Annotated in this window: 36 protein-coding genes (1 of these 36 running past the window's edge); 30 read left to right on the forward strand and 6 right to left on the reverse strand. The window is 73.0% G+C overall.

What is annotated here, in order from left to right; translation table 11 throughout:
- Window positions 1–99 precede the first annotated feature (99 nt).
- Window positions 100–1785 carry an amidase gene (locus IE321_RS06905; protein WP_190222138.1) on the reverse strand — a complete coding sequence of 562 codons (1686 nt, stop codon included), beginning with the start codon at window positions 1783–1785 and terminating at the stop codon, window positions 100–102.
- A 748-nt stretch (window positions 1786–2533) separates the two neighbouring features.
- Here IE321_RS06905 and IE321_RS06910 point away from each other — a divergent pair.
- Window positions 2534–3601, forward strand: coding sequence for a serine hydrolase domain-containing protein (locus IE321_RS06910; RefSeq protein ID WP_226652803.1), 1068 nt, complete (start codon window positions 2534–2536; stop codon window positions 3599–3601).
- 656 nt (window positions 3602–4257) lie between these two features.
- On the opposite strand, the gene IE321_RS06915 is transcribed toward IE321_RS06910, so the two are convergent.
- From IE321_RS06915 to eccCa, 3 genes are all read right to left on the reverse strand, one after another.
- Complete coding sequence (locus IE321_RS06915; protein ID WP_491590486.1) at window positions 4258–5370, reverse strand: tyrosine-type recombinase/integrase; 1113 nt, start codon at window positions 5368–5370, stop codon at window positions 4258–4260.
- A gap of 600 nt (window positions 5371–5970) precedes the next feature.
- Window positions 5971–8253, reverse strand: a complete 2283-nt coding sequence (locus tag IE321_RS06920) for a hypothetical protein (RefSeq protein WP_190222141.1) — start codon at window positions 8251–8253, stop codon at window positions 5971–5973.
- Window positions 8250–12293 (reverse strand): type VII secretion protein EccCa, encoded by a 4044-nt coding sequence (gene eccCa, locus IE321_RS06925; protein WP_372470295.1) that lies wholly within the window; start codon window positions 12291–12293, stop codon window positions 8250–8252. The genes IE321_RS06920 and eccCa overlap by 4 nt, the downstream gene beginning before the upstream one ends.
- Before the next feature lie 330 nt (window positions 12294–12623).
- On the opposite strand from eccCa, the gene IE321_RS06930 reads away from it, so the two are divergent.
- The 17 genes from IE321_RS06930 (at window position 12624) to IE321_RS07010 (ending at window position 40781) form a co-directional block, all read left to right on the forward strand.
- Entirely contained in the window at window positions 12624–13037 is a 414-nt protein-coding gene (locus IE321_RS06930; protein ID WP_043225481.1) for a hypothetical protein, read from the forward strand.
- Between the two features lie 130 nt (window positions 13038–13167).
- A complete protein-coding gene (eccD, locus tag IE321_RS06935) occupies window positions 13168–14532 on the forward strand; it encodes a type VII secretion integral membrane protein EccD (RefSeq protein ID WP_308439702.1) in 1365 nt (454 codons plus the stop codon).
- A 58-nt stretch (window positions 14533–14590) separates the two neighbouring features.
- Window positions 14591–16120: a type VII secretion protein EccB gene (gene eccB, locus IE321_RS06940; protein ID WP_190222143.1), complete on the forward strand. Its 1530-nt coding sequence runs from the start codon at window positions 14591–14593 to the stop codon at window positions 16118–16120.
- A 54-nt stretch (window positions 16121–16174) separates the two neighbouring features.
- Entirely contained in the window at window positions 16175–16513 is a 339-nt protein-coding gene (locus IE321_RS06945; protein ID WP_190222144.1) for a hypothetical protein, read from the forward strand.
- A 73-nt stretch (window positions 16514–16586) separates the two neighbouring features.
- On the forward strand, window positions 16587–16883 hold the full coding sequence (locus IE321_RS06950) for a hypothetical protein (protein WP_043225484.1): 297 nt from the start codon (window positions 16587–16589) through the stop codon (window positions 16881–16883).
- 151 nt (window positions 16884–17034) lie between these two features.
- Window positions 17035–17454 carry a hypothetical protein gene (locus IE321_RS06955; RefSeq protein ID WP_043225486.1) on the forward strand — a complete coding sequence of 140 codons (420 nt, stop codon included), beginning with the start codon at window positions 17035–17037 and terminating at the stop codon, window positions 17452–17454.
- A gap of 36 nt (window positions 17455–17490) precedes the next feature.
- Window positions 17491–19788, forward strand: a complete 2298-nt coding sequence (locus tag IE321_RS06960; RefSeq protein ID WP_190222204.1) for a hypothetical protein — start codon at window positions 17491–17493, stop codon at window positions 19786–19788.
- Window positions 19789–19839: 51 nt separating this feature from the next.
- Entirely contained in the window at window positions 19840–20403 is a 564-nt protein-coding gene (locus IE321_RS06965) for a YbaB/EbfC family nucleoid-associated protein (protein ID WP_051842245.1), read from the forward strand.
- Window positions 20396–20704 carry a hypothetical protein gene (locus tag IE321_RS06970; RefSeq protein ID WP_043225488.1) on the forward strand — a complete coding sequence of 103 codons (309 nt, stop codon included), beginning with the start codon at window positions 20396–20398 and terminating at the stop codon, window positions 20702–20704. The genes IE321_RS06965 and IE321_RS06970 overlap by 8 nt, the downstream gene beginning before the upstream one ends.
- 128 nt (window positions 20705–20832) lie before the next feature.
- Window positions 20833–31092 carry a WXG100-like domain-containing protein gene (locus tag IE321_RS06975; RefSeq protein WP_190222145.1) on the forward strand — a complete coding sequence of 3420 codons (10260 nt, stop codon included), beginning with the start codon at window positions 20833–20835 and terminating at the stop codon, window positions 31090–31092.
- Window positions 31093–31209: 117 nt separating this feature from the next.
- Window positions 31210–31644, forward strand: a complete 435-nt coding sequence (locus tag IE321_RS06980; protein WP_190222146.1) for a hypothetical protein — start codon at window positions 31210–31212, stop codon at window positions 31642–31644.
- Window positions 31645–31722: 78 nt separating this feature from the next.
- On the forward strand, window positions 31723–33198 hold the full coding sequence (locus IE321_RS06985; protein ID WP_190222147.1) for a hypothetical protein: 1476 nt from the start codon (window positions 31723–31725) through the stop codon (window positions 33196–33198).
- A 16-nt stretch (window positions 33199–33214) separates the two neighbouring features.
- A complete protein-coding gene (locus IE321_RS06990) occupies window positions 33215–36631 on the forward strand; it encodes a right-handed parallel beta-helix repeat-containing protein (RefSeq protein ID WP_190222148.1) in 3417 nt (1138 codons plus the stop codon).
- The gene (locus IE321_RS06995) at window positions 36628–37917 is read left to right on the forward strand and encodes a S8 family serine peptidase (protein WP_190222149.1); all 1290 of its coding nucleotides are present in this window, start codon (window positions 36628–36630) and stop codon (window positions 37915–37917) included. Before IE321_RS06990 ends, IE321_RS06995 begins: the two co-directional genes overlap by 4 nt.
- Before the next feature lie 381 nt (window positions 37918–38298).
- Complete coding sequence (locus tag IE321_RS07000) at window positions 38299–38916, forward strand: sigma-70 family RNA polymerase sigma factor (protein ID WP_226652705.1); 618 nt, start codon at window positions 38299–38301, stop codon at window positions 38914–38916.
- A gap of 402 nt (window positions 38917–39318) precedes the next feature.
- Entirely contained in the window at window positions 39319–40173 is an 855-nt protein-coding gene (locus IE321_RS07005) for a MinD/ParA family ATP-binding protein (protein ID WP_190222150.1), read from the forward strand.
- 59 nt (window positions 40174–40232) lie between these two features.
- Window positions 40233–40781: a hypothetical protein gene (locus tag IE321_RS07010; protein WP_190222151.1), complete on the forward strand. Its 549-nt coding sequence runs from the start codon at window positions 40233–40235 to the stop codon at window positions 40779–40781.
- A gap of 289 nt (window positions 40782–41070) precedes the next feature.
- Here IE321_RS07010 and IE321_RS07015 read toward each other — a convergent pair whose 3' ends face one another.
- Entirely contained in the window at window positions 41071–41508 is a 438-nt protein-coding gene (locus tag IE321_RS07015; RefSeq protein WP_190222152.1) for an NUDIX hydrolase, read from the reverse strand.
- 772 nt (window positions 41509–42280) lie between these two features.
- Here IE321_RS07015 and IE321_RS07020 point away from each other — a divergent pair.
- The 10 genes from IE321_RS07020 (at window position 42281) to IE321_RS07065 (ending at window position 55845) form a co-directional block, all read left to right on the forward strand.
- Window positions 42281–43462: an ROK family transcriptional regulator gene (locus IE321_RS07020; RefSeq protein ID WP_226652706.1), complete on the forward strand. Its 1182-nt coding sequence runs from the start codon at window positions 42281–42283 to the stop codon at window positions 43460–43462.
- Between the two features lie 533 nt (window positions 43463–43995).
- Window positions 43996–44946 (forward strand): TauD/TfdA dioxygenase family protein, encoded by a 951-nt coding sequence (locus tag IE321_RS07025; protein WP_226652707.1) that lies wholly within the window; start codon window positions 43996–43998, stop codon window positions 44944–44946.
- Between the two features lie 206 nt (window positions 44947–45152).
- Window positions 45153–46205, forward strand: a complete 1053-nt coding sequence (locus IE321_RS07030; RefSeq protein ID WP_190222155.1) for an ABC transporter substrate-binding protein — start codon at window positions 45153–45155, stop codon at window positions 46203–46205.
- Window position 46206: 1 nt separating this feature from the next.
- A complete protein-coding gene (locus IE321_RS07035) occupies window positions 46207–47337 on the forward strand; it encodes an LLM class flavin-dependent oxidoreductase (protein WP_190222156.1) in 1131 nt (376 codons plus the stop codon).
- Window positions 47334–47837: a flavin reductase family protein gene (locus tag IE321_RS07040; RefSeq protein WP_190222157.1), complete on the forward strand. Its 504-nt coding sequence runs from the start codon at window positions 47334–47336 to the stop codon at window positions 47835–47837. The genes IE321_RS07035 and IE321_RS07040 overlap by 4 nt, the downstream gene beginning before the upstream one ends.
- Window positions 47834–48769, forward strand: a complete 936-nt coding sequence (locus IE321_RS07045; RefSeq protein WP_190222158.1) for an ABC transporter permease — start codon at window positions 47834–47836, stop codon at window positions 48767–48769. The genes IE321_RS07040 and IE321_RS07045 overlap by 4 nt, the downstream gene beginning before the upstream one ends.
- 26 nt (window positions 48770–48795) lie before the next feature.
- The gene (locus tag IE321_RS07050) at window positions 48796–49530 is read left to right on the forward strand and encodes an ABC transporter ATP-binding protein (protein WP_190222199.1); all 735 of its coding nucleotides are present in this window, start codon (window positions 48796–48798) and stop codon (window positions 49528–49530) included.
- Window positions 49527–50879: an LLM class flavin-dependent oxidoreductase gene (locus IE321_RS07055; protein WP_190222159.1), complete on the forward strand. Its 1353-nt coding sequence runs from the start codon at window positions 49527–49529 to the stop codon at window positions 50877–50879. The genes IE321_RS07050 and IE321_RS07055 overlap by 4 nt, the downstream gene beginning before the upstream one ends.
- Window positions 50880–50917: 38 nt before the next feature.
- Window positions 50918–54811: an ABC transporter ATP-binding protein gene (locus IE321_RS07060; protein WP_226652708.1), complete on the forward strand. Its 3894-nt coding sequence runs from the start codon at window positions 50918–50920 to the stop codon at window positions 54809–54811.
- Window positions 54808–55845, forward strand: a complete 1038-nt coding sequence (locus tag IE321_RS07065) for an aldo/keto reductase (protein ID WP_190222161.1) — start codon at window positions 54808–54810, stop codon at window positions 55843–55845. Before IE321_RS07060 ends, IE321_RS07065 begins: the two co-directional genes overlap by 4 nt.
- Window positions 55846–56042: 197 nt before the next feature.
- Here IE321_RS07065 and IE321_RS42760 read toward each other — a convergent pair whose 3' ends face one another.
- On the reverse strand, window positions 56043–56585 hold the full coding sequence (locus IE321_RS42760; RefSeq protein ID WP_190222200.1) for a siderophore-interacting protein: 543 nt from the start codon (window positions 56583–56585) through the stop codon (window positions 56043–56045).
- Here IE321_RS42760 and IE321_RS07075 point away from each other — a divergent pair.
- The gene (locus IE321_RS07075) at window positions 56493–57335 is read left to right on the forward strand and encodes a PP2C family protein-serine/threonine phosphatase (RefSeq protein WP_190222162.1); all 843 of its coding nucleotides are present in this window, start codon (window positions 56493–56495) and stop codon (window positions 57333–57335) included. The two genes, IE321_RS42760 and IE321_RS07075, sit on opposite strands and share 93 nt — an antisense overlap.
- Window positions 57336–57441: 106 nt before the next feature.
- Window positions 57442–57671 carry the start of an MASE1 domain-containing protein gene (locus IE321_RS07080; RefSeq protein WP_190222163.1) on the forward strand. The gene runs 790 nt beyond the window's last position, so the window shows 230 of its 1020 coding nt (coding positions 1–230); the start codon lies at window positions 57442–57444; its stop codon lies off the right edge, out of view.

Raw genomic sequence — 57671 nt, forward strand, 5'->3', positions numbered from 1 at the left:
CTGGAACGAACACCCCAGACCGTTCGTATGGACGAAGACCGCCGACGAGATCCTCGACAAAGTCGCCGCCTACTGCCGACGAATCTCTGACTCAGATCACTAGGAGCGGCCGGGCAGAGTCGGGAGGTAGGTGGGCGCCTTGCGGACCGGGGTGGCTCGCTCGAAGGCGTACGCGTAGCTGAGCAGGTTCGCGTCGCTGTAGCGCGTTCCGAGGAAGGAGACGCCCAGCGGCAGCGTGTCCCGTGCGTAGCCGGCGGGCACGGTGATGTGGGGGTAGCCGGCCACCGCGGAGTTGCGGGTGGAGCTTTCGAAGGGAGTGGGGTCGAGCGCTTCGACGGTGGGAGCGGGGATGTTGGTGGGAGTGACGATGGCATCGAGCCGGTGGTCGGCGAGCACGCCGTCGATGGCTTGCCGGGCCTGACGGGTCGCGGCGCTGCGGTGCCGGCGGTAGGCCGGGGCGTTGACGTCTCCGTCGGTCTTGTCGGCCATCTCGAAGAGTTCCTGACCGAACTTCGGCATCTCGACGGCGGAGTTCCGCTTGTTGAACGCGATGAGTTCGGTGAGGTTCTTGGGGTGGGGGCCAGGGGTGGCGGCCAGGTAGGCGTTGAGGTCGTGCTTGAACTCGGTCAGCACGGCGGGAAGCATGTCCTTGCGCATCATGGCTTGGGAGTCGGCCACGTCCGCGCCCTCGACGACGGTCGCCCCGAGCTCTCGGAGCCGCTGGACAGCCATGTCGAAGGCGCGGTCCACGTCCGGGTCGATGCCGGTGTGTCCCTTGCGCCACACGCCGATGCGCTTGCCGCGCAGGGCGTTCGGGTCGAGCACCTCGCGGTAGTCGGAGGGGAGGGCGGTGTCGGCGTCAGAGGTGGCCGTGTCGGCGGCGTCCGATCCATGGACGGCCCAGAGCGCCAGGGCTGCGTCCGTCGTGTTACGGGCGATCGGGCCGGCGGTGTCGTGACTGCCGGTGATAGGGATCATGCCGCTGCGGCTGACCACGCCGAGGGTGGGCTTGACGCCCACGGTGGAGGTGACGCTCGCGGGGCACACGATGGAGCCGTCGGTCTCGGAGCCGATGGTCACAGCGGCCAGGGCGGCCGCGGCGGCGACCGCGGAGCCACTGGACGATCCGCAGGGGCTCCGGTCGAGTACGTAGGGGTTTCGGGTCTGGCCGCCCGTGGCACTCCATCCGGCCGTCTGCCGGGGAGACCTGAAGTTGGCCCATTCCGACATGTTGGCCTTGCCCAGGACCACCGCACCCGCGTCGCGCAGCTTCTTCACCAGGAAGGCGTCCTGTGTCGGCTTGGAGTGCAACAGGGCCGTGGAGCCGGCGGTGGTGGGCTGGCGGTCCGCGGTGTCGATGTTGTCCTTGATGAGAACGGGGATGCCTTCCAGCGGCCCCCGCACTTCACCGGTGCGGCGTCGCTCGTCGCTCTTGCGCGCGAGGTCCAGTGCGTCCGGGTTCACGGTGACGACGGCATGGAGGCGGGGGTTGAGGCGATGAATCCGGCCCAGGTACGCCTGGGTCAGTTCTTCGGACGTCAGCCGCTTGTCCTTCATCTCCTCCTGGAGTTCGAGGATCGTGGTGCGGTCCAGCCGCTCGTCCAGTCGTCCGTCGCGTTTCCCGTCGTTCTTCGGAGCGTACGGGGCTGCTGCGCCGGTCGAATTGGTGGAAGCGGGCGGTCGCGGTCCGCCGTCCGGTGTGCAGGCCGCCAGAGGAACGATCAGGCAGGCTGCCGATACCGCGATCACCGCGTATCGACCGGTGGTTCGAGTGAGTGAGCGCATCAGTTGCTTCTCCGTAGAGGCGAGGGAAGGAAGGCCCTGTGTCCGTACGAAAGAACCTATGAACGGCGTCCTTTCGGAACGACAGGGATGACTCCCGTTCCGGGAGGGGTGCGGACTACACCTCCCGAAGGGGTGGCCGTTCCCCACGCCAGACAAGCACCGCGAGGACCCGGCGGTGACCGCTCCCCTGTCATGGGCCCGCACTGCACCGGGCGGGTGGAGCCCGCTACACCCCCGGTCAGGGAGAGGGACCGCTGCCGTCCGCTCGTCTCGCGCGGTTACGTTCGGTACCCGTTCTGACCGATCGAGGAACCGGGGCCCACCATGCAACCGATGACGACGCGGGCCACCGCGGTTCACCGTGTCCCTTGAGGAAGTCTCGTGGTCCTACGGCGAGGTGACCGCGCCGGACGGGGGTCGGCCACGGGTTCCACGAGGCCCGCCGGCCGCTGCACCGCCGAAAGTCTCCTCGCACCACGTAGAGGCACCAGGTCCCGCCTCTCTCATGCTCCCCGTCCTCGGCGGGGAACGGGCGGAAAGCCGTTCCTTCCTGAGCCGCGCCGTCACAGGAGCAGGCCGGGCCACCGGCGGGCGCGTCACACCACGACCGCCTCTTACCGACCCACTGATGTCGTTCCCTACCGACAGGAGTTGTTCCATGCATGCACGTGTATCGCCGAGGTTCCGCCCCGCTCTTTCGCGAGGCGGCCGACGGAGGCTCGCCGTGACCGTGCTCACGGGGGCCGTCATGACCACCGGCGCGCTGTTCCCGTCCGCGGCCTCCGCCGCCAAGCCGAACCCCGTCCAGAAGAGCCTGAACACCTTGGTGGTCGGCGACCGGATACCCTCCGCTTCGGCGAGCGTCGTGGACCGCGAGGGCCGGACGCGTCACTACACCGCGGGCTTCGGCGACCTCAGGACCGGCGCGAAGGTACCCAAGGACGGGCAGGTACGGGCGGCCAGCAACACCAAGGCCTTCACAGCCGTGGTCACACTGCAGCTGGTCGCCGAGAAGAAGCTCGACCTGGACGCCCCCGTCGACACCTATCTGCCCGGCCTGCTGCGCGGCGAAGGCATCGACGGACGCCACATCACCATCCGCCAACTCCTCCAGCACACCAGCGGTCTGCCCGAATACCTGGACAAGCGCGCGGTCCTCAAGGATCCGCAGAGGTACTACGAGCCGCGCGAGCTCCTCGACAGCGCCCTCGTACAGAAGGCCCACTTCTCCCCGGGCGCGAAGTGGGAGTACAACAACACGAACTACCTGGTCACGGGCCTGATCATCCAGAAGGTCACCGGCCGCCCGCTGGGCGAGGAGATCAACCGTCGCATCGTCGACCGCATCGGATTGCGCCACACCTACTTCCCCACACCTGGAGACATGACCATCCATGAGCCCCACGCCAAGGGCTACCACCGGGACACAGCCGACTCGCCCTGGCGCGATGTCACCGAACTGGACCCGTCCTGGGGCTGGGCCGCGGGTGCGGTGATCACCACCAACAGCGACCTCAATCGCTTCTACACCGCACTCCTCGGCGGCGAACTCCTGCCCCCGGCCCAGCTCGCCCAGATGCGCACCACCGTCCCCGCAGGCGCCCCGGGTGTCCGTTATGGACTGGGCCTGAGCAGCACGCCGTTGCCGTGCGGCGGCGTCTACTGGGGCCACGGCGGAACCATTCCGGGATACGCCACCTTGGGAGGTGTCACGGAGGACGGCCGTGCCGTCAACATCGCACTGACCGCCATGCCGGCCGACAGCGCCACCGATCAGCACGCCCAGGCCGCCGTCGAAACGGCACTGTGCCGCTGACCCCCTCACCGACCCGACCCGGAAAGCTGCCGCTCCTCCGCCGCGGCCGCAGACCCCTGATGAGGGCGGGTCAGGCCGGTGTGTGGCCCCCTGCCGCCACCGGCGCTTGACGGTGTCGGTCGCCGCTCCCGCTCGCGGGACCGGCGACCGATACCCCGGCGGACCCATGCTCACGAGCGTCACCGGGCCGCCTCCCGGACGCAGGACCAGAGGCGGCTGCTCTCCTCGATTCAGCCGGACCGCCTTGCGAAGAAAGACCTCCGATTCAGCCTCCCCGCTTGTCGGTCGCAGGCCGGCAAGCGGGGACGCATGCTGACCGTTTTTCGAGGCGGCGGAGATTCGGAACCCGCTTCATCCCGTAGGACGTCCGCCTCCGGCCGTTCCGCCTCCCGGGCTTTGGAGCAACCCACGGGTCCACGACCGGACGTCGAATCGCCGTGGACGGCTGGACAGCCGCCACCTGACCCGTGCGATGCCAATCGCTCCCGATCACTGCCACTACAGCCGAGACACCGCCTGAGCGAGCACCCGCCGGACCAAGATCCGGACCAGGCCCCGCCAGAGAGCCGCGCCTACTACCATTTTTCCAGGTCAGGGAGGGTTCAGCTGCTGTACCACCAGCAGACGAAAACCTGCTGTTCCCTCAAAACCGAAAGTCAGGCGGCTTCCCAGAGGCCGGCGTCCAGGATCCGGGCGGCCTTGGTGATGCTGCCCGGCATCAGGTGCCGGTAGGTCCGGTACGTCTCCTCGATGGACTTGTGGCCCATCCATTCCGCCACGTCAGTGATCGGGATGCCGTTCCCGAGAGCGTTCGAGGCGAAGTAGTGCCGGAAGCCGTACATCCCCACCCCTTCCTCCGGTGGGAGATCCGCGAAGAGCTTCCTCACCCGGCGCCGCTCCATACCCTCGGTGAAGTAGCCGCCCGGCCCGCGCAGCAGGTACCCGTCCCTCGTGGTGCCGTGCTTCTCCCCGTACCGCTCGATCGCCTCCCGGACCGACCGTGGCAGCGGCACCTCGCGGAACTCACCCGCCTTTCGGTGCTTGAGCTTCGCCGGCCTCAGCGTGTTCGAGTGGATCTGCTCGCGCACCCGGTACACGTCCTGGGCCACGACATTGTTGACGTTCACCGCCCTCGCCTCGCCGTTGCGCAGGCCGCACCCCGCCATCATGACGATCTCCAGTGCCAGGTCCTCGTCGGCGACCGTTAGCGCCTTCTTCACGTAGGCGAGGGACGGGATGGCGACCTGCTCGCGTACGTATTCCGGTTCTTGTACGCCCTTCACCGGGTCGTCCGCCATAGCCCCCTTGGCATACGCGTCCCGCAGGATGGTCTTCAGGACCCGGAAGATGTTCACCTGATTCCCGCGGCCGACGCCGTCGCCCTCCATCTCGTCCAGGAACCGCTCGACCACCATCGGCGTGACCGAGTTCAGCTTCCGCGCCCCCAGACGCGGGACGATATGTACGTTGATCGAGCTGTCGACATGCTCACCCGTGGAGTAGTCCGTCATCCTGCGCTGCCGCGGCCGCCACTGCTTCGCGTACTCCCCGACCGTCAGCTGACCCAGCTCCCGGCGGGCCGCCGCCACCGACGGCGCCGTGGTCTTCTTCTCCGCGTACAGCTGGGTGAGGCGTTCGATCGCGTCGTCCTGCGTGACGTAGCCGGACTCCTCGCGCTGCTTGCCGAGCGCGTCGCGGAAGCGGATCGAGTACGGGTGGGGGCAGCGGGTGGGCTTCGCGCATTCGCAGTCCTTGAAGAAGGAACCCATGCCGCGGGCGAGCTGTCGGGCCATGTGACGCACCATCCGTTCCAGCCCAAGGATCATGCTCAGGCGCCTGCTGCGGGTCGGTGGTCAGCAAGCGGGGACACCCTGCGGACGCATGCTGACCGTTTGCTGACCTGAGGGGGGCACATGATGCCCCTGACCTGCGGCAACGCCAAATAGTCAGATCTTGGACTTGAACAGAGTACGCAGCACTGTGAACTCCTCTGAGACGGCTCCCTGCCTGCTTTGTGCAGGTCAAGGGCGGGCTCGACTGTACACCGGGACACATCGAACGATGTTTGTGAGGAACATCGCCCTGGCCGGGTGATACGTGCCCTCGCCTGGGCTTTCGCTTCGTCACCGACGTCTGTTCAGGCAGTCCTCCGGGAATGCCCGACGGCTCGTGCTGACCGGAAGACGAGGACGGCCGCCGGGACGGTCGCTGTGCCGCGACGGTGCCGCAGCGGACCTTTCGCGGGAGGCGCGGGCCCTTCAGGACGGCCACGGCCCGCTCGCCGAGGCAGCGGGTCCCGGCCGTGAACCCGTCTGTCGGGAGTTCCGCCGGAGAGTCGGGAGGGCCCGGTGCGAACCACGCCCCACGCCCTACGTCTGCCGAACCCGGGCTCCCGGGCCCGCCCCGGGGACCACGTGGAAGCGGGAGGCGTCCGGGAGGGGGCGGCGGTCGTGGGGTTCCAGCATGTCCCTGCGTTCGAACCATTCGGCCAGGCGGGTGCGGGCCTGTTCGTCGCGCCTGCGGAAGCGGTCGTCCGCGCGGTCGGTCTCCGCGGGGGAGATCTCCCGGAGCAGGACGCGGATCGGCGCCGTGTCGTCCTCCGACAGGTGAAGGGCCAGGACGGAGAAGGCGGTGCCCGGGGGGAACACCACCTCGGGTTCGTCGTCCGTGCCGAGGAAGACGGACGTGCGGCGGCCGGTGGTGGACCAGATCCCGAACTCCACCGCGCCCTCCAGTTCCGCGTCGCACGCCGGGACGGCCGCCACCGCCGCGGGCTCGACGAGGACCGAGCCCTGCGCGTACCGGTCGAGCGGCGCCTCCTCCGCCGGGGCCGCGAGCATCACGGCTCCGTAGTGCCCCGGCAGGCGGCGCAGGCCCGAGTCCAGGCAGCGCAGCAGAGGGGTGAAGGGGACGGGCCCGGCCGCTCTCGCCGCCTCGGCCAGTCCCGCGCGGGACCCCAGGTCGGGGGCGTCGGCCTGGTACAGCGCGATGGCCACCAGGTCCGCCTTGAGGCCGTCCTGCGCGAGGGAGCGCAGTGACGGCAGCCGGGAGGCCAGCAGCTCCGCCTTGCCGGCGAGAATGTGGTACTTCTCGCCCAGCAGTTCGCGGAGGGCCGCACGGTCGTCAGGGCCGCTGAGGCCGCCCGGTGCTGCCGGGAGGGGGGAGGGTCCCGGTGCCGGGGCGGCTGGTGCCGACTCTGCCTCCTGTTCCTGTTCTTGTGCCGGTGCCTGTGCCTGCTCCTGCTCCTGCTCCTGCTCCTGCTCCTGCTCCTGCTGAGGTGGGCTCAAGGAGGTGGATCCCAGCCAGTGCAGGTCCAGTTCCGCCGCCCAGGAGCGTGCTCGGCCCTCGTCGGACGCGGGACCGTGGAACAGCAGGCCGTACGGTTCCGTCGCCCCCAGGTCGGGGAGCTCGGCCAGGACGCCGGGCAGGGCGTGCAGGAGCTCGGGGGGCAACGGGTGTTCGCCGTCGCCCACGATCAGGGCCGGGCGGGCCGGGTCGGGGCACCTCGTGCGCGGTGCCGCGTCCGGCTGCCGGTCCACCGGGCGCAGCCAGAGGCCCGCCGGGACGAGTTCGACGGCCCAGCCCTCCGGGTCCGCGCACGCGTACAGGGCCGGTGCCTGTGCCGCCGGTCCGGACGGCCGCAGCCACGCGGACGGCACCACGCGGTGGTGAGCGGGGGAGGCGGCGAGTTCGAGCAGGAGGGGTTGCCAGGTGGGCGCGCCCCGACCGTCGAGGAACGTGGTGGCGTGGTCGTCGGCCGTTCGTACGGGCAGTCCGATCGCGGCCCGTACCGTACGGTCGAGGTCGTCCGCGAGGGCCACCGCCATGGCGACGAGGTCGGACGGATCGGCCCACGGCGCGGCCAGCAGGAGATGCCGCGCGTCCGCCGCCGCCTCCGGCACCCGGGCCAGGAGTTCGGCGGTGCGCAGCGCGGGGCGGTCAGGCGATCCGACGCCCAGGAGGTAGGTGTCCGGGGGGACGCCGATCAGCGGCTCGACCGCCTCGGGCAGTGCTCCGAGCCAGGTTCCGCCCGGAACCGTACGGGCGCCCTCCTCCTGTTCCTCCGACGTCGCAGGGCCGAATCCGTGCGCGCCGCCCTGGGACACCGCCACCACGGGGACGGGAGGGGCAGGGGGCAGAAGCAGCTCCTCCACGTCTTCCGCGGCCTCCGGTTCCGCGGCCTCCGGTTCCGCGGCCTCCGCCGCCTCCGGCGGCCAGTCCGGGCCCAGTTCGTACGGCTCCTCCCCCGGTTCCGCCAGCCACCAGGTGCCCGGTTCCGCGAGGCGCAGGGTGCCGTCCGGTTCGACGCTGGCCACACCGTCCGGGGCGATCACCGTGAAGTCCGCCGTCGTGGCCACCGCGCGTACGGGGCGGGCGCCGTCGGGGCCAGGGGCGGCGAGGCCCGAGGCGGCGAGGAGGAGGCGGGTCGCACCGCGCTCCCGGGCGAGGAGCACGAGATCGGGCAGGGTGCGGCGGAGGAGCGGGGCCGCGTCCGGGGCGGCGGCCAGCACCAGGAGCGTGCCGGACAGCGGGGGCAGTCCGTCCAGAACAGGGGCCAGGGCGGTGGCGGTCTCCGCGGAGGAGATCACCAGGTGCGGGCCGACGGGGTGGGTGCCCGTCCCGGAGGCGGGGGCGGCGACGGGAGTGGTCATCCGGGGTGTCCGTTCTGCGGGGTCCGGCCGTCGGCGTCGAGCAGCGGCGTCTGGAGCTGCACCGTGCGGCGGCGGGTGATGTGCTGCGCGCGTCCGGCGGGCAGGACCTTCGGCTTCGTGCCGCCGAAGAGATGGCCCTCGGTGGTCGGGCAGGAGAGCAGGACGGCTGGGGTGTTGACGTCCTGGAGCCTGCGCAGGAGCGGGTCGGACAGGCCGCGGCCGGCGCCGTTGGCGGAGCGGGCGACGATGACGTGGAGGCCGATCTCCGCGCCCTGGGCGAGGTTGTCGAGGACGGCGGCGAAGGGATGGGAGGCCATGGAGCCGTTGACGAGGTCGTAGTCGTCGACGAGGACGAAGAGCTCGGGTCCGCTCCACCAGTCGCGCCGCCGCAGCCGGTCGGGGGTGATGTCGGCGGCCGGGATGCGGTTGGCGATGGCCTTGCCCGCCCCGGTGATCATCTGGCGCAGGGGATCGACGGAGACGGCGTAGCCGAGCCGGTACTCCTCGGGCACGGTCTCGTACATCTCGCGGCGGAAGTCGACCAGCATCAGGCGGCCCTGGTCGGGGGTGTAGGCGCGCATGATCTGGGTGGCGATGTGCTTGAGCAGGTTGGTCTTGCCGGTCTCGCTGTCGCCGACGACGATCAGGTGCGGGTCGCGGGAGAAGTCGTGCCACAGCGGCTGGACCTCGGTGTCCTCCAGGCCGAGCGGGATCCGCAGGGAGCCGTGGGGTTCGGGGAGGTCGGCGGCGTCGAGGACGAGCGGGAGCATCCGGACCTCGGGGGCGCGGGGGCCGGTCCAGTGGTCGGCGACGACGTCGACCAGGTCGGCGACGCCCTCGCCGAGGTCGTGGGCGGTGCCGATGCCGTCCATCCGGGGCAGCGCGCAGAGGAAGTGCATCTGGTCGGCGGTGAGGCCGCGGCCGGGGATCTTGGGAACCTTGCCCGCCGCCCGCATGTGGACGACGGAGTCGACGGGGTCGCCCAGGCGCAGCTCGAAACGGGTCTGGAGCTGGTCGCGGAGGGCGCCGGTGACCTCGCCCCAGCGGGTGGTGCCGATGAGGAGGTGGACGCCGTAGTTGAGGCCGCGCTGCGAGATGAGGGTGAGGGGTTGGACCAGGTCCATGAACTCCTGGCGCAGGGTGTTCCAGCCGTCGACGACCAGGAACACGTCGCCGTGCGGGTCGTCGGGGAGTTCACCGGCGGCCTTCCTGCGGCGGAAGGCGGCGACGGAGTCGATGCCGAGCTCGGCGAAGTACTTCTCGCGGCGGGTGATGACCGCGTTGATCTCGGCGATGGTGCGCAGGACCCGGTCGGGGTCGTGCCGGCCGGTGACCCCGCCGACGTGCGGCAGACCGCGCAGGCTCGACAGGGCGCCGCCACCGAAGTCCAGGCAGTAGAACTGCACTTCGGCGGGGGTGTGGGTGAGGGCGAGCGAGGTCATCAAGGTGCGGATGAGGGTGGACTTGCCGGACTGCGGGGCGCCCGCGATGCCGATGTGGCCGTCGGCGCCGCCCAGGTCGGCCACGAGCAGGTCGCGGACCTGCTGGAAGGGTCTGTCGACGACACCGACGGGGACCTTGAGGCTGCCGCGGACCTCGCCCTCGGCCGTGAAGCCGTGCTCGGGGTCGGGACCGATCGGCGGCAGCAGTTCGTCCAGGGTGGGCGGCACGTCGAGCGGTGGCAGCCACACCTGGTAGGCGGGAGGGCCGGCGTCGACGAGGCGCTCGGCGGCGATGTCGAGGAGGCTGCCGGTCTCTTCGGCGGCCGTCTCCTCCCGCGGATCGGGGGCGACGGGCAGCACGTGCGGGGCGACGTACTCGGTGCCGAGGGCGACGACCTGGCTCTCGATGACCGAACGGTGGGCGTCCGGACGCCGCTTGGGCCGGTAGCCGCCGGAGACGTAGGCGGCCTTGAAGCGGCTGAGGGTGGAGATGTCGCTGCGCAGGTAGCCGTTTCCGGGCTGGGAGGGCAGCTGGTAGGCGTCGGGGACGCCCAGGACGCCGCGGGACTCCATGGCGGAGAAGGTGCGCAGGCCGATCCGGTACGACAGGTGGGACTCCAACTGGTGCACGCGGCCCTCGTCGAGGCGCTGGGAGGCGAGCAGCAGGTGGACGCCGAGGGAGCGGCCGAGGCGGCCGATCATGACGAAGAGGTCCATGAAGTCGCGGTGCGCGGCGAGCAGTTCGGAGAACTCGTCGACGACGACGAAGAGGGTGGGCAGCGGGTCGAGCGGGGTGCCGGCGGCGCGGGCGGTCTCGTACTCCAGGAGGGAGGCGTAGTTCCCGGCGGCACGCAGCAGCTCCTGGCGGCGGATCATCTCGCCGTGCAGGGCGTCGCGCATGCGGTCGACGAGGTCGGCCTCGTCGGCGAGGTTGGTGATGACGGCCGAGGTGTGGGGCAGCCCGTCCAGGCCGAGGAAGGTGGCGCCGCCCTTGAAGTCGACGAGGACGAAGTTGAGGATCTCCGAGGAGTGGGTGAGGGCCAGGGCGAGGACGAGGGTGCGCAGCAGTTCGGACTTGCCGGAGCCGGTGGCGCCGATGAGCATGCCGTGCGGGCCCATGCCGCCCTGGGCGGACTCCTTGATGTCGAGGTCGATGGGGGTGCCGTCGGGGCCGAGGCCGAGCGGGACGCGGAGCTTGTTGGACTGGTTGCGCCGCGCCCACTGCTCCTTGACGTCGAACCGGTGCAGGTCGGGGATGCCGAGGAGCCCGGCCAGGTCGAAGTCGGTCTCCAGGGGTTCGCCCGCGTCGAAGCTGTCGCCGAGGCGGTACGGGGCCATGGCGGCGGCCAGCCGGACGGCGGCGGCGGGGGTCAGGGCGTCGGGGACGCCGAGCGGGGTGACCTGGTCCTTGCGGTTGCGGTCGGCACCGACCATCTCCAGGGCGCCGGGGGTGTCGGGCGCGCCGGTGATCCGCAGCCGGAGGGTGAGGCGACCGTGTTTCCACTCCAGGGTGGAGCCGACGTCGACGACGGTGGCGTTGCGGTAGCCGCCGAGCGCGGCCCGGTGGGGGGCGGTGAGGACGGCGCCGTCGAGGACGACGACGGTGTAGGGCTCGTCGCGGCTGGGGGTGGCGTCGGGCTCGTACGGTGGCCGGGCGCCGAACTCCTCGCCGAGGAGCTGCTCCAGTTCGCCGATGCTGCCGGCGACGAGCCGCAGCGGCCCCGCGCCGTCCGTCTCGTGGGGGTGCAGGGCGTGCGGGAGCCACTTGGTCCACTCCCAGTGGGCGCGCCGGTCCGGGGCGACGACGGCGACGCGCAGTTCGTCGGGGGCGTGGAAGGTGGCCAGCTGGGCGAGGATCGCGCGGACCAGGGCGCGGGCCCGGTCGTCCTCCGGTTCCCCGCCCGTCCCGGGCTCGGCGGCGCCGGTTTCGGGGCCGGGGTCCCCGGCGCGGACCAGGACGTGGGCGAAGCCGCGCAGGTGGATGGCGACGGGCTGGTCGGCGAGGGAGCCGTACGCGTGGATGAAGCGGCGCAGCGCGTGGGCGCTGAGCGGTTCGAGGTCCTCGACCGGCTTGGTGGCGAGGGGGGCGAGGCGGACGGCGAGCCTCTGGGAGCCCAGCGCGATCCGCACGTCGCTGAAGTCGGGGTGGGAGGAGCGGCGCTCCCACAGGCGCGAGGTCCGCACCAGGAAGGCCAGTTCGGCCGGGTCGGGGTGACGCCAGGCGAGGGCCTCCTGCTGGCGGAGGACCTCCTTGCGCACCTGCCGCCGCATCTGTGCGAGGTAGCGCAGGTAGTCGCGGCGTTCGCCGGTGAGTTCCTGCTTGCGGTCGGCGTTGCCGCGCATGATCTGGGTGACGATCATGCCGATGGCGGACACGGCCATGGTGCCCATGGCGATGTACGTCATCATGCCCCCGTTGGGGCGCAGGAAGATGAAGACCATGGAGAGCGAGGACAGCGCCATCGGCACCATCGTGATGATGCTGCCCACGCCGCTCTGCTTCTCGGGCAGGCCGGGCGGCTCCTGGAGCTGGATCTCTCCGTCGGGCATCTCGGGGCCCGGCCGCCGGGGCGGGCGGTTGACTTGCACCACGCTCAACGAACAACGCTCCTCACGCCTGGCGCACGCCGGGCGGCCGACTTCGTGCGGTTTCCTCGTCAGTCGGGAACGGACGGGGGGTGCGGGGCGGTTCAACCCGGCCGTACGGCGCCGCCGGGTGAACGTCGGATGAACCCCGACGGCGAGGAGACCCGTTGACCACTGCGACGGGGAGGGAGCGGAGGATCAGGGAAGAGCGTGCGCGCGTACGGATGGACGCCGGGCCGGCCGGAGCGCCGGTCCGGCCGGTCGCCCGGGTGGGCGAGGCGGTGCGCGTACGCCCGCCGGGGCGGCGTCGGGAGGAGAGCGGTGCGCGGGGACGATGAAGGCGTGGGGACCGGGGCCGAGGAGGGCGACGGGGACGGGCTCGCGACCGGGATCGGCGGGGCGTACGAGGTGGGGGCGCTCCCCCGCGCGTGGCTGCCGGACGTCGGCCCGGAGGACGAGGATCCGCTCGGCGGGACCGTGACCGGTCTCGACGTGCCGGAGGCCACCGCGGCCGAGGTGACGGGCGCGCTCGTCCGGCTGCTCGGGTCCGCGGTCCCGGTCGGGTCGCCGGATCCGGAGGCCCTGCTGATCGCGCGCGTGTTCGTGGTCGACGAGCATCCGTCGGCGGGCCGCTGGAGCGAGGGCGAGCGGCGGTCGGTGGCGGGGCTGGCCGCGGCCCTGGTGGCCCGGCGCGGCGAGGAGGGCGTCGAGGCGCTCGTGCGGGAGCTGCGGCGCAGCGCGCGCGGGGACGGCTGAGCCCCGCCGTCCCCCTCGCCCGGGAGGAGCTGAACCCGGCGACGCGGTGTCTCCGTTCCTCTGTCCGCCGAGGGTTTTCCGGCCTCGGCTGGACAGCGGGAAGGACAGACGGGCAGTGAGCGGTAGCGCGGTGGCGGGGCTGTGCCGGTTGAGGTTCCACGGGCCGCGGAAGGTGGTCGAGCTCTCTGTGCCGGCCGACGTCCCCCTGGCGGACCTGTTGCCGACCATCATCGGCTACTCCGGGGACGACCTGGATGAGAAGGCCGTCGAGGCGGGCGGCTGGGTGCTCCAGCGGCTCGGCGAGGAACCGCTGGACGAGGAGCGGACCGCGGAGGCCCTGGGGCTGCGCGACGGCGAGCGGCTCTACCTGCGGATGCGCCGCGAGGCGCTGCCGGAGGCGCACTTCGACGACATCGTGGACGGTGTCGCGGCCGGCCTCGAACAGCGCGGCGACGGCTGGACCCCCGCCCTCACCCACCATCTGGCGCTCGGTGTCGCGCTGCTGGCTCTGGCGGGTGGTTTCGTGCTCCTGGCGCTCTCCGGCGACCTCGGCCCGCTGCGGGTGGTCGCGGGGGCGGGCACCGGATTCCTGCTGCTGATCGGGGCGGGCAGCGCCGCGGACGGGGTGGCCGGCGCGGGGGCGGGCGCGGAGCCCGGCGCGGCGGGCGAGCCCTACCTGGCGCTGGCCGGGGCACTGCTGCCGGCGGGAGAGAGCGACCTGGCGGCCGCCCGGCTGCTCGCGGGCGGTTCGGCGGGGGCGGGCGCCTCGGTGCTGGCGCTGGCGTCCGTGGCCTGCTCCGCGCCCCTGTTCCTGGGGCTGCTCGTCGTCTCGGTCGCCGCGTCCGCGGCGGGGGCGCTCGTGCTGGCGGGGCTGTCGTCGTCGGAGACGGCCGGGGCACTGGCGGTGCTCGTGGTGGCGTTCGGGGCGTTCCTGCCCGGTTTCGCCTTCCGGCTCTCCGGGCTGAGGCTGCCCGCGCTGCCGCGCCGGGCGGAGGAGCTCCAGGAGGACATCGAGCCGTATCCGGCGCGGGAGGTCATGGACCGCAGCGCCGTGGCCGACGGCTACCTGACCGCCTTCCACGTGGTGACCGGCGCCCTGTGCGCGGCCTGTCTCACGCTGATGTCGGGCGCGCCCGGCTGGGCGCCGGTGACGCTGGCGGCCGTCCTGTCGCTGCTGCTGGTCCTGCACGTGCGCGAGGTCGGTTCCCGGTGGCAGCGGCTGGCCCTGATCCTGCCGGGCGTGTACGGGCTGGCGCTGCTCGCGACCGGGTGGGCGCTCTCCCTCGGCCCGACGGGCCGGCTGGGCCTGCTGACGGGCCTGACGGTCACCGCCGCGGCGCTCGCGATCTTCTCGTGGACGGTGCCGGGGCGGCGGCTGCTGCCGTACTGGGGGCGGGCCGCCGACCTGCTGCACAGCGCGCTGGCGCTGAGCCTGATCCCGCTGGCGCTGACCGAGGCCGGGGTCTTCACGTGGGTGCGCGGGCTCACCGGCTGAGCCACCCGCCCCGAGACCCTTCCGATACCCGACACCCCTTTCCCCCTCAGGAGTTCACATGCAGTCCAGGCGCGACCAGGTGCAGGCCCACCTGTTCGTGATGAGCAGGCTCGGGGCCGGCATGCTGCGGGGCGAGCCCGACGCGCTGGACCTTCCGCCCCGGCGGACCACCCGCGGGGTGCGGACGGGACTGTTCATCGCCGTGGTCATCGCCCTGGTGATGGGCCTGTACGGGGCGATCAAGCCGGGCGGCGCGACGGGCTGGGCGAAGCCGGGCACCCTGGTGGTGGTCAAGGAGACGGGCGCCCGGTACCTGTTCGTCGGCGGTGAGCTGCGACCGGTCCTCAACCAGGCCAGTGCCCGGCTGGTGGCCGGGGACCGGATGACCGTGACGCAGGTCGGCCTGAACTCGCTGGGCGCGGTGCCGCGCGGCGGCCCGCTGGGGATCACGGGCGCGCCGGACTCGCTGCCGCCCGCTTCCGCGCTGGCCCGGGGCGACTGGCTGGTGTGCGGGCTGACGGCGGCCACCGCGTCGGGGCGGCCCGGCCCGGTGGTGTCGGTGGCCGTCGGCGCGGCGGGCACGGGCCGTGCTCTCGGTCCTGGGCAGGCCGTGCTGGTGACCGCCTCGGACGGGACAGGGCACGTGTTGTGGCAGGGACGGCGGCTGCGGCTCGGCGCGGGTGCGGGGGCGGCCCTCGGCTACGGCACGGCCACGCCGTTCCCGGTGGCGGCGGCCTACCTCAACTCCCTTCCGGCGGGACCCGATCTGGTCCTGCCGGAGATCGCGGGGAGGGGCGCGCCCGGCCCCGCCCTGGCCGGGCGGGAGACCCGGATCGGCCAGCTCTTCACGGGCCCGGGCGGTGAGCCGTACGTGCTGACGCGGAAGGGGCTGGCGCCGCTCGACCGGACCCGCTTCGAGCTGCTGCGCGGCGATCCGCGCACGCAGCGGCAGGCGTACGCGGGCGCTCCGGCGATCGCCGTCGCGGTGGGCGCCGCCGATCTGGCCGCCCATCCGGCGCCGGCCGGGACGCTGCCGGACGGCGGCCTCCCGGAGGCGCCGCCGGAGCTGGTGGAGCCGGGGGCCGGGCAGGGCGTGTGCACGGCGGTACGGCCCTCGGCCGAGGGCGGGGCGTCCACCCTGGTGGCGGTGGCCGACGCGGCGGTGGTCGCGGGCCGCCCGGTGTCGCCCCGGCCGGGCGTGACGGCGGCGTGCGGCGCGGCGGACCTGGTCTCCGTACGGCCCGGCGGCGGCGCGCTGGTACGGGCCCTGTCCGGGGCGGGCGCGGCCGGGACGACGTATCTGGTCGCGGACGACGGCGTGAAGTACCCGCTGCCGACGGCGGCTTCCGCGAAGGCCCTCGGCTACGCGGGCACGGTGGGCGTGGGCGTGCCGGCGACACTGCTGTCCCTGCTGCCGTCGGGCCCGTCCCTGGACCCGTCGGCGCTGACGACGGCGGGCGTCGTCGACGTGACGGCGGGCGTGCCGGCACCGGTCTGCCCCGGGGAGGAGCTGACGGCCGTGAAGGGCGCGCGGGCGGCGAAGGGGACGGCCACCGAGGCGGAACGGTCGGTGAACCCGGTCCCCTGAGGCGCCCGTTCTCCCTGACGGGAATCACCCAGCCCGCCCGACAAAGGAGTTCAGGTGACCGACGCGCCCAACGCCAACCTCAAGGTCTCGTCAGCGGTACTCACCCAGACGCTCACCGAGCTGGAGGAGCACCTCCAGACGATGGAGCGGTCCTACACCCGGTCCGAGGACATCGCGGGTCAGGTCGGGGACAGCATGAAGTCTGCCGCCGGCACCAAGTTCATCGCGAAGATCGAGAACTGGCAGCGCGGCTACCGCACGGTGATGGCCGAGTACAGGGACCTCGTGGAGGCCGTCGGCATGACCAGCAAGGTCATGTCGGACACGGCCGGCGAGGCCGAGTCCAACATGGACATGTGGGACGGCGACGTCTACGACATCCTCAGCAAGTGACCGGGGCGGAGCGTCCCCTCCGCCTCCCGCTCCCCCTCCCCTCCTCTTCTCCCCTCTGTCGTAAGGAACGCGCATGGACCCCATGGACATGGACATCAAGCACGGCGCCCTCCAGGACGCCAACGACCAGATGAAGCAGGTGGCGGCCGCCATGAGCGCGGCCGTGCAGACCATCGTGGGGCGCCTCAGCGCCATCCAGTCGGAGTTCACCGGTGAGGCGGCCAAGGAGTTCGAGGAGTTCAAGCAGGTCGTGCACAACCTGGACTCCACGCTGTCGCACCAGTTCGACAAGGGCGCGGACCTGCTGGCGGACGCCCACGGCATCATCCGCAACGGTGACCGCAAGAGCGCCTACCTGTTCCAGCGCTGAGCCGGCCCCGCCAGGAACCCGGCCCTCCCCTCGCGGGCGCGCCGGGTTCCGCCGTACCCGTTCCGGGCTGAACCCCGCCGGGCGGGGGCCGCGTTCTTCCTGCCGGACGCCCCGGACGACGCACCACCCCGACTTCGGCAGGAGAGCACTCATGACGACCCCGAGCGACGAGACCGTCACGTCGATCACGGACGACGTACTGCGCGACTACGCGTGGAAGTTCAGCACGCTGCTCCAGGACTTCCAGGACCCGTCCGTCATGGCCCTGCTCTCCTGGGAGAAGGGGACCGGCAACAGCAAGATCCTGCCGGGGAACCCCAAGCAGATGGTGAGCGCCGAGGCCGTGCAGCTGGGGTTCGCCTCGCTGGCCAAGGACCTCAACAGCGCGCTGGAGACGTTCCGCAAGATCGCCAAGTCGGCCAACCTCGACCTCATGTTCGTCAAGGAGACCTTCCAGAACGCCAGCGACGACTCCGTGGACGTCACCGAGATGTGGGAGATCCTCAACAACATCCAGCGGGACGCCGGCGGCGGCGGCGGTACCGGCGGCGGTTCCTCGACCGGCAACTAGCGGAAGCCGAACCCCCGGAAGGAACTCCCCCACCCCATGGCAGCTTTCACCTGGGAACAGGCCATCAAGGTCCTCCTCCCCGACACCAACACCCTGACCAACCGCGAAGCGGTGACGGCCGAGAAGTGGAGGCGTCAGGACACCCCCGACGTCAAGATCGTCAACGGCGACGGGAAGAAGGCGTCCGAGGGCTACGACGTCTCCTTCGTCATCCCCCTCACCCCGCTCGGCGCCGAGGACGGGCAGTACTCGTGCGTGGTCGGGTTCCAGCTCGACTGGCCGAACGTCCTGGACAACACCCAGTCCAAGTTCAACCTCTTCTACAGTGACGCGCTCAAGCCCCTGGAAGAGCTGCTGTTCGCCTCCACGCACAACACGGGGGCGGTGAGCTACGCCTCCTTCGACGCCGCGATCGAGCTGGTGCACGGCGTGCACGCCTGGCTGGCGAAGTGGGTTCCCGTCCTGAAGCGGTGGGAGGAGAGCGTCGACGCCGACGAGAGCGAGTGGAAGGGCAGTGCGGCCGGGGCCTTCAGGAAGTTCCTCGACGTCATCTCCACGGAGATGAGCAAGGTCCAGCTCGACCTGGCCCAGCCGCAGCCCGTGAAGGGTGCCACCGGGTACCCCGACACGATCGACTACTCCAAGGGCAGCGGTTACGAGACGCTCATCTCCAACGCCCAGATCGAGCTGAACAGGGCACTCGGCGCGCTGTGGGCCGCGCTGGTGAACTGGTGGAGACTACCGGGCGCCAAGGAGCTGACCTTCGAGGCCAGTCCGGTCTGGCGCATGCGGACGGCGCTCAACACGCACATGGCCAACGCCAAGTGCACGTTCACATGGCGGACCATCACCAGCAGCGACGGAAGCAACGGCGCCCCCGTCTACTCCCCCGAGAACCCCAAGGTCGTGGACGGCTCGGGGATGGACGTCAGCCAGAGCGGCTGGCTGGAGAAGATCGAACTGGCCGCCAAGAAGTCGTGGCTGGACCACCTGGCTCCGCTCGACAAGGCGGCGGAGACCTCCATGGGCAAGGTGGACACCTCGTACCTCACACTCGCCGGCGCCCTGCGCGAGGGCATCTACCAGCCCCGTCTCCAGATGCCCACCGGCGGCGGCGCGGGCGGCCCCGAGATGCCGCCGGGCGGAGGGTCGGGCGCGGGCGGCGGTGCCGGCGGACCGGGTACCGGGGGCGCGGGCGGAGGAGCCGGAGGCGGCATCGGAGGAGCCGGCGGCGGCATCGGAGGCATCGGCGGAGCCGGCGGCGGCAAGGGCGGCATCGGCGGCGGCAATCCGCTCGACAAGGGCGGTGACGGGACGGGCGGCACGAAGACGCCCTCCCGCCCCGACACGCTGCCCGGGAACGGGACCGGCGGGCTGCCCGGGACCCCGCCGCCGACCAGGCCGGGGACCGGTTCGGCCGGCGGGGGCGCGCCGCTGCTCGACAAGAACGGCAAACCCGTCATGGGCGCGGACGGCAAGCCCGTCGTCCTGCCGCCGGGCTCCCGCATCGGCAAGGACGGCAAGGTCTACGACGCGAACGGCAAGCCCGTCATGGGTTCGAACGGCAAGCAGATCGTCGCCCCGCCCGGCGCCAAGGTGGGGCAGTCGCAGCCCGCCCCCGAGGAGACGCCGGGCCGCGTGCCGGGGTCCGGCTACGACCAGATCCGGCTGCCCGAGGGGGCGAAGGTCCTCCCGGACGGCTCCGTCGTCGACGCCAAGGGAAAGCCGCTCCTCGACTCCAACGGCAATCCCTACGCGCTGCCCAAGGGCGCCACGCTCAAGGACGGCGTCGTCGTGGGCGCGGACGGCAAGCCCCTCAGCCGGACGTACCAGCTCCTCACCAACGCGGAGCACGCCATCAACTCCCGGCCCGTGCCGCACCCCACGACCGGCAGCGGGTCGGGCGGCGGCACGGGCGGCGGCCACAACAAGCTGCTGGACCAGCTCAGTGGCGGAAGCGGCGGCGCGGGCGGCGCACCGAAGCGCATCCCCGGCCTGGCGACCGGCGGCTCCACCGCGTTCCTGGACCCGGCGGGCCGCCCCACCGGTGCCGACGCCCGCGCCGGCGGCACCGCCTCCGCCGCCGGCACCGGCACCGGCACCGGCACCGGCACGGGTGCGGGCCCCGGAAGCGGTACGGGGGCCGGTGCGGGCGGCGGCGCGGGCGGACCTCAGACCGCGCAGTCCCCGATGATGCCGCCGATGAACCCCGGCGCGGCCGGTGGCGGCCAGCCCAACCAGGGCAAGGACCGGCAGCGCACCACCTGGCTCACCGAGGACGAGGACACCTGGGGCACCGACACCGGCTCCGTCAGCGGGGTCATCGGTCGCTGACCCCGCCCGCCCACGCCGAACGACCCCTCTTCCCCCATGAAAGGCGGCCCCATGGCCATGGACTTCGAGAGCATCCTCAAGGACGCGATGTCCGCCCTGCACGAGCAGCGGGACAAGATGCTGGAGGCCAAGCGCGAACTGGACGCGGCGACCACGTCCGTCACCTCCAGGGACCGCATGGTGTCCGTGACGGTCGGCCCCCAGGGCCAGGTGATCTCGATGACCTTCCACACCAAGGCGTACCAGTCGATGGCGCCGGCCGAACTGGCCGCCGCCCTCGTCACCGTCCTCAACGAGGCGCGGGCCAGGATGGGCAGCGAGGTCATCGAGCGCATCAAGGGCTTCCAGGACTTCAGCGGCCATCTGCGCAGCGTGACGGGGCTCGCCGGGACACCGGTCGAGATGGACGAACTCCTCAAGCCGCTGCGGGCGATGGCCCCCGCCTTCGGTCAGGAGGAGTCCCTGGAGGAACTGAGGGCGTCCCGGCAGGAGGAGTTCGCCGCCGAGGAGCAGGCCGCCCGCGCGTCCTCCGAACAGCAGGCGAAACAGGACGAGTTCGAGGCCGAGGCCGAAAGCCGCATCCCCACCGGGAAGCAGGAGGAGTTCCATGGCTGACGACCTGAAGGTCCTGAGCGACCTCAAGAACAAGTTCTCCCACTACGAGGACTACCAGCGCTGTCTCAGTGACCTGAGCCGGACGATCGTGGAGATCAACAGGATCAACAAGGAGTCGGCGGGCCAGGACGAGATCGGCAAGACGTACCACAAGCAGGTCGACCGGCCCACCGAGAACCTGACCGAGACCCTCTCGTACGTCACCAAGCGACTGGGCATGGTGACGGAGGCGGGCAAGGAGACGTCCGACACCATGGCCAAGTCGGACGAGGAGGCCGGGTCCCACGTGGACGGTTTCTGACCGGGCTCCGCACGCGGCGCGCCCGCCGTCCCGGCCGTGACGGCGGGCGCGGCGCGTGCTGAACCGTGCGAACGGCCGTCGCCGTTCTCCCGGGCACAGCAGCCCGCCGACCGGAGGACCTCCACGCCATGGCCATCAACCCGCCGGAAGGGATCGCCGACTTCCTCGCCTTCGTGTCGGGCATGGAGTGGCCCGAGGCCGACGAGGACCACATGCGGCGGGTGGCCGAGCACTACGCTTCCGTCGCGGAGGACCTGGAGACGCTGTCCGGGTACGTCATCGAGCTCATCCCGATCGTCAAGAACGACTTCGAGGGCGAGGCCGCCGACTCGTTCCTCCTCACCATGCGGGACCTCACGGGCGACACGGCGGGCGCGAACCAGCTGGAGCAGACGGCCGAGCTGTCGCGTCAGCTGTCCGACGTGGCGCTGAAGGTCGCCAACCAGGTCGAGTACACGAAGATCATGGCCATCCTCCAGCTGGTACAGCTGCTGGCCGAGATCCTGTTCGCCACCCTCTTCTCCGCCTTCACCTTCGGCGCCGTGTGGGGGCCCGTGTCGGCGCTCTTCGCCGCGACCCGCGAGGGCCTCCACCAGCTCTTCCGCTGGCTGCTCCAGACGATCATCAGCCAGACCTTCATCGGCATCGTCGGCGGTGTCTTCCAGGACACGGTGATCCAGCTCTACCAGCTCACCTCGGGCCACACGTCGAGCTGGAACACGGAGTCCCTGCTCGACTCCGTCAAGCAGGGCGCGCTGAGCGGCGTGATCGCCGGCCCGCTGGAGATCCTGTCCCACTACGGTGGCAAGATCCTCGGCCGGATCCTCGGCGGCAAGCCGCCGGCCTCGATCATCAGCAAGCGCGTCGACGACGTCCTCAACAAGATCGACGACAAGCTCGACGACGTCACGCCGAACCCGAAGCCCGACGTGCCGCCGGGCGGGGCGGGCAAGCCGGGCGGTCCGGAGGGCCCGAAGGCGAAGGAGGACCTGCCGTCGTCCCCGCCCAACAAGCCGCCGACGGACGTGACGCCTCCGCCGGTCCCGCCGAAGAGGACCGAGACGGCCCCACCGCCGGTCCCGCCCAAGAGCGACGTGGCCCCGCCGGTCCCGCCGAAGACCGTCGGCGACGGCGCCATGCCACCGCCGGCCACCGGCCGGCCGAAGACGGAGACGCCGGTCGGCGCCGGGGCCAAGGACCAGCCGACCGCCCCCGCGGCGGGGAAGACGGGCGCCCCGGCCACCGGCAAGGGCGACCTCGCTCCCACCCCGCCGAAGGCGGACGTGCCGCCGACCGGCAAGGGCGAGGTGCCGGGCGCGGGCAAGAGCGAGGTACCGACCACGGGCAAGAACGACATGCCGGGCGCGGGCAAGAACGACGTGCCGACCACCGGCAAGAACGACGTGCCGGGCGCGGAGAAGCCCGAGGTTCCGAACGCGCACAGGACCGAGAGCGGCGACACGGCCGGCGCGGGTGCGGGCGCGGGCGCGGGCAGGACGGGTTCCGGGGACGTGCCCACGGCGGGCGCGGGTTCCAAGGTGCCCGACGCGTCGGACGCTTCGGGGTCCGCCGGCCGCGCCGCGGGCGACGTGGAGAACCCGCTGGACGGCCTCCTGTCCACCCCGGAGGCCCGCTCGGCCTTCGCCAAGGACATCGGCGAGCTCTTCGGCGGGGTCACCCGCAACCTGGAGACCGGGTTCATGCGGCAGGGCGCCGGCAGCATCGCGGACTCGTTCGCCGAGAAGATGGGCGAGGTGTTCAAGAAGCACCTCAAGCACGAAGGCGCCGAGCAGGCGGGCCAGGACTTCGGCAAGATGCTGACCCAGAAGTGGGGGCGGGCCGGGGCCGACCACACCGACCTGCCCAAGCTGCTCACCGAGTCGATGGGCGATCTGGGCAACCTGGCACCGCTCAAGAACCTCGCCGACTCGATGCCGACCCTGTTCGCCCGCTCCGAGCACAGCAACGCCCTCGCCCGCATCTTCAAGCAGGAGAACCCGCTCCAGGGCAGTCCGATGTACCAGCTCGGCGGGGCCGTCGCCTCCCTCCTCAACGAGGGAACGAACGAGATGCTCAGCGAGGGCTTCTACAACATGATCTTCGGGGACGGCACGTTCTCGGTGAGTGGCGGCCCGTTCGCCTCCGGCGTGGCCATGGGCGCGCTGAGCGCCGGTCTGCACCGGGCGTTCGAGCCGGTCATGGTGAAGTACCAGAACTGGGTCCTCACCCACCAGCACGCCGACAACCCCACCGACAGCAAGTACTTCGGGCTGCTGCACCCCATCAACATCGCCTCGTTCGTGTCGAACATGACGGGCAACCCGGCGCCGTGGCCGGTCCCCCGCCCCACCGCGGGAACCGAGGAGACCAGCTTCAAGCAGGACATGAAGGACATGGTGAAGTGGGTCTTCTCCCACCCCGTCAGCGGCACCCCCTTCTTCTCCGACACTCCCGAGCGGCCCCACGAGACGACCGGCGGCGACGGCGACGCCTTCACGCCGCTCGACCTGGACCTCGGGCCGTCGTTCGGCGACGAGATCGCCGAGGACCCGCGGTTCCGCACCGAGTCGGACGGCGACCTGGCGTCGGACGGGAGGGGCGACGACGTCCCGACCGTGGCGGAGGACGCCGGCGACACCTCCGTCACCGCGCCGCCCCGGGCCACCGTCTCCTCGGACCTCTCCTCCCTGCTGGGCGACGACACGGAGGTCCCGGCCCCCGCGCCGGAGAGCAGGCCCGTCACCCTGAGCGGCGACGACCGGTTCAGCGCCGCCCCGTCGCAGGACGCCGACGTCCCGGCGCGGTCGCAGTCGCAGGTGACGCCTGAGGGCCCCTCCCTCTACGACTGGGACCACCTCGACATGCCGAGCGCCGACGAGCTCATGTACCTCGACGTCGGCGACGGCGCCAAGGTCGAGGACACGGACGGCACGGACACCCGCGCCGAGGACGACAGCACCCGTACGCCCTCGCCCTCCGACGACACCTCCGACCACGACGACGGCAGCGGCGCGAACAAGAACGAGGACGTCACCGCGGGCGAGCACACCGTCGACCACGACGACACACCGTCCGCCCCTCCCGTCCGGGACATCCCCTCCGGCGTCGCCCTGGGCGTCCTCAGTCCCGCCCAGGCCACCGCCCTCCAGGCGATCCCGAAGCGCCCCGGCGTCTTCGTCGTCGGCATGCACACCGACCCGGACGCCCCGAACGACCCGACCGCCGTCCTCAAGGCGCTCACCGACGCCCACGACGAGGGCCGGCTCGACGGCGTGAGCGAGATCCAGTTCACCGCCTGCAACCTCGCCGCGCCCGTGCACGAGAGCACGGTCAGGACCGTGATGAGCGGCCTCTGGAAGCACCGCGCCGCGACCGGCACCGCCTCCCCCGACCCGCTCACCGCCCGCGCCGCCGACGCACCCGTCTGGTACGTCCCCGCCGGCGGCGGCGACACGGAGGGCGGCGGCCACCTCCTCACCGCCCAGCACATCGGCCTCACTCCCGACGGGAAGATCGCCGTCGTGGACCGGGGGGCCTGGCACGTGTACGGCGACAGCGGCGACCCGGAGCACACCCCCGTCCGTACGACCCCCGATCCGGACGCCCTGCCCGACGACGCGGTCGCCTTCCTGTTCCGCACCCCCAAGGTCGACGCGGTGCACCCGGACGCGGTCAAGTTCGGAGACAGCGACAGCGACAGCGACGGAGACGGCAGCGACCGTCCGCCGGTCGACAGGGGCAAGGGCCGTGCCGAGGACGACGACGATCCCTCGCCGACCGGCAACGGCGAGGGGCCCAGCAGTCGCCGGCCCCGGCGCCCCGCCAACGACCAGGACGACCCCCTTTCCTCGGCCTCCGACGCCTCGCTCGACGACATGGACCGCATCTACTACGCCGACGCGTCGGTCCGGTACGAGAAGAACCTCGCCGCTTACCTGGCCCGGAGAACGGACGTCAAGGACCTCGCCCAGGAGCTGTCCCGCGTCCTCTGGGACAAACTCCACAAGGTGGAGAAGATCCACGAGGTACTGGGCACGAACAGCAACGAGTCGTCCGGTGCCGTGGGAACCGACCCGAAAGCGCTGCAGAAGGTCGTGGAGGAGGGGAACCTGCGGGAACGCATGGCCCTGTTCTTCAACGCCATCTCCTCGAAGGCCCTCGGCACCAGAATCGGCTACAGCCCGCCCCCGGCAACCTCGATCACCGACGAGCGCGCGTTCCGGAAGGACGATCCCCGGTTCGTCGAGTACCGCCAGCTCACCCGCGAGTTGCCCATCCTGCGGAAGAAGATCTCCGCGATGCCGGACGGGACCGAGGCGGAGAAGGAGGCCAAGAGGAGCGAGCAGGAGAGATCCGACGAGCTCGACCGCACGTGGAGGCGGCTGGCCGCCGATCTGAAGAGCTTCAAGGAAGCGGACATCGTGCCCCGCCTGAGCGAGCGGGAGAGGCCGCTCGCCCTGAACGCGGAGAAGAAGGTGCGGTGGATCCCCGGTGGGGCCCGCTACCGCCTCACGACGGATTTCCTGTACATGAAGCAGACCGAGCGGCACCTGGCCACGGCCGGCACGTCAGGGTCGGGCTTCATGTTCCACCGCTACCTCCAGCTGATGAGCGACAAGGGTTGGTTCCGCGACGCCGGCAACCGGCCCAACCCGAAGATCAACCACAGGACGCTGCGGCTCGCCATCATCGCCGCCTTCCTCAACCAGGGACACCACACCCTGCCCGAGGTCATGGCGGGCTCCGCCGCCTTCGTCGAGTACTACCGGGCGAAGTACCCCGGGCGGCAGCTGCCGCCCGACATCGAGGCCCTTCAGGCGCCGGCGCCCGGCCGGGACTACTACCGCAACATGCGCCTCGTGCACGAGGCGGACCTGCGCAGGCACGTCGCGGACGGGGGGAGGTTCCCCGACGAGATCGCCGACGAGAAGATGGCGGAACTGCGGCGGAAGTACCAGGCGCAGGAGGAGGAGACCGAGCCCGCCGGGAGCGCCTCCATGGACGTGGACATGGACGAGCCCGTGCCCCAGCCCGACTCCTCCCGCAGGAAGAGGGACGCGGACGGCGACGTCGTCATGCAGGACCCCCACAAGCGTCCCCGTCGCGGCGGCGACGACAGCGACGACGACACCGGCGACACGGCCGCGAACGTCCCCGAGAACTCCCCCCACACCCTGCCGGGGCAGGTGCGGCCCGAGGAGGTCTCCCCGGTCGCGCGCCCGGTCACGGCCGACCGGTGGACGTCGTGGCGGTGGGCGCCGGGCCGGGAGGACGTACCACCTCCGGCCCGGGTCCGTACCGAGCGCTTCGACCCGGCCGCGGACCCGAACGCCGCCGGCCCCTTCCCGGGCACGGCGGACCGGCGGAACGGGAACGGGACGCTCGCGGGCCGGCGGACCCTGATCCGCGCGGACGTCGAACGGTTCGTCGTGCCCGAGGACGGGGACGGCACGCCGGGCGGGCCCGTCCGGCTGGTGCGGGTGACGCTGCCGGTGGCCGTCGACGACTCCTTCTCGGCGGCCGACGCGGCCGAACTGCGCGCCCGGATGCAGGAGCTGCTGGACAGCCACGTCAACCTGGGCTTCCGGCTGCCGCGCACCGGCGACCAGCTCCACATGGAGGTGGACCTGGTCCCGGCCCCCGGGGGAGGCACGGACCCGGTGCGGGTGACCCGGGACGGCGGACCCGGCACCCGGTCCGACCAGCTGCACCTGCGGCTGCACGCCGACGGCTCCGGACCGGACGCGCGCGGACGCGACGACGCCATGCTGCTGCACGAGCTGCTGCACTACGCGGGGCTGCCGGACCGCTACCACGACGCGGAGACGCTGTTCCGGCACACCCCCGACCGCGCCGACGCGTCCGGGGTCATGGCGACGTCCGTCCTGCCCGACGGGACCCTGCCCCTCCGCTATCTGGAGGCCGTCGAGGACGCCACGGAGTCCGGCTCCGTCCTCCACGACAACGAGGGTCCGGGGTCCTGGACCGTGCCGTCGCCCTCCCCCGTACGCGACATCCCGGCCGGGATCGCCGTCGGCGCCCTCTCCCCCGCGCAGGCCGCCGCCCTGCGGGCGCTCCCCGCGCGCCCCGGCGTCCTCGTCGTCGGCACCCACACCGACCCGAACGCCCCGCACGACCCGGCCGTCCTCCTCAAGGCGCTCACCGACGCCCACGACGAGGGCCGGCTCGACGGCGTCACCGAGATCCACTTCACCGGCTGCGACCTGGCCTCCCCCGTCCACGGGTCCACCGTGCAGACGGTGATGAGCGGTCTGTGGAAGCACCGCGCCGAGCACGGCGAGGAAGGCCCGCTCACCGCCCTCGCCGCCGACGCGCCGGTCTGGTACGTGCCCGGCGGCGATCGGGTGTTCACCGCCCGCCACGTCGGCGTCACCGCTGACGGCCGGATGACCGTCAGCGGCGGCGCCGACTGGCACCGCTACACCGACACCGGCGCCCCCGACCACACCGCCGAGACCGCCCCCGTCGGCGACGACGGGGCTCCCGCCGACGCCGTGCGCCTCGCGGACGGCGACGAGACCGGTCCGGAGCACGGGAACGCGGTGCGGTTCGGCGAGGACACCGACGACGAGGACGTGGTCGAGGCCGGCGGGGGGAACGGAGACACGAGCCGGGACGGCGAGGACGAGGCCGTCGCGGTCAGCATGTTGGTGGACGGCCTGCCCGACCTCAAGAAGCGGATCGTCTCCTTCGCCAAGGGGGAGAAGACCGTCTCCCCCCAGGACGAGACGGAGCTCCGGAACCTCGCGGCGGAGCTCTTCCCCGAACTGCTCCGCCACGCCGACGATCCCTCCCTGGGTGAGCTGCGCGTCGAGATCGTCGCGGCGGGCAACAATCTGCTGCCGGGCGCCGCGCAGAAGACCGGCTGGCAGCGCGCCCAGGCCGTCTCGCACCTGCTGAAGGACGAGATCCGCCAGCTGGCACGGGGCCTGTCGCGGGAGAACGACATCAGCAAGGCCAGGGTGGAGTTGGCGGCCAGCCTGGCGCAGTTCACCCTCGTCTCCCGAGGCCGCACCGGTCTCGAGGGACTCGACGACGCGGGCGAAGGGTCACGGACGGCCCAGCGCCGCCGGGCCACCGCTTCCGCCGAGGTCACGTACGAGAGCGCGTACCGTCCCCGGCTCACGCTGTCCGTGGAGACGACCGCCCAGGCGGTGGATCTGTTCCGGCGGATGGCGGACCGTCCCGTGGCCGAGCGCACGGCGGTCTCCCTCGACGATCTGACCGGTCCCCGGATCTTCTGGAAGGCGTCGTCCGAACTCCCGGACAACCACAACCTCGTCATCCAGGTGCAGACGGCGCAGGGCGGCGGCCAGCGCCACCTGACGGGAAACATGTCGCTCTTCACCCCCGGCACGCTCGTCCACGTGGCCTCCTTCGAGCGGACGGACTCCGGCCGCTCCCTGGTGACCCTGCTGGAGGCCGGCCCGGACACCGTGTGGCCGCCCGAGGGACCGGAGCGCGGCAAGCCGGTCCTCGGCCTGCCCGGTGTCGGCTACCCGGGCCCGAACCGGCCCTTCGACTCCACCCTGAAATACGTCAAGGAGAAGCTGAAGCCGACGGGCGGCCCGGACGGCGCGCCCCAGACCTCGGGCCACTACGAGTTCCAGCAGGCGTACTACATCCACCGCGGAGAGGTGGACGTGGAGATGGAGGACGGCGAGCCGTACGTCCGCTTCTACACCACGGTGGTCAACCGGGACACGGTGACGGCCCACGAGCAGCCCCACGAGTTCACCGCCGAGCACAAGGACGTCCAGCAGCACAAGGACACCGGCGAGGTCGTCGTGGCCACGGGCAACAAGCCGGGCGGAACCCTCTGGGTCGGCATGGGCACCCCCGCCCGGTCCATCGGCTGGGCCATGAAGTACCAGGCGCAGTTCCCGGACAAGCAGCCGCTCATCCGTTCCTTCCTCGTCCCCCTGCACGTCTACCAGCAGATCACGTCGGCCTCGGTTCCGGAGCACGACGCCGGCTCGCTCGGGCACCCCTACCGGGGCAGCGCGTCCCTCACGCCCGGGGGCCTGCGCGATCCCGAGGAGAATCCCGAGAGCGAGGTCGAGAGGATCTACCGGGACCGGTGGCACAGCCAGGCCCAGGGCTCGGCTCCCGTCCCGATCCCCGACCACAAGGAGACCGACGCGTCCGACGGCGCCGACGACGACCCCGAGCCCACCGCCGACCGGCCCCTCGCCGGACGGCCCCTCAACACCGACCAGTCGGGCGAGCGCAACCAGTTCGGCGTGCGGGGTGAGAACCTCCTCCTGCTGCGCAGGAGCATCCGGCCGAACTCCCTGATCACGTACTACGGCAACGAGACGAATCGCGGCCTGACCCCCGACGCGTACACCGGGGACTACCAGGACGGCAAGACGGTCCACGTCGACGTGCTGCGCGACCGCCTCGGCATCCCGCCCGTCGACGCGCCGCAGCTGAAGGACCGGTACAACCCCTGGGTCCAGAACGCGGGGCACGTCAACTCCCCCGACGTCCTCCGGGGGATCTCCAGCCAGCTGCGGCAGTTCCACGAGACGTGGCAACAGTCCCGGCAGCGGCCCGCCGACCGCAGGGTGGGACACCTCCTGGAGCCCGACATGCCCCCGGAGCCCTACGGGAACCGGCCCAACCTGTCCTTCGGCAGGCGGCTCGACGATCTCAAGAAGTTCCTGGGCGACTACCGGGAGCACCTGCTGGACCAGCAGAACAAGCCGATCTCCCTGGACTTCCTCGACAGGCCCGACCCGGACCTGAAGTCCCCCGCCGACCTCGACGGCCGTGCCGCCGTGGAGAAGTTCATGAAGAACACGGTCCTGCCCTGGGCCTCCCACGCCGAGATCGGACTCGTCCTCTCCCTCCAGAGCCAGGAGGTCAAGGCCGACCTCAACATCACCGACTCGCCCCTCGTCCACGACTTCGACGACATGCGGCGACGACAGCCGGAGGAAGCCCACCTCCAGCGCCAGGTGGGCGAGGAGCTCACCGAGCTGTGGCGGGAGGGCACGTCCCTGCACCGGGTGATCGACCGCCTGATCAGGGACTACCCCGAACTCGACCCGCTCTACAAGGAGATCTGCGCGACGAGCGAGGGCTACACCTTCTTCCAGCACGCGCAGATGGTCCTGGGCCAGTACCTCAAGCTCGCCCACCGCGACCGGGACAGCGCGGAGCGGCTGGTGCCCGTGGACGCGGTCGTCAAGGCGATCCTCTTCCACGACATCGAGAAGGCCAACTCGAAGCTGATGTACGGGGGCGGCGGGAAGTCCAAGGCCAAGAGGGCGGAGCTCCACGACCACGAGGCCGAGCACCGGGGGGCCGTCGAGGTCATGAACCGGTACCGCTACCTGTGGGGCGACGTCGACAAGGACCCGGCCGACAGGTTCGCGTACCGAGCGGCCGTCATGATGGTCGACTCGGACCCCTTCGGCTTCTACTACCGGGACAAGCACCGCTTCCTCCGGCCGAAGGGCTCCGACGCCGATGCCAGGGCCGAGAGCGGCAGGCTCAACCGCGACGTGACCTTCCACTGGATCGTGGAGTCGTACATGAGGCTGCGGGGGCGGGATCCGGTGACGTCCGACGGCGACGTGCGCCGCCTGGCCGAGCTGACCACGGAGGACACCGAGGACATCCGCCGGCTCTTCCACGAGTTCCACCAGTACTACCAGGCGGACTTCTCCTCCTACACGACCCACAGCAAGTACGTCGACTACAAGGAGCCGCGGTCCACCCCGGAGGAGAGGGCGCAGGCCGCGGAGAACCAGCGGCGGACCGACGAGAACGCGGAGCGCGAGAAGCAGGGCCTCCCCCCCTTGCCGAAGGTCCCCCATGCACCCTCCCTCCCCCGGATCTCGTTCCGCGAGCTCGACGCGGTGAAGCACGGACAGAAAACCTTCACCGAGCTCTTCGCCCCCGTGCCGGAGAACAAGGACCTCGTGCTGAACCCGGACAACCCCTACGGCACCGGCCCCAGGACGGCCGAGACGTCACCGGTGCGGGGGAAGTCCTCACTGCGGTTCGTCTTCGCCGATCGGGAGAAGCACCACGGCAGCGCGACCTCTCCCCACAGGGACTACGAGGCCATGTACCACGACCTCGCGAAGATGTTCGAGAGCGAGGAGAGCTTCAGGGAGCACTACCAGCGCGTCGGCGGGGAGCGGATGCGCCAGGAGGCGAAGTACCTCGGCGACGAGAAGAACGCGCAGAAGGGCGACTCCGGGCCGCCCGCCCCGAAGAAGGAGAAGAAGGTCACCGACCTGCTGGACCAGGAGGACTCCGGAGACCTCTTCATCGAGTTCGGGACGGAGGGGACGGAGGAGACGGCCACGCCTCCCGCTCCCGGTTCCTTCGTCCTGTCCTCGTGGACGTGACCGCGCCGAGAGGCCGGCGCGTCTGAACCGGTGCCGGTGTTCCGAACGTTCCCCCGGGAGCGCACGGAACACCGGGCCGCCCCGGCCCGCCCAGAACCCCATGACAGGAACCTCGCCATGACCGACCCCGAGCCCCGGCCGGAGTTCCGGCTCGCCTCCGTCTTCGACCACGCGGACCCGGTGACGGGGCCGGGCTTCGCCACGGACCACCCGGTGGTCGAGGACCCCGAGCTGCACGCCCTGCTGCTGGAGCGGCTGACGGCCGGGACGCCCGTGCTCGCGACACCGGTCCTGATGGACGACGTGCTCGACGCCTCCCGGGTCGCGGAGGTGCCGCTCACCTTCCGTACGGACGGGCGGTGGGTGTGGACGGACACCGTCACGTACTACCTGGAGCACTACGCGCTCGCCCCCGACCCCGAGCTGCTGGCGCACCTGGCCGACCCCGGCTACACGGTGCCCGGCCCCCTCGGGCAGGACGTCGTCGAACGCGCCGCCGCCTTCGTCCTGACGCCGGCACCGGAGGGGACCGAGGTCCATCCGCTGGGCTGACCGCAGGGGTGAACCACGGAGCGGCGTCGGTCCGTTCGTACGTGCGCGGAGGGTTCGCGACGACCGAGGGGAATGACGGTGGACGACAACGAGGTGCGGACCGGAAGAGCCGCCGGGCAGGACGCGGCATCCATCAGCCTGCCCGCGGTCGCCTGGCAGCAAGCCGGCGAGGAGCCGGAGGGCGAGCCCGGACGGAAGCCGCGAGCGGAACGCGGCGGGGAGCCGGACGGAGAGACCGGGAGCGGACCGGTCGCGGGAGCCGTGGCAGCGGAACCGGTTCCGGACGCCGTCGCCGAGCCGGAGACCGCGGCCACGACCCCGGCCTCCTCTTCCGGCGCAGCCCCGGACCTCCCCGCCGCCGGCGGGACCGGGAGCGACGCCGAGGACGACACGGGAACGACCGGCGCCGAGGGCGCTCCGGAAGGCGCCTCCGGGGACGGCGCGCAGGCCGCCTCCGACGCGGACGGCCTCGCCGCGCAGGCCGCGGGAGCCGCCGGGACGGCGGCACGGGCCGAACCCAGGCCCGCCCGGCGACTGTCGAAGCCGATGATCGCGGCGGCGGCCACCTCGGGCATCGTCCTGATGGGCGTGCCCCTGCTGCTCTCCCAGGTCGGCGGCGGCAGCGGTCCGGGACCGGGTGCCACGCCGCCGCGCCCCACCGGGTACAGCCAGGCCGACGGCGGCCCCGGAGGCTTCGTGCCGCGGGCCGACGCGCCCGAGAAGGGTTCCGCGCCGCCCGGCACCCCCGCACCGGGGACCACGAGCGCCCCGGGCAGGCCCCCGGTCGCGGGGAAGGGCCCCCTGGCCACGAGTGTCGCCGGGCTCGGTGCCGGGGTGGGCGCGGGCCAGGAGCCCGCCTCCTCCCGGACGCCCGCCTCCTCCCGGACGCCCGGTTCCGGAAGGAGCCCGGAACCGACCTCCGCCTCCGGAGGCGGTTCCGCGTCCACCACGGCCCCCGCCGCGCCCCGGGAGACCACGGCCGCCCCGCAGAAGCCGGCCACCCAGGCGCCCCCGCCCGCTCCGGCGAAGGAGCGGTACGCGGCCCTGGCAGGGCCGAACTGCGCTGGTTCCGGGGCGAGTTTCACGTACAGCGGCTGGTACGCGGACGGCAAGGAGGGCTGGCAGAAGTACAGCTCCGGCGGCCACGCGGGCGACGGCTGCAACGGCAGCTTCCTCTCGCTGCCGATGTCCGGAAAAACGGGCTCGGACGCCGGGAACGCGCTGCGCTGGACCTTCCGCACCGGCGCCGTCACCTCCGGCACCTGCCAGGTCTCGGTGCACATCCCGAACAACAGCGACATCAAGGCGGTCGGCGGCAGACCGGCCTACTACACGGTGCACGCGGGAACCACGGGCAACGATCCGATCCTGCGGTCCTTCAACGTCGACCAGCCGTCCCGGCGGGGCCAGTGGGTGAGCGCGGGCGACGTCCGCATCACCGGCGGCGTGCTGACGGTGAAGCTGCACGACCGGGGCCTGGACTGGTCCGGTTCGCAGCAGACCTACGCCCATCACGCGGGCGACGCCGCCCGTGTCCAGTGCACCTCCGCCTGAAAGGGAACATCCACGCATGTCGCGCCATGTGCTGACCGTGAGCGCCGAGGCGCAGCACGACCGCCCGCCCGCCGGCGGCCCGTACCGCACGATCGGAGCCGCCCTGGAGGCCGCGCGCAGCGGCGCGGTGATCTCGGTGCGCCCGGGCCGGTACGAGGAGAACCTGGTCGTCACCAAGATGGTGACGATCACCGCCGAGGACCCGAACGGGACCGTGCGGATCGTGCCGCCCCGGGGAACGGTGGTGCAGGTGGTGGCCGAGGCGGTGCAGCTCACGGGGCTGCTGCTCCAGGGCCTGGACGACGAGCTGCCCGTCGTGGACGTGCCGCGCGGGCAGGCGGCGCTCCAGGACTGCGAGGTGGTGGGGAACGCCTGGACGGCCCTGCTGACCCGGCAGCAGGGTTCGCTGGCGATGCGGGGTTGCCGGGTGACCAACCCGGGTGGGGCGGGGATCGTGGAGACCTCCACCGGCACCAGCGTGATCGACGGATGTGTGGTGGAGCACCTGGGGACCTCGGCGGTGGTCATCGGAGAGCGGGCCAATCCGACCTTCCGCAACTGCGTGCTGCGCGACGCCCGGGGCAACGGGGTGTGCGCGAACGGCGAGGGCCGGGGACTGATCGAGGACTGCGAGATCTCGGCCACCGACAAGCCGGCCATCGCCCTGGAGGAGAACAGCTCCACCCGGGTGGTGCGGACCTCGGTGCGGGACTGCCTGCTCGGCGTGTACATCAGTTCCAAGGAGCGGGTGGTCCTGGAGGACTGCTCGGTGTCCGCGACGAAGGTGCACGGAATCGCGCTCGCCGAGGGCACCGATCCGGTGCTGAGCCGCTGTCGGGTCTCCCGGACCCAGGGCAACGGCGTCCACGTGACGGGGCGGTCACGCGGCACGTTCGAGGAGTGCGAGGTCACCGCGGCCGAAGGCACCGGCATCTGGGTGGAGGAGTCCTCGGGCCCCTCGTTCAAGCGGTGCGCGGTGCGGGACGCGAAGGAGGCCGGGGTGCAGCTGACCGGCGACAGCGCCCCGGACTTCGACCGGCTCACGGTGCGCGGCGGCGCGGCAGCGGGGGTGCGCGTGCTGGAGGGCGCGAACCCGATGCTGCGGCGTCTCCAGGTGTCGGACGTGGCCGGGGCGGGGGTGGAGGTGACCCGGGGCGGCCGGGGGCGGCTGGAGGGTTCGGAGATCTCGGCCACCGGGCAGGCGGGTGTGCGGATCGCCGACGGCGGCGACGCGTACGTCGGCACCACCACGGTCCGGGAGACCGGTGCGGCCGGCGTGTCGGTCGGCGGAGGCGGTCTGGCGACGCTGCGCGACTGCGAGGTCGCCGACGCGCCGCAGGAAGGGGTGCTGGTCGAGGACGGCGGGGAGCTGACCGCGGCCCGGGCCAGGGTGCGGTCCTGCCGGCGGCACGGATTCCGGGTCGCGGTGGGCGGCCGGGCCGCGCTGAACCGCTGCGAGGCGGTGGACAACACCGGCGACGGCATCCGCGTGGACTCCACGGAGGCGGTACGCGTGCACGACTGCACGGTCTCCGGGAACGGCGGCTCCGGGCTGCGTCAGCTCACTCCGTCGGCGCGGCTCGCGGTGGAGAACCTGACCAGCACGGAGAACGAACTGCCGGACTCGTACGGGGAGTCGGCGGCCGAGGCCGGCGGGCCTGTACCGTCCGCGGACGGGCCGCACGGGGAGGAGGTCCACGAGGGCGCTCCGGACGCTTCCGCCCGCGGGGGCGCCGCGGCGGCACCCGCCGCGTCGCGCCGGCCGGACGGGCCGCTGGACGCGCTGGACGCGCTGGTGGGCCTGGACGGGGTGAAGGAACAGGTCGCCACCCTGGTCAACCTCAACAAGCTGGCCCGTCGGCGGGAGTTGGCGGGGATGCCCGCGCTGCCGATGAGCCGCCACCTGATCTTCGCGGGGCCGCCCGGCACCGGCAAGACGACGGTGGCCCGGCTGTACGGTTCGATCCTCGCCGAGCTGGACGTCCTGCCGTCGGGCCATCTGGTGGAGGTGGCGCGCGCGGACCTGGTGGCGTCGATCATCGGCGGGACGGCGATCAAGACGACGGAGGTCTTCCAGCAGGCGCTGGGGGGCGTGCTGTTCATCGACGAGGCGTACACGCTGTCGCAGGGGACCGGCGGCAGCGGCCCGGACTTCGGCCGGGAGGCCATCGACACGCTGGTGAAGCTGATGGAGGACCACCGCGACGAGGTCGTGGTCATCGTCGCCGGGTACTCGGAGGAGATGCGGGGCTTCCTCGACTCCAACCCGGGCCTGGCGTCCCGGTTCAGCCGCACCGTGGAGTTCGAGAACTACGCGGACGACGAGCTGACCACGATCGTCGCGATGTCCGCCGCCTCGCACGGCTACCAGCTCGCCGACGGCACCCGCGAGGCGCTGACGCTGCACTTCGAGACCATGGCGAAGGGCGCCGACTTCGGCAACGGCCGGGCGGCGCGCAAGGTGTTCGAGGAGATGGTGGACCGGCAGGCGTCCCGGCTGGCCGTGCTGCCCGAGATCGGCAACACCGATCTGGCGCTGCTCAAGCCGGAGGACGTGGGGGCGGAGGCCGCCAGGGCGGTCGCGGCGTCCGGCGCACCGGCGGAGCGCAGGACGGAACTCCTCGACGAGCTGCGGGCCATGATCGGCCTGCCCGCCGCCAAGGAGCAGGTCGAGGACCTGGTCAACCTGATCAAGCAGGTCAACCGGCGCAAGGAGGCGGGGCTCCCGACGGCCACGATCAGTCATCACGTGGTCTTCTCGGGCCCGCCCGGCACCGGCAAGACGACGGTGGCCCGGCTGTACGGACAGCTGCTCGCCGAGCTGGGCGTACTGCCGGGCGGTCAGCTGGTGGAGACGGCGCGGGCGGACCTGGTGGGTCGGTTCGTGGGCCACACGGCGCAGTTGACGAAGGACGCCTTCGACCGGGCGCGCGGCGGCGTGCTGTTCATCGACGAGGCGTACACGCTGACGCCACGTGGCGGCACCGGCAACGACTTCGGGCAGGAGGCGGTGGACACCCTCATGAAGCTGATGGAGGACCACCGCGACGAGGTCGTGGTCATCGTCGCCGGGTACGCCGACGAGATGCGGGGCTTCCTGGACTCCAACCCGGGCCTGGCGTCCCGCTTCTCCCGCTCGGTCGTCTTCGAGCACTACACCGACGAGGAACTGGTGCGGATCGTGGAAGCGCTGTCCGACAAGGCGGGATACGTGTGCCCGCCGGAGACGCTGGCGGCCCTGGGCGAGTTGTTCGCGGCGGTGCCGCGCGACCGGAACTTCGGCAACGGCCGTTTCGCCCGCCAGGTCCTGGAGACCATGATCACCAGGCAGGCGGGCCGGCTCAGCCGCCTCGATGTCGACGACGTGGCCGAGCTGAGCCTGCTGCTGCCCCAGGACGTGCCCTGGGACCGGGTGCCGGACGGTGTCGCGTGAGGCGGCGCGGAGCGGCGGTCCTCCCGACGGCTCTGCTGTGCGGGGCCCTGGTCCTGGCGCCGTCGAGCGCGGCGGCGGTGCCGGGCCCCGACGGCGGGACGGGCGCGGGGGCGGCCGCCGGCGAGGCGGGCGACGATCCCGCCTCGCTGCCCGCCGTCACGCAGCGGCTGTCGGGCGACACCTGTCGTGCGGCATCGGACCGGAAGGTCACCGGACTCCCCTGGCCCCAGTCGCTGCTGCGCCCGGACACGGTCTGGCCGCTGTCCGAAGGGGCCGGGGTGACGGTGGCCGTGGTGGGCTCGGGGGTGGACGACGCCGCCGGGCTGCTGGGCGACCGGCTGAGGCGTACCCCGCGCCTCTTCGCCGGCGGCGGCCCGGCCGCGGACTGTGTCGGTCACGGCACCTTCGCGGCCGGTCTGATCGCGGCGGCCCGCACCCCGGGCGCCGGTTTCGCGGGGATCGCGCCCGAGGCGCGGATCCTCGACGTGCCGGTCACCGACCGGCGGGGGAACACCACCCCCGACCTCCTCGCCCGGGGCATCCGGGCGGCGGTCGGCGGCGGCGCCCGGGTGGTCGCCGTGGTGGCGGTGGCGGGCACGGACAGCCCGGCGCTGCGGAGCGCGGTACGGTACGCGGTCGACGAAGGCGCGGTCGTGATCGCCCCTGCCGCCCCGGACGGGGCGAAGGAACCCGCGTACCCCGCGTCCCATCCGCGGGTGGTGGCGGTGGCGGCGACCGGCCCCGGCGGGAAGGCGTTCGGGCAGGCCCCCGAGGGCCGGGTCGACCTGACGGCACCCGGCGAGGCCGTGATGGGCCCCGGGCCGGGCGGCCGGGGCAGTTTCACGGCCTCCGGGCCGAGCTACGCGGCCGCGCTGGTGGCCGGTACGGCGGCCCTCGTCCTGGACCGCCGACCGGAGTTGAGCGCCGAGGCCCTGGTCCACCGGCTCCGTGCCACCACGACGGGGCCGGGCGAGCCGATGCCGGACCGGACGCGCGGGTACGGCTCGGTCGACCCGATCGCCGCCGTGACCGCCGTGCTCCCCGAGGAGGGGGGCGGCGCGGCGGTCCGGGCGGCTGCACCCGGAGTGGTGATGCCGCCCCCGCCGGGACCGTCCGCCGCCGGGTCCGCCGGGTGGGTGGCGGCCGGTTCCCTGGCGGTGCTGGCGGGGGTGGCGGTGACCGCCGCCGTTCTGCCGCGGGGCCGCCGGCGGAGGTGGCGGCCGGGTGCCTACCGCGCCCCGGAGGCCGTGAGGGGCGGCGGACCGGAGCCGCTCCCGCCTTCCTAGGGCCTGTCTGACCATGGGCGTCGGATCAGGCCGGGTCGTCCGGTGCGTGCGATCGGCGTGCGGCCGGGACGGCCTCGTAGCAGCGCCACTCGGGCGTTTCGGCCGTGCGGCGAGCGTGCGTGCCGGACGGGCCGGACCCGACGGGAAGGGTCAGACAGGCCCTAGGAGCCACCCGCCCCTCTTCCGCCCGCACTTCACGCGGGCCGGAGGGTCGGGGGCGTTACCGGACGGCACTCGATCGCAGCCGAAACATTAGCCGTGCATTAGTCGAGATTGCCAAGGTCGTTCCCACCAGCCCGACGTGCCCGGAGCCGTCGGCAGATCGGTGCCGCCGTCCGCCATTCCCGAGTCGCCGACGCGCGGCGGGGAGGAACGACCGGGGTGACGACGCACGAAGACGGGGCCGACGGCACGGTCCGCGCGGGAGCGGGGACCGACAGCCACGCGGGGGCGCGGCCCCGCCCCACCATGGACCGCGACACCCTGGCGGAGCTCCACCGGCTGCACGCCTCCGCCCTGTTGCGTGCCCTGCTCCGCCTCACCAGCGGGGACCGGGGCAAGGCCGAGGACATGCTCCAGGAGACCTTCCTGCGCGCCTGGCTGAACCCACAGGCGCTCGTCCGGGGTCCGGAGCACGGTCGGCCCTGGCTGTTCACCGTCGCCCGCAGGATCGCCATCGACCACTTCCGGGCGCAGTCCGCCCGGGTGAAGGAGCTGGGCGACGAGACGCCGGAGGACCGTGCGGGCCCCGACGACCCGTACGAGCAGATCGCGACCGCGCACGCCGTCGGCGACGCGCTCGCCGAACTCCCCGACCACCAAAGGGAGGTGCTGGTGGAGCTGCATCTCAACGACCGGTCGACCACGGACGCGGCCGCCGTGCTCGGCATCCCGTCGGGCACCGTCAAGTCCCGCAACTTCTACGCGGTGCGGGCACTGCGTCCCGTCCTGGAGCGGCACGGCCTCGCACCGACGGGCCGCCCGCTCCGTCCCGTCTGAACCGGTCGTGGCCGCCGGGCCGTTCCTCCGGGCGACCGACGAGAGGGGACCGAGGTGGTCACCGTCGTAGCCAGGAACGACATGAGCGCGCCCGAACACTGGACGGACGCGCCCGACTACAGCCCCGGGCACTGGCGCGCGAGGCGGAACGAAGTCCCGCCGCAAGCGCCTCCGGATCCGGCCCCGGGGGCGGAGCCCGCGCTGACGGCCGCGCCCGCGTCGGCGGAGCCCGTAATGGCGGACGCGCCCACATCGGCGGAGCCCGCACCGACGGCCGCGCCCACATCGGCGGAGCCCGTACCGGCGGCTGCAAGCGCACCGGAGGAGACGGTTCCGGCGGACGTGAGCGCCGCGGCGGAGCCCGTACCGGCCGCGGAGGCTCCGGCGGTGCCGGCCGGGACCATGACGGAGTCGCGACCGACGCGGCGGACGTCCCGCTCCCTCTTCCGGATCGGGCGGCGCGGAGGGGCGGGCCAGGCCACCGAGGTCCTCGGGGCCCCGCTGCTGCGCAGCCATCGGATCGCGGTGATCGGTCTGAACGGCGGGGCCGGGAAGACGACCACCACCTTGGCCCTCGGCGCGGTCCTGGCCCGGGAGCGGGCCGACCGGGTGGTCGCCGTGGACGCGAGCCCGGACTCGGGAGCCCTGGGCCGCCGCGTCCGGCGGCAGTCGGGCGCCACCGTGCTCGACCTGGTGGCGGCGCTGCCCCGGCTGCGCACCTACATGGACATCCGGGCCTTCACCTCGCAGACGCCCAGCGGTCTGGAGGTCGTGGCGCACGACCCTGACCCGGCGGACCTGCGGGCCCTGGGCGAGCAGGAGTACCGGCAGGTCGTGGAGGTGCTCGCCGGCCAGTATCCGCTGGTCCTCACCGATTCCGGGACCGGCATGCCGCACGACGTCCTGTGCGCCGTCCTGGACATGTCGGACCAGCTGGTCGTCGCGGCGACACCGGGCGAGGACGGCATGAGCGGCGCCGGCATGGTCTTCGACCGGCTGGCCGCCCTCGGCCACGAGGACAAGGCACGGGAGGCGGTGACCGTCGTCACCGGCGTGCGGTCGTCGCCGGGGCGGCCGGCCCTGGACGACGAGGCCGTCGCCCGTCTCCGGCAGCGCTGCCGGGCCGTGGTGACCGTCCCGTACGACTCCCGTCTGGCCCGGGGCGGCGAGGTCGACCCGGAGACGCTGCGGGGCCGGACCCGGGACGCGTACCGCGAACTCGCGACGCTCGTCGCCCGGAACTTCCCCCACGACTGACCCCGCCCCCTCCCCGTCCTCTTCTTCACGCCCGTCCCCGAGAACACTGGAGAGCACCCATGGCCTGGTACGAGGGCCCCTGCCGGATCACCGTCATCGGCCTGGACGCCGACTGGCCGCAGCGCGCGGTGGTCACCGTGTCCGGTGCGCGCGGAGCGCGGATCGAGATCCCCGGCGAGGTGGGGACGGTCCGGCACGTGGACGCGCCGGGCTGGCACCTGGAGGTGGAGCACTTGTACGAGGGCCGGTGGCGGCCCAACGTCCGCGCGGTCAGGACCCGCTGGGAGACGGTGGACGGCGTCCGTACGCAGACGATCACCAGCAAGGACGTGGACTGGCCGGGGCGCGTCCGGCAGGAGCGCAACCTGGTGCTGCGTCTGGAGCGGATCGGCGAGGAGGCCGAGCGCCCGCGCGAGGCGGGCCGGGAGGCACCGGCCCGGGCGGTGACCCGGTCGACGGAGAGTGCCCCGGTCCGCCGGCCGGCGGTCGGCCCCGCCTCCGTACCCACGGGGTCCGTCTCGGGCGGTTCCGTCTTCGGCACCCCGCCCACGACTTCCGGCGGCGCCGCCGGGGGCGCGACGTCGACGAGCAGCAGCAGCCCCTGGTAGACCCGGGGCCACCCGCCCGGCCGCCGGTCCGCGATCCGTACGGGACACCGTCCGGGCGGGCTGGACGGCTTCCCACCCGGGCTTTCCCTTCGCACCGGCACCTGTCGGGGCGACCGCCCCGGAACGCGCGGGGACTCATGCCGACCTACCTGAGGAAACGGAGGAGGAGCCGCTCCGCCCGAGGCCCGACCTCGTCCCGATCCCGCCGACGGAGCTGCCCCGGCGGAAGGCTGCCGGGACCGGCTCGTCCCGGAGCCGGTCCCTGCGGCAGGACGACGTCCAGGCCGGCTCAGAGCGATGCCTCGACCCCGAGGCTTCCGGCGCCGATGGCCCCCCTCAGGACGTGGGCGATCTCCTCGGGCTTGAGGTCGATGCCGTCGAGCCCCTCCACCGTCAGCGGGACCTCCTCCAGCGCGTACGCGCCGCGGCCCTCGGCGCTGAACTCGGGGCCGGTGCGGTCCTCGAAGGACCAGGTCGCGATGCGGGCGAGGTAGAAGAGCTGACGCTCGTCTCCGGTCTCCACCGTGTGGAGGAGGCGGACGATGTCGGCCTTTCCCGCGATCTCCTCGTGGATCTCCCGGTGGAGGGCGGCCTCCCGGGACGCGTCGCCGGGCTCGACGCCGCCGCCGGGCAGGACCCAGTACTCGGGGATACCGGGCCTGGTGCGGCGGATGACCAGCATCGTGTCGTCGGCGGTGACGAGGACGGCGCGGACTCGTTCGATCATTTCGGTTCTTCTCCTTGCTCGTTCAGGGCGATGCCGGGAGCGGACCGGGCTGCCGTCCCCGGCCCGGCCCGAAGGGGGGCCGGAGACCGGTCCACGAGAACTCCGTGGTCGAGGGCTGTCACGCGCTTCGAGACCCCTGCGCGTCCCGCAGGGCGAGCGCGCAGGACTCGGGGCGATGGCGACCACAGCCGACCGGTTGTCCGACCCACGGCGTAACGATGGCCCGGTGGCGGTGCAGGATATCCCCCGCAGCGACCCCGGAGTTGTCCCGAGGACCGTCCTCGGCACCGGCGCGAACGGCCCCACCGACCTGGTTCACCTGGTCACCGGCGACACGCTCTCCACCGCGCGCCATGCACTCCGGCGAGTCCGCCGACGACTGCTTCGACGCGTGGCGCACGGGCTCAGAGCCGTCGGGGCCCTCATGCCTCCGCGCACGGTCGCCGTCGAACCGGCTGCTCTCATGCTGCGTCCCGTCCTGAACGTCCGAAGCCGAGCCAGGGGGCGAGGCAGCCACCGGACAGGTCGCCGCCGTTCGCCCGGTCGCGGACGGTGCCGGGTGGCGGACGTCCCCCCGGGGATCTCGGCAGCGGAGCCTCCAGGAGCGCTTCGCAGAACCGTCATTGCCCCTTAACGCCGGATCGTTGACCGGCCCCCGCGGGCTTGCGAGCATCGGGGCATGACGTCGTCGAGCTGTCCCCCGCGTCCCTAGGCCCTCGGTTGCCGGGGCCGCCGTGCCGCCGTACGACCGACCCCGGACCGAGGAATGCCGATGCGACCAGCGCTCATCGCGACGCCGGGCGGAAGGCCCGCCGCCGACCAGCCCGACGCCGCCGCCGTCCTGCGGGCCATCCTGCGCCAAGGCCCGCTGGCCCGCACCGCGATCATCCGGGAGACGGGCCTGAGCGCGGCCGTCGTGTCGCGGCACGCGGCCGAACTGCTCGCGATGGGACTGGTCTGGGAGCCGCCCGAGCCGCACCGGCCGCCCCGGCCCGGACGCCCCCGGATCCCGCTGGACATCGAGACCGCGCACCACGTCGCGGCGGGCGTGCACATCGCCGTCCCTCGGCTCACCTTCTCGCTCACCGACCTGCGCGGCACCGTCATCGCGTACGAGCACGTGCCGCGGCAGCGGCAGCACGGCGCGGTCCTCCAGGACGTCGCCGCGCGCCTGCCCGGCTTCCTACGCAGACACCTCGGCGGGCGCTCCGTCCTCGGCCTCGGCGTGGCCACCGGCGGCTGGGTCGACCCCGACGCCGGGGTCCTGGTCGAGAACTCCGCCCTCGGCTGGCGCGACATCCCCCTGCGGCGGTCGTTGCAGCGCGCGGTGGGGCTCCCGGTCCACGTGGAAGGCCATGCCCGGGCACTGGCCCAGGCCGAGCTGCTGTTCGGCTCGAACCGCGGCGGCGACCTGGTGCACCTGTTCGTCGGCAATGCCGTGGACGCGGCGATCGCCACCGGCGGCGTCCTGCTCCAAGGCCGTCGGTACGGCGCCGGCGGCATCGCCCACCTGCCCGTACCGGGGTCGGCGGAGCCGTGCCCCTGCGGCCGCACCGGCTGCCTCCAGGCCACCGTCTCCGACCGTGCCGTCGCGCGCCGCGCCGTCGCCGAGGGCGTCATCCCGCACCCCGATCTGCGGCTGCTCGTGCGTGCCGCTCGCGCGGGCGACGTCCGGGCGCTCGACCTGTGCCGCACCCGCCTGCGGTTGATCGCGCACGCGGTACGGCCGCTGCTCGACCTGATCCGCCCGGACGACCTGGTGCTGACCGAGTTCGCCACCCTCCGTCTGCCCCGGCTGCTCGACGAGCTGACCCGCGAGCTGACGAGCGGCGGCGACCAGGTGCGGACCGGCTCCTTCGGTGTGGACACGCTCGCGGTGGCGGCGACCGCGCCGGTGCTCGCGGCCGTCTACCAGGACCCGTTGGGACTGCGTACCAGCGGCGGCGCCCGATGAGCCGGGCGGGCCGTGGAGGGTTTCTTCCGCGCCGCCAGAAAATATTGTCCGCACCGGCACGCGAGCAGCACACTCTTCCCATGGACGCACAGCAGAGGGCCACGATCCGGGCAGCCGCAGGCCGGCACCCCGTGAACGCCTTCCGCGCGCACCACTTCGCCGGACTGGGCTGTCGCGCCCACTGACCGGTTCTCCACCGAGACGCCGACGCGCCTCAGCGCCGGGGCACGGGGCACGGGGCGCTGACCCCGACGCACGCCTCCGTCGAACTCCGCGCTGAATCAGGGACGTCACTCCGCGCCGAACCAGGCACGTCCACCGGCCGAAGCACAGCCGGAGCGCAGTCGAGCACTGACAGGAGCGCTGCCCGGAGCTCCGGCCGAGGCACGGCCGAGCACTGCCCGGAGCTGTGCCCGGAGTGCCGGTTCCCGTACCGGCGTCGGCCCCTTCTCCCGGCCCCGACGCCGTCCCGGTGCGCCCGGCCGCCTTCCTCACCCCGCCCTCGTTCCGTCATGCCCGAAAGGACTCGCCCCATGAGCACGCTCACCGTCCGTCCCGTCGCCGGTCACATCGGCGCCGACTTCGACGGCGTGGACCTCGCCGGCCCGCTGGCCGTCGAGACCGTCGACGCGATCAAGCAGGCCCTCCACCGTCACAAGGTCGTCTTCTTCCGGGGGCAGCGGCTCGACCACGCCTCGCAGATCGCCTTCGCCCGCCACTTCGGCGAGCTCACCTACGCCCACCCGCACGACGACGCCCCGCCGGAGGATCACCCGGAGATCTTCACCATCGACCCGCGCCGCTTCGAGGAGCGCTACGGGAAGGAGTTCCGGGAGGAGTACCGCAAGCGCCAGTACAGCTACTTCGACGGCTGGCACACGGACGTCACCGCCGCGGTGAACCCGCCCGCCGGGTCCATCCTGCGCGCCGAGACGGTCCCGGAGTTCGGCGGCGACACCCAGTGGACCAACCTCGTCGCCGCGTACGAGGGACTGTCCGCCCCCGTCAGGGCGTTCGTGGACACGCTGCGCGCCGAGCACCGGTACGGCGGCGCCCGGCCGGTCGGCGAGGACGGCGCCTACGCCCGCCGGGTCAACGACAACCTGCTCGTGTCCGTCCACCCCGTGGTGCGGGTGCACCCGGAGACCGGGGAGCGCGCGCTGTTCGTCAACCCCGGGTTCACCAGCCACGTCGTGGGCGTCACCGCCGCGGAGAGCCGGCGGATCCTGGACCTGCTCTACGCCGAGATCACCCGGCCCGAGTACACGGTGCGCTTCCGCTGGGAGCCGGGGCACGTGGCGTTCTGGGACAACCGGGCCACCGCGCACCTCGCCCCGCGCGACCTGGAGCACCTCGACGTCGAGCGCCGGCTGCACCGGGTCACGCTGATCGGCGAGGTCCCCGTCGGACCGGACGGACACCCGTCCGAGTCGGTCGCCGGGCGCCCGTTCACCGCCGACCACCGGGTCGCCGCGACCTCCTGACACCCTCCCGGGGCCGCCAGCGCCCGCGCCGACGCGTTCCGCCGCCGCGTCGGCGGCCCCACCCTCCCCTCGGTCTCCCCACCTCCGCCCTTCGGCCCGCCCGGTCCACCCGGCCCGCCCTGCCGGCCCTGCCGGTCCTCCCCTCCCAGCCGCGTCCCTCCTCCCCCGGCGCCTCCCCCGCCGCCACGTGAAAGGCCCGTATCGCCATGTCCCTGCACACCTCAAGACCACTGAACCGCCGGGGATTCCTCGCCCTGGGCGGCGGCGCCCTGCTGGCGCTCGCGGGCTGCGCCTCCCCCGACCAGGCCGGCTCCACGCAGCTCGGCGCGCTGCCGACCGCCGCGCCCGACAGGAAGACCACCCTCCGGCTCGGGACGACCACGACGCAGGCGCAGCTCACCGCCGAACCGTCGCTCGGTCCGCTGCCGTTCTCCGTCGAGTGGGTCCGGCTCAACGGCGGTCCCGAGACCATCCAGGGCTTCCGCGCGGGCGCGGTCGACCTGGCGAGCAACGCCGGGATGCCGCCGATCCAGGCGCACGACATCGGCTTCGACGCGAAGATCGTCGCCATCGCGCACAACACCGCGGTCACCTACATCCCCACCACCCGGCCGGGCAGCGACATCCGGACGGCGAAGGACGTCGTCGGCAAGCGGATCGCCTTCTCCCAGGGCCAGGCGCAGGGCGTCACGATCCTCAAGTGGCTGAACGAGAACGGCGTCTCGCACCAGGACGTGACCCTGGTGCCGCTGCCCAGCGCCCAGTTCCTGACCGCGCTCCAGGGCGACCAGGTCGACCTCGCGCCGCTGACCGAGCCGTCGCTGACGAAGTACCTGAAGCAGTACGCGAAGGACGGCGCTCGCGCCCTGCCCACCGACGTCCAGGACCTCCTGAGCCTGTTGTGGGCGCCCACGTCGGTGCTCGCCGACGAGCGCAAGGCGGCGGCGGTCCGGGCGTTCGTCCCGATCTGGGTCCGGGGCAACAACTGGTCCTGGGAGAACCCCGACCAGTGGATCGATTCGTACTACGTGAAGGACCAGGGGGTCACCCGGGAGGACGGCGAACGGATCGTCAAGGCCCGGAGCAAGCCGCTGTACCCCACGAACTGGGACTCCTCGATCGCCTGGGAGCAGTCGATCGCCGACCTCATGTCCGACGCCGGCTTCGTGAAGAAGTTCGACGTGGGCGTGCTGTTCGACCGGCGGTTCGAGAAGGTCGCGGCGGAGGCCGCGCCCCCCGCGTACCGGGGGCAGGCCTGAGATGGGCGAACACCTCTGGTACATCCCGAACGCCGTCGAGCCCGGGCATCGCGGCGACGACGCCGTCGAGGGGTGGGGCACGCTGGACCACGCGACGGAGCTGGCCCGCGCCGTCGAGGACCACGGCTGGGCCGGGGCGCTCCTCGGCACCGGCTGGGGCCGTCCGGACACCTTCACCGTCGCGGCCTCGCTCGCCGCCCGTACGACGACGTTCAAGCCGCTCATCGCCGTCCGGCCCGGCTACTGGCACCCGGCGAACTTCGCCTCCGCCGCGGCCACCCTCGACCGGCTCAGCGAAGGCAGGGTCCTGGTCAACGTCGTCAGCGGCCTCGACGCCGCCGCGTCCTACGGCGACGGCGAGTTCGACCCCGCCCGCCGCTACGAGCGCACCCTGGAGTTCCTCCGGCTGGTGCGCCGCCTGTGGAAGGACGAGGAGGTGACGTTCCGGGGAGAGCACTACCGGGTGGAGAACTCCACGGTCCGGCCGCGTCCCTGGCGCGCCGAGGAGGGCCGGCACCCCCGGCTGTACTTCGGCGGCGCGAGCCCGGCCGCCGAGCGGGTCGCCGCGCGGGAGGCCGACGTCCAGCTGTTCTGGGGCGAGCCGCTGGACGGCGTCGCGGAACGCGTCGACCGGCTGCGGACGCTGTCCGACGAGGTCGGGCGCGTCCACCGGCCGCTGGAGTTCGGGCTGCGCGTGACGACCGTCGTGCGGGACACCACCGAGGAGGCGTGGCGCGCGGCGGAGGAGAAGGTCGCCCGCATGGCACGGCAGGACCCGCGCACCCAGGAGGCCTTCCGGCGCGGCACGGCCGTCGGTCAGCGGCGGCTGCTCGACCTGGCGGACCGGGGCGACGTCCTGGACAGCTGCCTCTACACGGCCCCCGGCCGCCACGGAGGCGGCGGCGCCGGCACGACCTGGCTGGTCGGCTCGGCGCGGGAGGTCGCCGACGCGCTGCACCGGTACCGCGAGCTCGGCGTGACCCACTTCGTGCTGTCGGACACCCCGTACCGGCGGGAGATCGCCCGCGTCGGCGACGCCCTGCTCCCGCTCCTGGGGGAGCCGGCCGCGTCCCCCGCCGGATCAGCCCCGCGGCGACTTTCCGCCGCCCCTTCCTCGGAGGCCCCCGCATGACCGCCGTCCTGCACGACACCACCTCCCTGCGCGCCGTGTACGGCGCGTTCCCCACCGGCGTCACGGCGATCGCCGCCCTGGTCGACGGCGAGCCGGCCGGCCTGGCCGCCAGCTCGTTCACGACCGTGTCCCTCGCGCCGCCGCTGGTCTCCGTCTGCGTGGCGCACACCTCCGGCACCTGGCCGGTGCTGCGCCGGGCCGGCCGCCTGGGCGTCAGCGTGCTCGGCGCGGGCCAGGGGGCGCTGTGCCGGCGGCTCGCCGGTCCGGCCGCCGAGCGTTTCGCCGGGGCCCCGTGGCGGGCGGACGAGGACGGCGCGGTGCTGCTGGACGGCTCCGCCGCCTGGTTCACCTGCTCGGTCGACGACGAGATCCGGGCCGGTGACCACGACATCGTCGTCCTGCGCGTCCACGACCTGCGCCTCGACCGGGACGTGGACCCCCTCGTCTTCCACGCCAGTTCGTTCCGCTCCCTCCTCCCCCGACCCCAGGAGCCCCGATGAACCTCGACCTGACCTCCCGCACGGGCGGTGGCACGGCCACCGTGACCGGCGGGCCGGCGAAGGCACCGCCGTCCTCGGCACCCCCCGCTCCCGCACCGCCGACGGACGCGCCGGCACCGGACACGGCGGCGGCCGCCGGTCTGGTGCCGGCGACCCAGCGCCGCCTCGGGCGCGGCAAGTCGATCCCGTTCGGCCGGCTCCTCGGCCCGCTGCTCATCGTCCTCGCCTGGTGGGGCGCCTCGGCGGCCGGCCTGCTGGACCCGCGCAAGCTGTCGTCGCCCGCCTCGGTCGTGACCTCCGCCCAGGAACTGTGGGTGAGCGGGCGCCTGCAGGAGAGCGTGCAGGCCTCGCTGTCGCGTGCCCTGCTCGGTCTGCTCATCGGCGTCGCGGCCGGCCTGGTGCTGGCGCTGGCGTCCGGGCTCTCCCGCGTCGGTGACGCGGTCGTGGACGGCACCTTGCAGGTCAAGCGCTCGATCCCCAACCTCGCGCTGCTTCCCCTGCTGATCCTCTGGCTGGGCATCGGCGAGACGATGAAGGTGGTCGTCATCGCGCTCGGCGTGACGGTCGGCATCTACATCAACACCCATGCGGCGCTGGTCTCCATCGACGCCCGCTACGTCGAACTCGCCGAGGCACAGCGGCTGTCGCGCTGGCAGTTCCTGCGCAAGGTCGTGCTGCCGGCCGCGCTCCCGGGCTTCTTCACGGGGCTGCGGCTGGCGGTGACCGCGGCCTGGCTCGGTCTGATCGTGGTCGAGCAGATCAACGCCACCTCGGGAATCGGCTACATGATGTTCCAGGCCCAGCAGTACGCCCAGTCCGGGATCATCCTCGTCGGTCTGGTGCTGTACGGCGCCTTCGGCTTCGCCTCCGACGCCCTCGTCCGCCTCGTGGAGGGGAGGGTGCTGTCGTGGCGACGTACGATCACCGCCTGAGCGAGGGCGGCCCGGTCGCCGGGTCGATGGACCCCGCCGTCCGCGTCAGCGGCCTCACCCGGTCCTTCGGCGACCGCCAGGTGCTCCGCGACGTCGATCTGACCCTCGCCCGGGGCGAGTTCACCGCGCTCCTCGGGCGCAGCGGCTCGGGCAAGAGCACCCTGCTGCGCGCGGTGGCGGGACTGGACCACACCACCGTCGGCACGGGCGAGATCCTGGTGCCGCGGCGGGTCTCGCTGGTCTTCCAGGACTCGCGACTGCTGCCGTGGCTGAGGGTCCTGGACAACGTGGTGCTCGGTCTGCCCGGCGACGGCGCCAAGGAGCGCGGCCGTGCCGCCCTCGACGAAGTCGGCCTGGGCGGGCGGTCGTCGTCCTGGCCGCACGAGCTGTCCGGCGGGGAGCAGCAGCGGGCGGCGCTGGCCCGGTCGCTGGTCAGCGAACCGGAACTGCTGCTCGCCGACGAGCCGTTCGGCGCCCTCGACGCGCTGACCCGCATCCGGATGCACCGGCTGCTGCGCCGGCTGTACGAGCGGCACCGGCCGGCGGTGCTGCTGGTGACCCACGACGTGGACGAGGCGGTGACCCTCGCCGACCGGGTGCTGGTCCTCGACGACGGCGACTTCGTCCTGGACCTGCGCCTCGACCTGCCCGCCGGACGCGACCCGGGCGACCCGCTGTTCCAGCGGCACCGCACCACCCTGCTGGGCGCCCTGGGCGCCCTCTCCGACGACCGCACGAAGGACCCGAAGGAAGCGTCATGAGCAAGCGCGCCGAGAAGCTCCATCTGAACGCCTTCCTGATGGGCGTCGGTCACCACGAGGCCGCCTGGCGGCTGCCGGAGTCGGATCCGTACGCCTCCTGGGACGTCGAGCACTTCCGCAACCTCGCCCGGATCGCCGAACGGGGCCGGCTGGACTCGCTGTTCCTCGCCGACAGCCCGGGGCTGATGGGCGATCCCGCCCGCCGGCCCGGCGGGCGGCTGGAGCCGACGGTGCTGCTGACGGCGCTCGCCGGGGCGACCGAGCACATCGGTCTGATCGGGACCGCCTCGACGTCGTACGACGAGCCGTACAACCTGGCCCGCCGGTTCGCCTCGCTCGACCACGTCTCCGGCGGGCGGGCCGGATGGAACATCGTCACGACCGCCGGCGCGGACGCGGCCCGCAACTTCGGCCTGGACGACACGCCCCCGCACAAGGAGCGCTACGAGCGCGCCGACGAGTTCCTCACGGTGTCCACCCGGCTGTGGGACAGCTGGACGGACGACGCGATCGTGGCCGACAAGGACGCCGGTGTCCACGCCGACTCCGCGAAGGTCCGCGGGATCGATCACGCGGGGCGGTTCTTCCGGGTCGCCGGGCCGCTGAACGTGCCCCGCCCGCCGCAGGGTCACCCGCTGCTCGTGCAGGCCGGTTCGTCGGAGGACGGCAAGGCGTTCGCGGCGCGCTGGGCGGAGGCGGTGTTCACCGCGCAGCAGACCCTCGAAGAGGCGCGGGCGTTCTACGCGGACCTGAAGAAGCGGGCCGTGGCGCACGGCCGCGACCCGCGGGGCATCAAGATCCTTCCCGGGATCGTGCCGGTCATCGGTGACACCGAGGCGGAGGCGGAGGAGCTGGAACGCGAGCTGGACCGGCTGATCAGCCCGGAGTTCGCCAAGCGGCAGCTCGCCCGGCTGTTCCGGATCTCCTCGGACGCGCTGGACCTGGACGGGCCGCTGCCGGACGACCTGCCGTCCGAGGACGAGATCGAGGGCTCCAAGAGCCGGTACACGCTGATCGTGGAGCTGGCCCGGCGGGAGAAGCTGACCGTACGTCAGCTGATCGGGCGGCTCGGTGGCGGGCGCGGGCACCGGACGTTCACCGGCACGCCGGTGCAGGTGGCCGACGCGATCGAGGAGTGGTTCGACGGCGACGCCGCGGACGGGTTCAACATCATGCCGCCGGTCCTGCCGTCCGGCCTGGAGGCGTTCGTCGACAAGGTGGTGCCGATCCTCCAGGAGCGCGGCAGGTTCCGCACCGAATACACCGGCGGCACGCTGCGCGACCACTACGGGCTGCCCCGCCCCGCGGACTCGCTCGCGGCCCCGCACGCCCTCGGGGCGTCCGCGTGACGGTCGCACCCTGTCGCACCGCGGACCGTACGTCCCCGGTGTCACCCGGACCGGCCGGCGCGGGCTGGGTGCGCCGGCTGGTCGGGTACTGCCTGGCCCACCGTTCCGACCTGGCCGGGGCGTACGGCGCGGCGCTCGTCGCCGCGGCGGCCACGGCCGCACTGCCGCTGGTCCTCGGCCACGTCGTGGACCAGGTGGCGTCCCCCTCGGCCGCGCCGACCCCCTGGGTGGTGCTGCTGCTCGGCCTCGGCGCGCTGCGGTTCGGGGCGAGCTTCCTGCGCCGGTACTGCTCCGGCCGGGTGTCCCTCGGAGTGCAGTACGCGCTGCGCAACGACGCCTTCGCCGCGCTGCTGCGGCTCGGCGGCCGCCAACAGGACGAGCTGCACACCGGCCAGGTCGTCAGCCGGGCCGTCTCCGACGTGACGCTCGTCCAGATGCTGCTGCAGTTCCTGCCGAACATGTTCGGCAACGCGCTGATGTTCGGCCTGTCCGTGGCGCTGATGCTCGCGCTGTCGCCGCTGCTGACCCTGGTCGCCCTCGTCGTCGGCCCGGCGCTGTGGCTGATCGCGTACCGCAGCCGCCGCGACCTGTTCCCGGCCAACTGGCACGCGCAGCAGGAGGCGGCCGAGGTCGCGTCGACCGTGGAGGCGGCGGTCGCGGGCGTCCGCGTGGTCAAGGGGTTCGGCCAGGAGGAGCGTGAACTGGCGGAGCTGGAGCAGCGGTCGCGCGCGCTGTTCTCCTCGCGGCTGCGGGTCGCCCGGCTCACCGGCAGGTACAACCCGGCGCTTCAGGCCGTGCCGGTCCTCGGGCAGGTCGCCGTGCTCGCGCTGGGCGGCTGGCTGGCGCTGCGCGGCAGCATCTCCCTGGGCACCTTCGTGGCGTTCAACGCCTATCTCGGCTCCTTCGTGACGCCCGTGCGCCAGGTGGCCATGCTGCTCACCGTCTGGCAGCAGGCGCGCGCCGGGGTGGAGCGGGTGCTCGACGTCGTCGACACGGCTCCCGCCATCACCGACGCCCCGGACGCCGTCGCCGTGCCGGACGGGGCGCCCGCCCTGGAGTGGGACGGAGTGGTGTTCGGCCACGACCCGACGGCCGCCCCGCTGCTCGACGGTTTCACCCTGCGCGTGGAACCCGGGGAGACGGTGGCCCTGGTCGGCGCGGCCGGGTCGGGCAAGTCCACGGCGGCGGCGCTGCTGCCCCGGTTCTTCGACCCGGCCGCCGGGACGGTACGGGTCGGGGGCGTCGACGTCCGCGGACTGCGGCTCGCCGCACTGCGTGCCCGGATCGGCTTCGTCTTCGAGGAGCCGCACCTGCTGTCCGACACGATCGCGGCGAACATCGCCTACGGGCGGCCCGACGCCGGGCGGGCGGAGATCCGCCGCGCGGCGCGGCTGGCGCAGGCCGACGCGTTCATCAGCGCCCTGCCGGACGGCTACGACACCGTGATCGGCGAGCAGGGCCTCACCCTGTCCGGCGGGCAGCGCCAGCGCATCGCCCTGGCCCGGGCGATCCTGCCCGACCCCGCCGTCCTGGTGCTGGACGACGCGACCTCCGCCATCGACGCCCAGGTCGAGGCGGCCATCCACGCCGGTCTGCACCGAGTGGCGCGACGGCGGACCACGTTGGTCATCGCCCACCGGGCGTCCTCCCTCGAACTGGCCGACCGGGTCGCCGTCCTGGACCGGGGCCGGGTCGTCGACATCGGCACGCCCGACGAACTCCGGGAGCGCAGCGCGCTGTACCGGTCGCTGCTGTCTCCCGACGAGCAGCCCGGCGAACTCGGCGTCGACGAGGCGTCGGCCGCGGAGCCGCCGCGGCCGCGCGGTGTCACCGAGGCGCTGTGGCGGCCCGCCCCGGACGCCCCGTCGGCCGGCCCGGACGTCGGGGCGCGGGTCGCCGCCGCCTACGCGCAGGCCGCCGCCACGTCCGGGCCGGGCCGCGCGGGACCGGGCGGAGGGCTGCTCGGCGGCGCCCCGGCCGACGGGGAACTCCTGGAGCGGCTGGCGGCGTTGCCGCGCGTCGACGTGGATCCGAAGGTCTCGCCCGAGCAGGCCCGCGCCTGGGACCCGGACTTCGGACTGCGCACCCTCGTACGGCCCTTCCGGCTGCCGCTGCTCGGCGGTCTCGCGCTGGTCGGCGCGGACGCGCTCGCGCAGCTCGCCGTACCGGTCCTGGTGCGGCACGGCGTCGACAGCGGCGTCAGCCGGTCCGCGCCGGCGGTGCTGCTCGCGACCTCGGGCGTCGCGGCGGTGGTCGTGCTCCTCGGCTGGCTGGTGAACGTCGCCCAGGTGCGGGTGACCGGCCGCACCGGCGAGCGTCTGCTGCACGCGCTGCGGGTGCGGACGTACGCCCAGTTGCAGCGGCTCGGACTGGACTACTACGAGCGCGAGCAGGGCGGCCGGATCATGACCCGGATGACCACGGACGTGGACGCGCTGTCGGCGTTCCTGCAGACGGGTCTGGTGACCTTCGTGGTCTCCCTGCTCACGATGCTCGGTGTGCTCGTCGCCCTGCTCGTCATCGACGCGGGGCTCGCCGTCACCCTGCTCCTCGCCCTGCCGGTCCTCGTCGCCGCCACGGCGGTGTTCCGGGCGCGGTCGCTGCCCGCGTACCTCGACGCGCGGGAGCGGGTCAGCGCGGTCAACGCCTACCTCCAGGAGAACGTGGCCCTGATCCGGGTCACCCAGGCCTACGGCCGCGAGGCGCGCAACGCCCGCGACTTCGCCCGCCTGGCCTGGGCGTTCCGCGACTCCAGGCTGCGGGCGCAACGGCTGATGGCGACGTTCTTCCCGTTCGTCGAGTTCCTCGGCACGGCGGCGACCGCCCTGGTCCTGGTGATCGGCGCCGGGCAGGTGCGCGACGGCCGGCTCACCGCGGGCGTCCTGATCGCGTTCCTGCTCTACGTCGAGCTGTTCTTCTCGCCGATCCAGCAGCTGTCCCAGGCGTTCGACGGCTACCAGCAGGCGGTCGTGGGCCTGGGCAGGCTGCGCACGCTGATGCGCGAACCGGTCGGCACGCCGGTCGCCGAACGCCCGGTGCCGGTGCGCGAGCTGCGCGGCGAGATCGAGTTCGACCGGGTGTCGTTCGGCTACCGGGACGGCGGGCGCGAGGTGCTCCACGAGGTCGGCCTGCGGGTCGCCGCCGGGGAGACGGTGGCCCTGGTCGGGACGACCGGCGCGGGCAAGTCGACGATCGTCAAGCTCGTCGCCCGCTTCCACGACCCGACCGCCGGAACCGTACGGATCGACGGCACCGACCTGCGCGCCCTGGATCCGGCGCAGTACCGGCGCCGGCTCGGGGTCGTCCCGCAGGAGACGCACCTGCTGGGCACGACCGTGCGGGACGCGATCGCGTACGGCCGTCCCGACGCCACCGACGCGGAGGTCGAGGCCGCGGCGCGGGCGGTCGGCGCGCACGCGATGGTGGCCGGGCTGCCGCACGGCTATCTGACCGAGGTCGGCGAGCGCGGCCGGGGCCTCTCCGCCGGCCAGCGGCAGCTGCTGGCGCTGGCCCGGGCGGAACTCGTCGACCCGGACGTCCTGTTGCTCGACGAGGCCACCGCCTCGCTCGACCTGGCCGGCGAACGCCGGGTGGCCGCGGCGACGGCGGCGCTCACCCGGCGGCGCACCACGCTCGTCGTGGCCCACCGGCTGACCACCGCCGCCCGCGCGGACCGGGTGATCGTCCTGCGGGACGGCACGGTCGCCGAGGCCGGCACGCATCACGAACTGCTCGCGGCGCAGGGCCCGTACCGAAGGCTGTGGGACGCGTTCCGCGCCGCCGGCGGGGCAGCGAGCGTCGACCAGCTCGCGGAGTCCGGGACGGCGACCGGACGGCGGCCCGTCTCCACGGCCACGGCCACGGCCACGGCCGCCCCCACGACCCTCCCCCCGGCCATCCCCACGACTGTCCCCACGGAAGGAACGTCATGACCATCCCGTACCGGCCCTTCGGCCGCACCGGCGTGCAGGTGAGCGCCCTCGCCCTCGGCGCGATGAACTTCGGCGCCCGGGGCAACCCGGACCACGAGGACGGGGTCCGCATCATCCACCGCGCCCTGGACGCCGGGATCAACATCGTCGACACGGCGGACGTGTACACGCAGGGCGAGTCGGAGGTGATCGTCGGCAAGGCCCTCGCCGGTCGCCGGGACGACGTCTTCCTGGCCACCAAGTTCCACGGTCGCATGGGGGACGACGTCAACCGGTTCGGCAACTCGCGCCGGTGGATCCACCGTGCCGTCGAGGACAGCCTGCGGCGGCTCGGCACCGACCACATCGACCTCTACCAGGTGCACCGGCCGGAGGAGGACACGGACTTCGACGAGACGCTCGGCGCACTGACCGATCTGGTCCGCCAGGGCAAGGTCCGCTACCTCGGCACGTCCACGTTCCCGCCGTCGCGGATCGTCGAGGGGCAGTGGATCGCGGAGCGGCGGGGCCGTGAACGGGTGGTGGCCGAACAGCCGCCGTACTCGATCCTGGCGCGCGGCGTGGAGGCCGAGGTGCTGCCGGTGGCCCAGCGGTACGGCCTGGCGGTGATCCCCTGGAGCCCGCTGGCCGGCGGCTGGCTGACCGGCCGCTACCGGGCGGGCGGGCCGCAGCCGGAGTCGAGCCGGGCGGCCCGCCAGCCGGGCCGCTTCGAGATCGGCGGCGCGCGGAACGCGGCCAAGCTGGAGGCGGTGGAGGCGCTCGCGGTCCTGGCCGAGCAGTCGGGCCTCACCCTGATCGAACTCGCCCTCGGCTTCGTCCTCTCCCACCCGGCGGTCACCGCCCCGATCATCGGTCCTCGCACCCTGGAGCAGCTGGAGTCCCAGCTCGGCGCGGCCGACACGCCCCTGCCGCCGGACGTCCTGGACGAGATCGACAAGATCGTGCCCCCGGGCACCACCCTGTCGTCCCAGGACGCGGGCCACACCCCGCCGCCCCTGCGCGAGCCGGCACTCCGTCGGCGTCCCCTCGGCTGACGGGGACGGACCAGGGCGGGCCGGGCCCGCCGACGACTCGTCGAAGCCGGCCCGGGGGCCGCGGCGATCACCGCGGCCCCCGGGAGCGGACGTGCCCGCCCGGTGCGGGTCAAGGGCGACCCCGGCCTCGCACCGACACCCCGTCCGACGTGCGTGAGGACCTCGCTCCGGTCGCGCGGGACGGCTTCGCGGGCCGGTCAGTCCTCGCCGTGGTCGTGGTGGGGGTGGTCGGCCTCGCCCACGCGCCAGTAGCCGCGTGTGGTCACCTGCGGGCGCGGCAGCATCCGGTCGTCGAGGAGGTAGGACCGGGCCTTGCGGACCGCAGATGCCTCGCAGGTGATCCAGACGTGCGTGTCGTCCCCGAGACCGGCCCTGCGGAGCGCGTGGACGAGGGCGGCGCCGGGTTCGCCCACCCGGTCGTGCCAGGTCACCTCGACGCCGGCAGGCGCCGGCAGGTCGATGCGGGGCTCGGCGCCCTCGGCTTCGAGGCGCTCGGGTGGGGGTGGACGGCTCCTTTTGAGATGCGGACGCCGTCTCCTCCGGGCAGAGTGGGGAAGGACCTGTTCGTGCCGAGGTGGCCCCTGTGGTCCCGCGCGCTGGAGGCGGGACGGACTGATGCGAGGATTGTCGTGACGTCGGAGTGATCGATGTTCCGCAGACGGCCGGCCGACAAAAGCGAGGACCTTCTGGTCCGGCTCGGGTCGCTGACCGCCAGGGCGCGGGAGCTGGCCGAGACGCAGCGCTCCCGTGTCGAGCTCGCCGTGGCCCTGCAGCGCGACATGCTGCCCTCGGACCTGCCCAGTTTTCCGGGCGCCCGGCTGGCCGTCCGCTATGAGCCCGCCAACCACGGGCTCAACGTCGGCGGCGACTGGTACGACGCCTTCTCCCTGCCCGGCGGACGGATCGGCATGTCCATCGGTGACGTGCAGGGGCACAACATCGAGGCCGCCGCCTACATGGGACAGGTCCGCGTGGCACTGCGCGCGCTGGCCTCCGTCACCGGAGACCCGGGAGAGCTGCTCGGCCGCACCAACGACCTGCTGATCTCTCTGGGCGCCGACCTCTTCGCCACCTGCACCTTCCTGCGGCTCGACCCCGCCGCCGGCACCCTGGAGTGCGCCCGGGCCGGTCACATCCCCCACATCTGGGCCACCGCCGACGGCCGCTCCGGCATCGACGACAGCGAGGGCGGGCCCCCGCTCGGTGTGCTGCGGGACGTCGAGTACCCGACCACGCGCCACCGGCTCTTCGCCGACGGTGTCTTCGTCCTCCTGACCGACGGGGTGGTGGAGGGGCCCTCGCTCCACGTCGACGAGGGTCTGGACCGGGTGACGAGGCTCGCCGGGATCACCGCCGTCGCCGGGCTGGACGTCGACGCGCTCGCCACCGCCGTCATGAAGCTGGCGGCCACGGTGGGGCACGAGGACGACGCGGCCGTCCTGGTCGTCGGCCATGACGGCGGTCCGGGCCGGTCGGCGGCCGAGGAGTGAGGCGGAAGGGGTTCGCCCGGGGCCGGGTCGGCCCGGGCCCGTGCTGTGAGGCGGTGCCCGACACGCAGGCGTCCTTGCCCCGTCGTGGCGGCCCGGCCGGTGTCTGATGGCTGACGTGTTGGATACTCGGCAGTTCCGGCCCTCCACGAAGACGGCTCTGATGTCGCTGGCCGTGGCGGTCTGCTACTACGCGGCCGGACGACTCGGCCTGATGGGCCGCCTCGTCGTCGAAGGCGTGGTGGTCACCCCCATCTGGCCGCCGACCGGCGTCGCCGTCGCCGCCCTGCTGCTGCTCGGCGCGCGGGTCTGGCCCGGGATCGCCCTCGGCTCCTTCCT

This window comes from Streptomyces hydrogenans (assembly GCF_014656075.1).
In the GTDB taxonomy this organism is placed as follows: Bacteria; Actinomycetota; Actinomycetes; order Streptomycetales; family Streptomycetaceae; genus Streptomyces; species Streptomyces hydrogenans.

Excerpts from the sequence above, each read along its gene's own strand:
- IE321_RS06980 (WP_190222146.1), top strand. The coding sequence starts at position 31,210 with ATGACCGACCCCGAGCCCCGGCCGGAGTTCCGGCTCGCCTCCGTCTTC.
- IE321_RS07015 (WP_190222152.1), bottom strand. The coding sequence starts at position 41,508 with ATGATCGAACGAGTCCGCGCCGTCCTCGTCACCGCCGACGACACGATG.
- IE321_RS06970 (WP_043225488.1), top strand. The coding sequence starts at position 20,396 with ATGGCTGACGACCTGAAGGTCCTGAGCGACCTCAAGAACAAGTTCTCC.
- IE321_RS07045 (WP_190222158.1), top strand. The coding sequence starts at position 47,834 with ATGAACCTCGACCTGACCTCCCGCACGGGCGGTGGCACGGCCACCGTG.
- IE321_RS07050 (WP_190222199.1), top strand. The coding sequence starts at position 48,796 with ATGGACCCCGCCGTCCGCGTCAGCGGCCTCACCCGGTCCTTCGGCGAC.
- eccB (WP_190222143.1), top strand. The coding sequence starts at position 14,591 with ATGCAGTCCAGGCGCGACCAGGTGCAGGCCCACCTGTTCGTGATGAGC.
- IE321_RS07035 (WP_190222156.1), top strand. The coding sequence starts at position 46,207 with ATGGGCGAACACCTCTGGTACATCCCGAACGCCGTCGAGCCCGGGCAT.
- IE321_RS07030 (WP_190222155.1), top strand. The coding sequence starts at position 45,153 with ATGTCCCTGCACACCTCAAGACCACTGAACCGCCGGGGATTCCTCGCC.
- IE321_RS07055 (WP_190222159.1), top strand. The coding sequence starts at position 49,527 with ATGAGCAAGCGCGCCGAGAAGCTCCATCTGAACGCCTTCCTGATGGGC.
- IE321_RS06965 (WP_051842245.1), top strand. The coding sequence starts at position 19,840 with ATGGCCATGGACTTCGAGAGCATCCTCAAGGACGCGATGTCCGCCCTG.
- IE321_RS07040 (WP_190222157.1), top strand. The coding sequence starts at position 47,334 with ATGACCGCCGTCCTGCACGACACCACCTCCCTGCGCGCCGTGTACGGC.
- IE321_RS07025 (WP_226652707.1), top strand. The coding sequence starts at position 43,996 with ATGAGCACGCTCACCGTCCGTCCCGTCGCCGGTCACATCGGCGCCGAC.
- IE321_RS07065 (WP_190222161.1), top strand. The coding sequence starts at position 54,808 with ATGACCATCCCGTACCGGCCCTTCGGCCGCACCGGCGTGCAGGTGAGC.
- IE321_RS06960 (WP_190222204.1), top strand. The coding sequence starts at position 17,491 with ATGGCAGCTTTCACCTGGGAACAGGCCATCAAGGTCCTCCTCCCCGAC.
- IE321_RS06955 (WP_043225486.1), top strand. The coding sequence starts at position 17,035 with ATGACGACCCCGAGCGACGAGACCGTCACGTCGATCACGGACGACGTA.
- IE321_RS06915 (WP_491590486.1), bottom strand. The coding sequence starts at position 5,370 with ATGGGTTCCTTCTTCAAGGACTGCGAATGCGCGAAGCCCACCCGCTGC.
- IE321_RS07075 (WP_190222162.1), top strand. The coding sequence starts at position 56,493 with ATGTTCCGCAGACGGCCGGCCGACAAAAGCGAGGACCTTCTGGTCCGG.
- IE321_RS07005 (WP_190222150.1), top strand. The coding sequence starts at position 39,319 with ATGACGGAGTCGCGACCGACGCGGCGGACGTCCCGCTCCCTCTTCCGG.
- IE321_RS07010 (WP_190222151.1), top strand. The coding sequence starts at position 40,233 with ATGGCCTGGTACGAGGGCCCCTGCCGGATCACCGTCATCGGCCTGGAC.
- IE321_RS06910 (WP_226652803.1), top strand. The coding sequence starts at position 2,534 with ATGACCACCGGCGCGCTGTTCCCGTCCGCGGCCTCCGCCGCCAAGCCG.
- IE321_RS06990 (WP_190222148.1), top strand. The coding sequence starts at position 33,215 with ATGTCGCGCCATGTGCTGACCGTGAGCGCCGAGGCGCAGCACGACCGC.
- IE321_RS07020 (WP_226652706.1), top strand. The coding sequence starts at position 42,281 with ATGCGACCAGCGCTCATCGCGACGCCGGGCGGAAGGCCCGCCGCCGAC.
- IE321_RS06975 (WP_190222145.1), top strand. The coding sequence starts at position 20,833 with ATGGCCATCAACCCGCCGGAAGGGATCGCCGACTTCCTCGCCTTCGTG.
- IE321_RS06920 (WP_190222141.1), bottom strand. The coding sequence starts at position 8,253 with ATGACCACTCCCGTCGCCGCCCCCGCCTCCGGGACGGGCACCCACCCC.
- IE321_RS06950 (WP_043225484.1), top strand. The coding sequence starts at position 16,587 with ATGGACCCCATGGACATGGACATCAAGCACGGCGCCCTCCAGGACGCC.
- IE321_RS06905 (WP_190222138.1), bottom strand. The coding sequence starts at position 1,785 with ATGCGCTCACTCACTCGAACCACCGGTCGATACGCGGTGATCGCGGTA.